The sequence below is a fragment of the Marinococcus sp. LNHM3E3-2.2 genome, from assembly GCF_056034385.1.
In genome coordinates this window covers 173,015-228,480 of sequence record NZ_JBQLIC010000004.1, presented here as the reverse complement: position 1 = coordinate 228,480, position 55,466 = coordinate 173,015, and the positions used below count along the sequence as shown (strand labels likewise).

Here is a 55,466-nt window from a genome sequence, read left to right as displayed (position 1 = left end):
CCGTCTGGATTGTCGACGCCACTTCCCCGCTTGTAGTACTGTTTACCGTCTGCGCGATTTCAGCCGGCGTCAGGCCGTTATCCTGCGCATCGTCTTCGTTAATCTGCACCTGAATTTCCGGAGCAGTCTCTTCATCTGACGTTTCTACATTCCGAATCGTGTTTTCACTTTCAAGCTCCGACTGTACTGCGTCTGCATCTTCAGCGAGTCGCTCTTCATTTTCGTTTGAGAGCGTAAATTCTACGGAATTTGCTTCTCCGCCGCCGATGGCTGCAGAAGACGATAACGAAATATCTGCCTGCTCGTCCGTGTTTTCCACATCGGACTCAATTTCTTCAATCATTTCCTCGGTCGATATGTCCCGGTCTTCGAGATCCTCCATTGTAACTGTAATAGAAGCTTCATTGGACCCCGAGCTCCCGCCGCCTCCGGCTGCAACTCCACTGCCGCCCGAGCCGACTACCGCCATATAGCTTGCAATCTCATCCTGGTTTTCAAGCACGCTTTCAATTTCGTCGACCGTTTCTCCGGTCGTTTCCAGATTTGTACCATTTTCTTTTTCAACATTGATCGTGAAAAAGCCCTGATCTGTCGTCGGGATAAAGTTCACCCCGGTCTGGGCAATGCCGCCGGCTCCGCCAAGCAGCAGGAGCAGTGTTAACAGCAGAGCGACAGCGCGGTGACCGAGGACCCAGCGGATCGAACGGTCCAGAAATCTCATCGGCCTGGATTTTTCACGCTTTACTTCCCTGTCTTCCGGCAGCGGCTTCAGCACACGGCTTGCAATCATCGGCACCACCGTGACAGCTACAAGCAGAGAAGCAAGCAGACTGAAGGCTACTGATAAAGCAAAGGCCTGGAAGATCTCGCCGACAATACCGGAAATAAAGACGATTGGCAGAAAGACAGCTACTGTCGTCAAGGTTGAAGCTGTAATCGCTCCGGCCACTTCCTTTGTACCGTCTAGAGCCGCCCGTTTAGGGAGTTTTTTCATCGACAGGTGCCTGTATATATTTTCAATAACAACAATCGCATTATCGACAAGCATCCCGATCCCAAGAGCCAGACCGCCCATCGTCATTAAGTTTAAACTCACATCGGTAAAGTAAAGAAATGCAAATGTCACAATTACCGAAAATGGTATCGCAATACCAATAATGAGCGGTGTCGTTAAGTTTCTTAAGAAGAAGAAAAGAACAACCATGGCGAACACACCGCCGGCAATTAATGCAAGCGCTACGCTGTTAATAGACTGCTGAACGTAATCCCCTTCATCGTAAATAATCGTCGTGTCGAGATCATTGTACTGATCTTCCTCAAGCAGATCGTCCAGCGTATCGTTAAAGTCCGTGGAGACCTGGGCCGTATTGGCATCTGACTCCTTCAGCACGGTCATTTGAATACCGGGCTCCTGGTTCACTTCTGTGTAGGCTGTCTGTTCCTCAGTGGTACGCTCCACTTCTCCTACATCACTGACAGTAACCGTATCCCCGGATTCATCCTGGCCGACCGCCACTTCTTCCAAATCCTCGACTCCGCCCAGTTCATTAACCGTACGGGTCGTCAACGTTTGTTCTCCGGAGGTAATCGTTCCCCCCGGCTGCGTAATATTGTTTGCCTGAACGGCATTAGTGACGTCAGACTGGGTCACATTGTTGTCTTCAAGAGATTCCTGGTCCAGCGAAATTTCGAATACTTCGTCCAGTCCACCGCTTGTATCAACACTTGCAACCCCTTCAGTGCGTTCAAGCTCGGTTATGATGTCATCCACCTGGCTCTGGGTTTCAGCCAGGCCGTTTCCTTCGGAATAAGCAGCCATTTGAATCATACCCTGCGCATCCGGATCAAACTCGATAAACGAAGGATCTCCCGCATCATCCGGCAGGTTGGCATTGTTCATGGCATTGTTGATTTCCTGCTGCACATCCTCCACTGAAGTGCTCCATGATAGTTCAAGCAGTACAAGGCTTGTGCCTTCCTCTGACTGGGAGGTCATGCGGTCCAGTCCTTCGATAGTGGAGAGCTGCTCTTCCATCGGTTCTGTAACGCTGCTTTCAATTTCTTCCGGGCCGGCGCCCTCATAGTTTGTCGCTACAGCTGCGACCGGTGGTTCAATCTCTGGAAACAGCTGCAAAGGCAGATTCGTCAGCGATACGAAACCCATCATGATAAATAAAATCATGCCGACAATGGTCAGTTTCGGCCGCCGAATAGATGTGCGGGTAATTTTCATGCATCGTTCCTCCATTGGTATGTATATTTCGATAGTTCATCGTCTAAACTGTTAAGTAACTTAACTACACAAACAACCTTAAACGACTGGATAGCTTCCGTCAATGAAGATGCATGGGCGGCCTGCTTCTTTTATTTTTTATACGCGTTATTAATTTCTTCCTCAAGCCGGTGTATAACCTGGGTTGCCTGCTTTAATTCTTCAAGCGGTATTTTGGCAATATACTGATCCACAATATTTTGTTGAAAAATTGTCAATTCTTCTTTCAGCTTCCGGCCTTTCACCCCGTACACGAGCTGGGTTTCTCTTTTGTTTTCTTTATTGGCAGCGCGGTAAAGAAGATCTTCTTCTTCGAGACGCTTCATCGCCTGGCTTACCGCACTTTTTGAAATGCGCAGCCGGTGAGCCATCTCTGTGAGCGTCAGACCCTCGTGCCGCAGGTTCATAAAGAACAGCGCTTCCTGGCGGGTCGTCAATTGCAGCTCCCCAAGCATCGGAACCTCCGGCTGCAGCAGTGTACTAATATTTTCAAGTGTATTTACCGCCTGTTCAAACAGCTCTCTGTGTGTGTATGGTTCCATTTCGCTCATCTTATTCATCCTTTTCCTTCAGCTTTCTTTGCAGCAATCTGCGGCTGTTCGTGCATATAAGCCCCTACAGCTCCACTGAACTCTCCGTAAGGAAGAAAGCATGGTTCTTTTCCCCGGAGCTTCGTGTAGCCGCCAATAATTTCTTTTAAATTGTCGTGCTTATCAAAGGTTGAACCAATATATACTATGGAATCGGTGTTCAGCCGGTCGGCCATCTGAACGCTCATCGTCGTAATCGTTTCACCGATCATCCGTACAACAGCAGCAATGTAGTCTTTATTTTCATACTCATTGTTTTTCATATTCATAATATTTCCGAAGTTGCTGGCCGTAAGATCCCCGGAAATCGGCGGCTCTTCATCAGTATAAATATCCTTTACCTTGACGTTCAGCGACCGTCCGTCCCCTTCTTTTCCAAGACGCAGTATTTCTTCATACGCTTCAATGCCGGTGAGAAGATAGGAAAGACCGATAAGCGTTCCCCCTCCCATCCCGCTGCCGCCAACGCGTTCGTATTCTTCCGGGCCAGCGAAGTGTATTGAGGTCCCGGTCCCGACGTTTGTAATAATATACGTGTCCCCGTAGGTATCGTCTTCATTAAAACGTTTCCGCAAATACGAAACGCCCCTACATGTGGCTTCAAACTCACTGATAGGCTCTGCAGCCCAGGGCAGGGACTTCCTCAGCGTTTCCGCCTTCCCTCCCGTAATATGAATAACTGGATTATCGACCCGCTCTTCAATCCATGTCTGCACCTGCTCCATGTCGGTGAGGGGTATTTTTTTCAGCTCCCATTCATCGTTCACACGGTAAGCAATTTTAATCAGCGTACCGCCTGCATCAATACCGACTACTTCATTTTTCATTCTTTTCCCCCTGTCCCGCGTTCAAATAGTTATATCTTCTGTCGTCTCTTCGTATTTTATCCTACTTCCTGAATAATTGAAAACGATGCAGCACGCCGCTTCTTCCTGTTTTTCTCAAAATTATAGGTTTCCTGCTTCGCAACGGCTTAAATTTTGTTAAAATAATACTACTGCCTAATACGCAGGTATCTATAAATTTAACAAGGTCCTCCGTTTCAACATAGAGGAAGAATGGGGAAAGCAGATGGGCTTCGAGATATTATCCATTTTCTTAGCAATATTATCGATTTTTAATTTATTTTTCGCCTTTGTCATTATCTTTATTGAAAAAAGAAACGCCACCGCCATCTGGGCCTGGATTATGGTGCTGTTTTTTATCCCTTTTCTGGGATTCGTGCTTTATTTAATTTTCGGGCAGAACCTGACTAGAAAACGGCTGTTTGACTGGGCGGATATCGAAAAAATCGGAATTGAAGAGCTGATTCAGGAGCAGATGCATACACTGCGTAATGGCACTTTTCAGTTTTCAGATTCCGTTTCCTCCAAGCACCGGGACCTAATCTATATGCAGCTTGCAAACGACGGGTCGGTGCTTACGAAGGAAAACGATGTCCGGGTGTATACGGACGGCCACGAAAAGTTCGATAATCTGATTAAGGATATCGAGAAGGCTCAGGATCATATTCACCTGCAGTACTACATTCTTCGAAGCGACAACCTCGGACGACGGGTTATCGAAGCACTAAGGAAAAAAGCAGAAGAGGGAGTGGTCGTCCGGCTGCTCTACGATGACATGGGCTCAAGAAAGATGCGTAAAAAAGCACTCCAGGGCCTTGAGGCAGCCGGCGGAGAAGCAGCGGTCTTCTTCCCGAAGCGTTTGCCGATTATTAATTTACGCCTCAATTACCGCAACCACCGGAAAATTGTTGTGATAGACGGAAAAACCTCCTATGTTGGCGGATTTAATATTGGCGATGAATACCTTGGTCTCAGCAAAAAGTTCGGTTACTGGCGGGACACCCACCTGCGTCTGGAAGGGCAGTCTGTCAAAACAGCGCAGACACGGTTCATTCTCGACTGGAACCAGGCTAATTCCAGAAATCCCATCCATTACGAAGAACGTTATTTTCCCACTCTTGCCGAGCCCGGGGAATGCAGCATGCAGATTGTCTCAAGCGGCCCGGACTCCGAATGGGAGCAAATTAAAAATGGATATATAAAAATGATCAACTCCGCCAAGCATTCAGTGTATATCCAGACTCCCTATTTTATTCCGGACGAGAGTCTGATGGATGCCATCCGGATCGCTTCTTTATCGGGGGTCGACGTCCGCATCATGATCCCGAGCATGCCCGATCATCCGTTTGTTTACTGGGCCACGTATTCTCACGTGGGCATTGTTCTTCGTGCCGGCGCCCGTGTTTATATTTACAACAACGGCTTTATTCATGCCAAAACGATTATGGTGGATGATGAAATCAGTTCGGTGGGCACAGCCAATATCGACGTGCGCAGCTTCCGGCTGAACTTCGAAGTGAACGCTTTTATCTACCATGCGGAAACGACGAAACAGTTGACCGATACCTTCTTGTACGATATGAATACGCACTCCTCCGAGCTCACCCTTGAGGCGTACCGGCAGCGCTCGCTCTGGATCCGTATCAAGGAAGCAGTATCCCACCTTCTATCCCCGATTTTATAAACGATGCAAAAATCCGCTGCTTCTCGTTAAGAAGCAGCGGATTTTTTATGTTTTCCACAAACCAGCGAGACTCCGGGCCCAGTTTTCGATGTAACGGGTGCTTTCCTGCATTGCCTGCTCCAGGGAAACGATGCCCGGCACCATACTGAAAGCAGCATCAATGCCCGCTTCATACACCTTTTCATAACCATCGCCGAGCTGGCCGGCAACCGCAACGACCGTACTTCCTTGAGGGGATGCTTTCGCTACTCCAACCGGCGTTTTGCCAAATACGGTCTGAGCATCGATTTTTCCTTCGCCGGTAATAACAAGCGACGCCCCGGCACTTCGTTCAGCGAAGCGGCTCTCTTCAAGCACAATGTCTATGCCCGGCTCAAGCGCAGCATTTAAAAAAGCTATCGCACCGGCCCCCAGGCCTCCCGCTGCCCCAGCTCCCTTTTCCTGAAGCACTGGTTTATCCAGATCCCGTTCAATTACTTCTCCAAGCACACGCAGCGCTTCGTCCAGCTCCTGAACAGCTTCAGTCCCTGCCCCCTTCTGCGGGCCATAGACAGCACTTGCTCCCTCCGGCCCCGTCAGTGGATTCGTGACATCGCAGGCAGCACGCACGGTTACTTCATGAACTCTTTTGTCGAGCCCAGCCGTATCAATGCGGTCCAGATGCTTAAGTGCCCTTCCGCCGGACTCAAGATCATTTCCATTCCGGTCCAGAAAACGAACGCCCAGCGCAGCAGCCATCCCGGCCCCGCCGTCATTTGTGGCACTGCCGCCAAGCCCTAAAATAATCCGCTCCGCTCCATGGTTGAGCGCTTTCAAAATCATCTGTCCTGTACCGTAGGAGGTAGCCGTCAGCGGGTCCCTGCTCTCTTTAGCCACGAGGCCAATTCCTGAAGCTTCGGCCATTTCAATAACAGCTGTGCGGGATTGCTCAATGTAAACAAATTCAGCCTTCACGGTACTTCCGTCCGGCCCGAGTACGTCCACTGTATGAAGCTCTCCGCCAAGGCCGTCGCGTAGCGACTGCGTGGTTCCTTCACCCCCATCGGCCATCGGTATCAGCTCTGTAACAAGACCCTCCGAGTTTCCAATACCCTGGCGGAATCCCCTTTCGATTGCCTGGGCGGCCTCCATAGCTGTCATGCTTTCCTTGAATGAATCCGGTGCGATCACTACTTTCAATTGTTTCTCCTCCTTTACGCTCTACGACTGGTTGGGATAAATAGAAGATGCGTGCTGCTCCAGCATTTTTTCAAACAGCCACTTTTTTTCCGGCAGCGGCAGCATGCAGTCAAAGTTTGTCATATCTTCGTTTTTAAAAAAACCGAGCGTCCCCTGGCAAAAACCGCAATAGGATGTTTGGTGAGTCAGCGGCTGCTCATCCGGGAACCAGTCGTTTGCCGAAGGCACAAATTCGCCGCTCATATTCCAGCCGGTTCCATCGGCTAACTGGACAGAAGCAAGAAGCTTGTACGCTTTCTCCCCTTCTTCTCCGTCTGCAGCTGCCATCTGTACGTAGGAATCCGACACCTGAAGCAGGCGGGGAATTTCATTTTCCCGCAGCTCCCGGAAGGACGGGGTCTCCTGTCCTGTCTGACGCAGGTAGTTCATATGCTCCTTATATCTCGATAAATACAAATGGATAGGCTCCAATTCGTCTCCCCCCTTTTTTCAGTATAGCATGCGTATTCTTTTGACATAATAAAAGAACACCCCGCTCCGCTACAGCAGCGGCTCTGAGATGTTCTTCTACTGGTTTTCTTCCCGTGAAGATTGTTCACGGTTGGGATACCGGCGGTTAAAGTCTTTAAACACAAAGTATTTCATCATAAAGAAACTCGCCGTGAACGAAGCCAGCATGGCCAGTCCCTTAGCCAGGTTCTGGCGGATCCAAGTCGGTACTCCAAGTGCCTGAAACAAAGCATTAAATCCTAAAAATACAGCGTTATTAATACCGAGACTGATCAGTCCCTGAATAATAAACACTAACCGCTGGCGGGTACTTCCTTTCGCAGAATCCCGGAACGTAATAAACACGTTCCAGATGTAGCTGTTTGTTACCGCCAGCGCGTAAGCGATCGTATTAAAAAGCGTTAAAGTCATCCGCTCTTCACTTGGAAAAAGAAATAGAAGCAGATTCAACGCCCCTATATCGACTACAGCATTCGTTACACCAATCGCACTAAACTGAAGCGCCTGAAGAGGACCACGCCGCTTTTGATTCTTACCCATAGAACCCCTCTGTTCTTGATGAAATCTACGCTTACTGGCGTTCTTCTGAAACTGTGTCACTATCTTCCGCCGATTTTGAAACCTTCACACCGGCTGCTTCTTTGTATAAATCCCGGATCTGCTCTGCTGCCGCTTCCCATCCAAAGGTAGCAACATCTGTAAAGGCCTGGTCGGCCAGACGTTTACGGAGGGTTTCATCTTCGAAACGGCAGACCGTGTTTTTAAAGTCATCTTTCGTATGCGGATCATACAAAAGGCCATTTCGTTCCGAGGTCAGCTGTTCCTTTGTGGGCCCGCTTTCTGCAGCAACAAGAGGCAGGCCGGAGGCCATTGCCTCCATAATCACAAGCCCCAGCGTCTCCGTCGTGGAAGGAAAGACAAAAACATCGGAGGAGGCAAACGTAGAAGCCAGCTCATCTCCATGCATAAAACCTGTAAATACAGTGTCCGTGCCTTCGAAATGCTTTTCAAGCTCCTCGCGGTGTGGACCGTCTCCTACGATGGCCAGACAAAACTTGTCCGATTCTTCGAGGACGTCGCGGATTTTTTCGATCTCCTTTTCAGCTGCGAGCCGTCCTACATAAAGCAGCAGCGTTCTGTCGCTTTTTCCACCGGAAAGCCGCTGCCGCATCTTTCTGCTGTGGTGTCTGGGATGGAACTGCTCGGTATCTACTCCCCGTTTCCACAGATGCATGCGTTCAAACCTTTTTTCCTGAAGCTCTTTCTGCACGGTCTGCGAGGTGCAGAGGTTAATGTCCGCTTTATTATGCAGGCGCCGTACATACCACCACATCAGCCATTTCAGCATGCCCAGATTATAGTAGGACATGTACTGGGTCAGATTTGTATGATAGGAGGCAACCAGCGGCACATCCAGCTTTTTCGCATAGTTAACACCCGAATAGCCTACAACCGCAGGGTTTACGACGTGTACGACGTCAGGCCCGAAATCCTGTATATACTTCTTGACTACCCGGTTCGGGAGAGCGAACTTCTTTGAACGATAAAAAGGGAGGGCGCGCGCAGGCACCCCTTTCACTTCTGCTCCATCAAATTCATACACACCCAGATCCGGGGCTACAATCTGTACTTCATGACCATCACGATGCAGCCAGCGTATGCAGGCTGTTAATCGTGTAACAATTCCATCTGTAGAAGGCAGAAAAGTCTCGGTGATGATCATTATCTTCATAGAAGACAACTCCCCGTTTTTATTTCCAGCTCACACTCGGCAGTACGTTTTCTTCGATTACCCGCTCTTTATGTTCAATCACCGCTTTTAGGATGTGGCGGATAACGTCGTCTGTTAAAAAGTGCGGCTCCAGTCCCAAGTCTAAAAGATTGGTGTTTACCGCTTCAAGGAAATGCTCTTCAAGCTCCACCCGCGGATTTTCCAGATGATCCACATCTACGTGGTAGCCTTCTTCTTCAGCTACCTTTTTCACCCGTTCAGCGAGTTCGAGTACAGAAAAGTCTTCAGTGAACTGATTGAATACACGGAACTCTCCAGGCTCAGCCGGCTTTTCTGCTGCAATTTCCACACAGCGCACTGTATCTTCAAGATTTAGGAAGCCGCGGGTCTGGCCACCTTTTCCGTAAACTGTCAAGTTACGTCCGATGGCGGACTGGATGATAAAACGGTTCAGCGCTGTTCCAAAAACCCCGTCGTAGTCCAGGCGGTTGGTAAGCACCGGGTCCATGTTAGTTTCATTCGTATCCAGGCCGTAAACGATGCCCTGGTTTAAGTCAGTAGCCCGGATGCCCCATACTTTGCAGGCAAACATAATGTTATGGCTGTCATGTACTTTTGATAAATGATAGAAGGAGCCCGGCTGTTTTGGAAAAGGAAGGCGGTCTTTGCGGCCCTTATGTTCCACTTCCAGGTACCCTTCTTCAATTGGAATATTCGGCGTGCCGTATTCTCCCATCGTACCAAGCTTAATCAGGTGGCACTCCGGAGCCATTTCTTTAATAGCGTAAAGCACGTTCAAATTCCCTACTACGTTGTTCACCTGCGTGTAGACTGCGTGCTCGCGGTCTATCATCGAATAAGGCGCAGAACGCTGTTCAGCAAAGTGAACGAATGCTTCCGGCTTTTCCTGTTCCATCACCTGCTGCAGGAAATCGTAATGCTGAAGATCCCCTTCGTATGTACGTATTTCTTTTCCTGTCAGCTCTTTCCACTTCGCCACCCTCTCTTCAAGGCTTGCAATCGGGGTAATCGAATTGGAATGAAGCTCATCATCAATTTTTCTGCGTACCATACTGTCGATAATTGATACGTCATGACCCTGCTTTGATAAGTAAAGCGCGGTCGGCCAACCACAAAATCCATCTCCACCTGCAACAATAATTTTCACGTCAGTTACCTCCACATCATTTAATACAATCTGATAATTCAAACAAACATAATTCTATGGGTATCTATAAGGTAATTTCTACCTCGTAGAGTGCAAGTTGCCGTCGTATATGTACGTCCGAGTAGAATTCCCATCGAAACAATACCACTCTCCTTATATTAACGCAACTATTTGTCTATATACCACCGTTATTCTATCATACTAACTAATCATTGCAGCTATCACAGCCATAATTCATAAAAATTACATAAAATTTATAGAAAAACAGAAGGGCGGAGGGTGTTTGGGAACCAGCTTGAACGGCTCGTCGGTTTCAGTCGGCTTGAGACGAAGTCGCAAACGATCTGAAATCACGAATGGATTAAGCTGGTAACATCCGCAGCTGGACAACGAAAAGCAGAGGAAGCCTGTTTAGCGGCGCGGGCCCCAGAGCTGAACAAAATCCGGAAAAGATTCACTTGTCAAAAGAGAATTTTTCCGGATCTTCATCCACGGCAATTAGTATATTATGTTCCTTCAGCTGTTCACTCAGATCCCGGGCTTCTTTATCACCGTATCCAAGCTTTGTTAATCGTTCATAAATATCGGACGCACCGTTGCGGAAGAACTGTTTCACGAACTCCACCGGACTTTTAACGTCTGCATCTGTATCACTGACTTTCAATTCTTTTGCAGTCGCTTTTTCCGCCTCCAGAGCCAAAGCATAAATCTGTTCCCTTTGGATGCCCTGCATCTTTAATTTATCTACAGCCTTTTGTGCTTCTTCTACGGTTACAAAAATACGAGCGGTAGGCAATAGTTCCCCCTCCTTGCAAGGAATATTACCACTCCGTCCGTAAAATGAAACAAGGAATATTTATCCTCCAATATATCTCTGGTATAACGATCTTGCTTCTACTTCCCCGGAAACGCCGTGAATGATGGCTCTTCCGTCTTTAAAAAGCACCAGCCGCTTATTTTCAATATTTAACACCAGCAGATGCCGATTCGCTTTGGAGACGTGCTGCTTATGAACGTCCGCCGTCCGCTCGAGCGATACCTGCATGTCTGGAAGAGGCTTCACCTGCACCGCATCTCTGCCGCACAGCGTTTCCGCCTTGCTTCTCCCACTCCATGCGAGCGCGGGATAAGCTGGCGATTCCCCGCAGGAAGGACAATGCTTATCCTGCAGCGAGTTCACATGAATGGAAGAGCTTTCGTTCGACCATACATCAAACGACCACAGTGTCCCGCGGAGCTGATCAAAGGAATGGGTAAGCAGCTTCATCGCTTCGGTCACCTGAGTGGCGCTTACGAATTGAACAGCCGGAGCTATAATTCCCACCGTATCACACGTTTCTCCTTCCATCGGAATGCCCTTCATCAGGCAACGCAGGCACGGCCCTTGCCCCGGCCTTACGGTATAGCTCAGTCCGTAGGCGCCCACACAGGCTCCGTAAATCCACGGAATTCGGTGCTTCAACGCTGTATCATTAATCATCAGCCGTGTCTCCATATTATCGAGTCCGTCAATAATAAGGTCTGCAGGCATACAATTTTCGAGCAGGGCCGGATCTGCTTCTCCCACAATGATTTCAATAGAAGCATCACTCCGAATATCAAGCAGTCGTTTTTTCGCCGCCTCTGCTTTTGGCGTATAGGTCGCTGCGTCCGCTTCCGTATAAAGCTGCTGACGCTGAAGATTGCTTTCCTCCACATAGTCACGGTCAATCAACGTTAATTTTCCGATCCCCGCGCGTATGAGAGTTTCGGCTGTTAAACTCCCGAGAGCTCCGGCACCTACTACTATGACGTGGGCCTCCTGCAGCCTTTTCTGTCCCCTTCGGCCGATTCCGTGAAATAACCGCTGCCGGGAAAAACGTTCTTCCGTATTCAAATACTGAGGCCTCCTAAAGGGCTGCTCGCCTGGGCGTAGAATTTTTTATCTATGCGCCCTGCTTCTGCGCCAAGCGCTCCGGCCCTCACTGCCAATTTCATCGCTTCTGCCATTTTTACAGGATCGCCCGCGCCCGAAACGGCCGTATTCAGCAGGACACCATCAGCGCCGAGCTCCATGGCATAAGCAGCATCCTTCGGACTCCCAATACCTGCATCTACAATCACCGGGACTTCCGCCTGTTCAATAATGTGGGACAGGTTGTAAGGGTTAATGATCCCAAGTCCCGTGCCTATAGGGGAGGCCCCTGGCATCACTGCATGAACCCCAAGCTCCTGAAGCTTTCTGGCGAGCACAACGTCATCGGACGTATAGGCAAGGACAGTAAACCCTTCGTTCAGCAGCTGTTCTGAGGCCCGTAGCGTTTCCACGGGATCCGGCAGAAGCGTTTTATCGCAGCCGATCACTTCTACTTTAATCATGTCACACATGTTGGCCGCCTCTGCCAACTTCGCAGTGCGCACAGCTTCTTCAGCTGTTTTGGCCCCGGCTGTATTTGGCAGCAGCCGGTACTTTGAGACGTCCATCTGTTCAAATGGATCAGGCTGGCTGCTGTCAAACAGGTTCATTCTGCGAACGGCAAAGGTCAGTACCTCTGTTTCCGATGCTTCTACAGCCTGCAGCTGCGTCCTGGCGTCTTTATATTTCCCGGTGCCGAGAAATAAATTCGATTCAAACGTCATATTGCCGATACTAAGCATTTGTTCATCCGCCTCCTACAAAATGAATGATTTCGATTCTATCCCCGTCCATTAAACCTTCCTGCTGGTGAAATTCTTCAATTACAATAGTGCCGTTGCGCTCCACCACTGTTTTTTTGTGGGCGATCTGAAGCTCTTCAAGTAAATCGGCTACCGTGGTACTGTTCTCAATATTCTGTAATTGACCATTAAGCGTGATCTGCATGAATAATTCCTCCCTTTCGTATTTGAGGATCTACGGCAAACAGGTGCTTCCAGTCCTCGCGAACGCTTTTCCCCTCGATCCGGTCAGCCATCCAGCTTCCGCTCAGTGCTGAAAGCAAAATACCGTTTCTGTAATGGCCGGTCACTACCCACAAACCCCGTTCGGTCTGTCCCATATATGGCAGCCCGTCTCCTGTCTGCGGCCGGACACCGCTCCAAAGCCTTTCAATATTCGCATGCTTCAGCCCCGGCACTAAATGCACAGCTGCTTTCATCAGCTCCTGTACCGAAGCTACAGTGACACCTGTACTCGAGTCGCCGGGTTTTTCTGAAGCGCCTATAAAGATTTCCCCGTCCTTTTTCGGAACAATATACACCTGCGGAGTGTGGAGGGTGTGTCTCAAATTCTCCCGGGGCATGCGTACGGACAAACACTCCCCTTTCACCGGATAGAGGGTGAACTGCTTCTCATCCAACAGCTCCGCCCCGGCGCTTCCCCCGGTAAAAACAACTTCTTCCGCTTCAACAACTCCTTCACTTGTTTTCACACCGTAAACGCGGCCGTCAGCTTCCAAAAGACGATCCACTGAAGTATTTTCCCGTACCATTGTCCCGCGGGCCTTTGCTGCTTTGGCAAGAGCCATTGTCCATTCATAGGCACGAAGCTGGCCGTCTTTTGGAATGGACCAGGCGCCCCGTATATTTTCGGAAAGCGCCGGCTCCCTGCGCAGTGCTTCATATGGCGAAAGCCACTCCGCGCCGTAGCTGCTTCCTGCAGCGCGCTGGTATTTTTTTTCGCCCGCCTTATCCCATACAGGCTTCAGCATCCCGTTGTTCACATAGGAAACGTCCATTCCACTGATCGCTTCCACTTCAGGGACCAGTTCTTTAAACAGCGCCCGGCTTTCCAGGGCGAATTCCTGAAAAAGGCCAGGCCCCTCCCATTCAGACTGGGCTCCGAGCATACCGGCAGCCGCTTTTGATGCTCCGGAAGCGATGGTTTCTTTTTCGATGACCATCACACGACGCCCCCGTTTGCTTAACTGATATGCAAGCGAGCATCCCTGTACCCCTGCGCCCACAATAAGAACTTCTGTATCAGCCTTCATTGTCATCACTCCTTAACCGGATTCTGAGCTCTTCGGCTGCTTTCCCGGGTTCTGCCGCATCATAAAAATATGCAATGGCTGCCACCCCGGACGCTCCGCAGTTTATACCTTCTGCTGCCTTGTCAGCATCAATTCCTCCGATGGCAATCACGGGGATGCGGACGCTTTCCGCCACAGCTTTCAACGCCCGGACTCCGCGCGGCGGCTTTCCAGGTTTACTGTCTGAGGCAAACACATGACCAAAATACAGCCATGATGCCCCCTCCTGTTCACTTCTTTTCGCTGCCTCTACAGAGTGTATCGACTGCCCCCAGCTTACAGATGCCGGATAGATTGTACGACGCTCCGGCAGGTGGGTACCGGCCAGCCCATATGCAGCAGCAAGCTCCGGTTCATTATTTATGATCAGCTGCGCGGGGGCGGTTCCTTCTTTTAATGCCAGCTCGACGGCCCTTTCCTTTTCACGCTTTGTCCATTCAGGCGCCCGTATATGCACGTAATCGACGATTCCTGTGAGCTCCCTCGTTTTTTCGCCCCACGCCCCCACTGTTATATCCGGCGGCGATACCGCATGTATACACGGCTTCGGTTTGTAATCCATAAAAAAACCTCCTTCCAGAAGGAAGGAGGCTGCCTGTTAAAAGGTTCAACATGGCTGCTTCCCTCCGCTGGCTCTCCAGATCAGGTTCAAAGGGTTCCGGATGTTTCTCCGGTCTCAGCCTCAGCAGGCACCCCCAGCAAATATAATATTTTCCACAAAAAACCCCGCTTTCATTTAGAAAGCGGGGGAGATAGTCGTATTGGCATCTCTTCCCCACTTCCCTCCGCTGGTATAATCCAGATCAGGTTCAAAGGGATCAGCTTTACGCTGTCTCAGCCAACAGGCACCCCTAGTGGTTGGTATTATTTATATCATAACGCGGTACTCTTCTTCCGTCAATTCGATGCGGAATTTTATGCCTGGAAAATCGACAGCACCACCCACAGGGAAGGAACGCTTAAAATAGTCGTCACCAGTGTAATACTCGAAACAAGCTGGGGGTTGGAATCAAATTGTACAGAAATCATTGCCATGGTTGCTGCACTCGGCATCGCTGTTGAAACAACCAGCACGGTCGTTAACGTGTCGCTGGTCTGCAGCAGCAGGGCAATTACGTAAGCGAGAGCCGGCGCGAATACAAGCCGTAAAAACGTACCTGCACTAACAAGCTTCCAATCCATGCTTTTGACGGATATGCGTGCAAGCTGCATCCCCAGGATAATCATAACCACCGGTATTGCAGCGCTCGCGAGCATATCGAGGGCTTCATAATAGGTCGCTCCGACCGGTATCCCGGTCAGCTGGAAGACAATACCGGCGAGCAGTGCATAAAATACCGGCATCCGCAGTACCGTCCGGAACGCGTCAGCCGCATCCATATTGGCACTGTTTGCGATATAGACGCCTACAGTATTCATCAGCATCGTCTGAATGACCATAAAAACGATAGAGTAGGCAAAGGCTGTATCACCAAACGCAAAAGCAATTAACGGAGCACCGTAATTGCCCGCATTCATAAACACGGTAGAGAGCATCATGCCGGTTTCGTTAGCTTTCGGCCATTTACGCACGTAGGACACTAATTTGATCAGCCCGGTCATAACCGCTAAAAATACCAGGGAAAACAGAGCCATCGACAGCATATCGCTGTTCAGCTCTCTTTCATAGAATGTCCGGAAAACAAGCGCAGGCGTCAATACATAAAGAGCGACAGCCGACACCGGCCGAATATCCACTGCCTGTCTTTTCTGCAGCAAATAGCCAATCGTAAATATTAAAATGATTGGGATCAATACATTGATCAGCACACCCATGCGGAGCCCTTCCTTCTTTCCTCAAATTTAATGCCTCTTAACGCTGGCCGCTTTTTCTCAGTAATCGTGCCGCAGCATCTGCTTTAAAATACGTTTTTCTTTACGTGATACAAGAATATACAAATAATCACCGGCCTGGATTATTGTCTCACCAACCGGAGTGACCAGTTCATCGTCCCGGACAATCGCGCTGATCAGCGCAGATGCGGGAAATTCAATGCTTTGGAGCGTCTGCCCGACAATCGGCGTCGCTTCATTCGTTTGAAATTCCATAATTTCTGCGTTCGCTTTTCCGAGTGATACGAGCTCCAGGGAATGAGTTGGCGCTTCGCGGAGCGGACCGGATAGGTGAAGCCATTTCGCTAATGGAGCGATGGTCGCCCCCTGGATCAGCGCAGACGTCAGCACGATAAAGAAGACGACATTAAAAATTTGGCTGCCCGACTCCACACCAGCAACAATCGGGTATGTAGCCAAAATAATCGGCACCGCCCCGCGCAGACCTGCCCAGGATAAAAATATATTCTGCTTTGGTTTATAGCCGAAAAAGGAAGTCGACAAAAACGTAGCCAGCGGACGGGCCAAAAACATTAAAACCGCTGATAATATGAGTCCCATGGTGATGTTTGACCAGGTCAAAATGTCTCTCGGGAAAGCAAGCAATCCCAGGATGATAAACATGCTTATTTGGGACATCCACGCCATGCCCTCGTTGAACCGGTAAATCGGCTGGCGGTAAATCAAATCGGAGTTACCTATTAAAAGCGCTGCTACATATACTGCCAAAAACCCGCTTGCGCTCATGCTTGAGGTCACACTGTAGGTTAACAGCGCGAAAGCGATCGCAAACAGAGGATAGAGTCCACTAGAATCCAAGTTAATACGGTTAATGGTCCATGAGGCTGCCCATCCGAACAACCCGCCCATCGCAAGACCGGCGCCCATCTGCCAGAAAAATGCACCGGATAGCAGCCAGACGTTTGGCGAATCTGCCAATATTAATTCAATAAAGAAGAGCGTTAAAAACACCGCCATTGGGTCGTTACTCCCCGATTCCGCTTCGAGGGTGGACCCCATTTTTTTATCAATGCTCCGTCCCTTCAAAGCGGCAAAGACGGCAGCGGCGTCTGTCGAACCGACTGTAGCTCCGAGAAGCATCGCCTCGAGCCAGGTCAGATCAAGCAGCTGCTTTGCCACCAGCCCCATCAGGGCAGCCGTAAACAGAACGCCAAACGTGGCGAGCGTTACGGAAGGCCCCACCACCGGTCTGATATCGCGCCACCTTGTCTGGGTACCCCCTTCAAACAAAATAATGATTAGGGCTATAATTCCGACGGTTTGGGCAAGCTGGACATTTTCGAACTCAATAATGCCAAAACCATCATTTCCCATCAGCATACCTAGAATAATAAACAAAATAAGTGAGGGCACGCCGAGCCGTGTCGAAAATTTCGTTACGATGACACCTAAAATAAGCAGAAGTGCCCCTAATAATATAAATGAATCCACATTCGCGTTCCCTTCAAACAATGCCCGCTTCCTCCTTTCACCTGCCGCAGTTGTACCCCTGGCTTCTTTATGTATTACTTGCATGATACATGTAATTTTCGTTTAAAAAATAATGATATTCAGGCCATCTGGTCTATCCTTTCTATACCCAAAAATGCCCGCATATAAAAAAGCATGCTGTTTTGCAGCATGCTCTCTGTATTACCCAATCACATCGTAGCCGATGGACAGGATAATTGCGAATAAAATGATCCATATAATCCAGAACATAGCGTGTTTTCTCCCTGCCCGCCGACGCACAAACATCATTTCCATTACCCCGATAAATATGAGGGCCAACACACCTTTAATAATGGAAAGGAGCGGGAAGCCATACAGCGCCACCATACCTGCGCCAGAAAGAATCATGATAACCACGAACAGCCGCTCAATCATCATTGTTACTTTTTGTTTTGGGAAAAGGTAGCTGATCAAAAAGAAAATGATCAAAAACGCCCATGAACCGGAATGTGCTTCGTATAAGATACTTTGAAGATCCATATGTTTTCCTCCTTTCAGTCTTTATTAAGTTTCTACTCCAAATGTTTCACCTGATTGTAACTATAATCAAAATAAAGCCTGCGCTCAAGCCGTAGCAATTTTTGTTTTTGAACGTTTTATGGCGCTATCAGCTTTAGACCTACAACCGAAGCAAGGATCACCGCAATACTTATAAGCCTGCCCGTATTTGCAGGCTCTTTATACCAAAGCATCCCGAACAGTGCGCTCCCTGCTGCGCCTATACCCGTCCAGACAGCGTACGCAGTGCCCATCGGGAGAGTCTGCATCGCCAGCGAAAGGAGAAAAAAGCTTGCTCCAAATCCGGCAGCAATCATGAACAGCGGCCAGATGGCCCGTTTTTGAATCCATTCGTTAATCATAGAAACACCAATCATCTCAAAAATACCTGCACCGATCAAATACAGCCATGTCATCACTGTCCACCGCTCCCTTCATTTACTCCTGCCCGGCCGGAAGCTGTATGCAGACCGGCAATTCCGGCAATCAGCATGAAAATAAAGACCAGCTTGATCCATGCGAACGGCTGACCGAAAAAGATCATATCAAGAACCGTCGTTCCGATCGTCCCAATGCCGACAAAGGCCACATACGATGTGCCTACAGGAAGATGCTCGCCTGCCCGAATTAAAAAGAGAAAGCTCAGTACGATAGCTACTAGTGTTCCTGCCCATTCCCATCCGGCCGATGCATGCTTCAAACCGATGACCCAGAGAATTTCAAATGCTGCTGCCACAGTGACGTTAATCCATCCCATTACAGCCCCTCCTTGTCGGCGCTTGCTTAATTATTTCCCGGAAATATTCATTTCAGCTTTCAGCCGCGAAAAAACCCGGGAAGTCTTCGCAGCGAAGATCTCCCGGGTTTTTATCCCTCCGTGGCGCAAACTATTTGTTTGCGGGTTTTCTCTCGGACCAGACCGGCTCTGCCGCGGAACCCTAGAAAACATTCTGCCCCTCAGTATATCAAATTTCGGGATATTGTCTACGAGGAGGCATTGTCTTTAGATGGAAACACAAATTCCACACCATTTTCTTTTCGTTTTAATTTGGCGTCAAACGGCTTTTTTCCTTTAAACCCTTTGATCACCTGCGTTTCACCTTTTTCACACAGCTTTTTAACCTGAGCCTGAGTAATTTTTTTCTTCAGTAACGTTTTTGGCACGGTGAATTTACAGCCGTTGGCATACTCACTGCAGCCGTAGAAGGACTTCCGCTCCATCAGCTGTCCCTTTTGGCATACGGGACAGAGAGCGATTGGCTCTGCGCGCTGCGGCTGTTTTTTAGACGTGGCTACCTGCTCCGGATTTGTCTGCATATTGGTTATGCCGGCAGGCGCTTCTTCGACCAGTTTTTTCGTAAAAGCCTCTGTCTGCTTTAAAAAAGCTTCCTTATCCGCTTCCCCGCTGCCGATCTGTTTTAAAAAAGCTTCCCACTTCGCGGTCAGCAGCGGCTTGGACAAAAGTGTCCCTTCTACTACTTCGCACAGCGCCCGCCCTTTAGCGGTCACTTCCACAATGTTCTTTTGAATCCGGATATATTCCTGCTTTTGCAGTGTTTGAATAATGGTACTACGCGTCGCTTCGGTCCCGAGACCCTCCGTTTCCTGCAGTACTTTTTTAGATGTTTCATCATCCTCGATCCATTTGCCGCAGGACTTCATCATGTTGATCAGCTGTCCTTCGGTATAAGGCTTGGGCGGCTGGGTTTCCTTTTCAGCTGCCTGGACATACGCCTCCACCTGCTCTCCCCTGGTTAATGGAGGGAGAGTATTGTCCTCCTGGTCTTTCTTCTTTTTTGGTCCCGGAAAGAGCTCCTTCCAGCCCAGCTGCTTGTCCACCCGGCCCTTGCTTTCAAAAATAAGTCCCTGGACGTCGGTTTCAACAGTCGTTTCTTCATACATATAGTTGCGGTGAAACATAGCGAGCACGCTGTTCATAACTTCTTTGTACACCTGCTGCTGGGCCTGGTTCAGCTTTTCAAACTGCGTCTGGCTCAGCACTTTTTTGGTCGGAATGATCGCATGGTGCTCCTGGACTTTGCTGCCGTCTACAAACCGCTTCGAAGGCGTAGTGGACGCCGGTTCAAAGGAGACGTTCATGCACTCCTGCATCCGGGACAGGTTTCCTTTCAAGTAGTTAAATTCCCCTGACGTGATATGGCGGGTATCCGTTCTCGGATAGGAAACAGCTTTTAATGGTTCATCATACAGGCTCTGTACCGTTTTAAGCACGGCCGACGGACTCATTTTATACTTTTTGTTCATCGTCGTCTGCAGGCTCGACAGCGAATGAAGAAGCGGGGGCTTTTCCTGCTTTTCTTCTTTTTTTATGCTGCTGATCGTGCCTTCGGTATCCTTTTTCAATCCATGCTCCTTCCAGATACGGAGCACCTCTTCCTTCGAGCCGAAGCGCTTTTTATACTTTCCTTTATACTCCCCCGCTTCCGCACGGAAGGTTCCTTCAAGCTCCCAGTAAGGCTCGGGCTCAAATGCCTCAATTTCCTTCTGCCGGTCGTAAATAAGCTTGAGTGTTGGCGTCTGGACTCTGCCGACACTGAACACTTCATTGATGCCCTTCTGCTTTAACAGCAGCGTATACAGACGGCTCGCGTTCATGCCGACAATCCAGTCGGAAAATTGGCGGGCCCGCGCCTCCTCATAAAGAGGGAGATAGTCTGCTCCCTCCCGGAGCTGCTCAAACCCTTTATACACTTCATCCTTTTCCAGACTGTTGATCCAAAGACGCCGGGTGGGTTTATGGGAGGTTTTCGTATAGTCGATGACGCTTCGCGCAATGTTTTCGCCCTCCCGGTCGCAGTCGGTCGCAATAATAATGCTGTCGGCCTCCTGAAGCATCTGCTTGACGATCTTCAGCTGCTTGAACGCCCGCGGGTTAGGCTTAAAGCGAAAATGGGCGGGAAGCATCGGGAGAGTGTCGAGCGACCATTTTTTCCAGGAAGATTCGTAATCGGCCGGAGCGCGGAGCTCGAGCAGATGGCCAAACCCCCAGGTAAGCACTGCCCCGTCCGGAAACAGACTGCACGGCTTCAGCCTCATATATCCGTCTTTTTTCTCCTGTATTTGAAACGCGGCCGCATAGGCTTTTGCCTGGGACGGCTTCTCCGCTAAGATCACTGGCATAAAGAAATTCCTCTCTTCGCTGATTCCTTTGAATTCAAGAACATTTGTTCTTTAATTATAATGAATCTGTCACAAAAACGAAAGATGAAGCCTGCCTTTCATATACTCAACTTCGGCCGGGCGTGATACACTAGCATTTGTGAAAACAATGGAAGGACGCTTCCACTCGAAGAAACCACCATTCGGGAGGAGAAATAGACAAATGAAGCCTTTAAAACAGCAGGGATACGAATATTATGATTTAGCCGATATACTGCATGACAGCTACAGCGACGAAGACCTTGCTGCTCTCACCGCAGCCTTTGACGATCTTCCGGCAGATGACTACGCTCCGGATCTGAATCGTTACCGGCAGTACGGCCGTGCCGTTATTTTTCCGGGCACCCACCGAATCGAATGGCTGCCGGAAACAGTTAAAAACGGCAAAAGCTACTACGATTATTTTCAGGGATCGTTCAATCCGGAATATCCCGATGCGAGCCGCCGCTTCCCTGCAATTCCCGAACACGTCAGGCACAACCGGCTGCTTGAAGCACTGATCGCCTTTAATTTCCGCCAGACATTCTGGACGCGCGAAGATGCGCTGATGCCTTTTCATGCGGGCGTCCACTTTGTGAAGCTTCATGTTGAATCGGGAGAGGACGAAGCTTTTTCCTCACCAAACACACTGCACCAGGACGGCGAGCCGTTCACGTTTGCCCACCTGATCCGCCGGCGTAATATCGAAGGTGCCCGGAACGTCATTTCTGTGCCGGAGGTCCGCGGACGGATGCCGGAGGACGTTGAAAAGGAAAAAATTACTGACTCCTTTTACATGACCCGTCCGCTTGAATCCTACGGGGTGTATGATCCGCTGGTCACTCATTACGTCGGCTCTGTCCGTAAGGGACCGGAGGACGGACCTGGAGAGCGTTCTGCTATTTTAATTGACTATCAGCCGACCGTCGTTGCCAATCCGGATGAAATCCGCAGCATGCACGGCGACACAAACAATATGGATTATGTATAAACCGAACCCCCGGCGCCTGCTGCCCCGGGGGTTTACTATTTATCTGCTTAGTTCACAGAGGTTAATGACACAAGCTCGTATTCAATCGTTGTCCGGTGGGATTCCCATTCCACCCGGTGAATAACCGCCTTGCCAAAAGGTACTTTTTCGGCAAAGGTGTGAATTGGAAGCGGGTGATCGAGCGGAAACATTTGATAATTATCTTTAATCAGCCGAAAATTTTTCTCATCAAGGCGCTCGGCCTGCTTATTCGTAATAATTTCCCAGTTCATTTCTACAGAAAAACCCATATTCGTCCCTCCTGCTCCCTTGTCTCTATAATAATAACGCTTACTTATCTATTTCCATTATGGCAGATTTTTAAGCGATTGTACGATTAAATCCCAAAATTTATCATTATCGACTGCTGTTGCGACCTGCACCGGCCCTTCTGCAGCGGAAGTATCAATGACTGTTTCCCCGTACGTATGCTTTCCCACTGTTTCAACCTTTACCTCGGCCGATTCAAATGTAAACAGGGACGGTTGCAGGCATACTGCCACCGCGCAAGGGTCATGAACCGGCGGAAGCGTCAGCTGAAAATGCTCCTCGTAGGCACGCTGGAAGTGATCAAGAAGTTCATAGGTAAACTGGGCCGCCATTGTTGGTATCTCTTTAATCCTTTCCACCACGGCCTCGGAGGATAACGCCTGATGAGTAACATCGAGGCCGCACATCGTGATTGGAATACCGCTTGTAAAAACGATCTCTGCCGCTTCGGCATCCGCATAAATATTAAATTCTGCTGCAGGTGTCCAATTGCCAAATGTGCCGCCGCCCATAATCGACAGATGGCGGATACGACCAGCTGCCTTCGGATTTTTCCGGCACAGTAGTGCAATATTGGTAAGCGGGCCGGTCGCAATAACAGTAATTTCTTCCTCCGAATGAAGCAGTATATCTTCCATTACATCCACCGCGTGTCGTTCCTCCACCATATGTGTCGGCGCTGGAAGCTCCGGTCCGTCGAGGCCGGATTCCCCGTGAATAGAAGGAGCGTGCTCCGGCGTACGGACCAGGGGTCTTCCCGCTCCTTCCGCCACTGGCACTCCACTCAGTCCTGCAGTATCAGCGGCCACTAAAGCGTTTCTTGTTGTCTTTCCTATATCAGCATTTCCTGAAACAGTCGTCACAGCCCGGATATCCATGTCCGGATGACCGGCTGCGAGAAATAATGCGATTACGTCGTCGTGTCCCGGGTCCATATCCATAATTACTGGTGTTTTCATCTGCTGCTTCCTTTCTCTGCATAACTGTATGTTTATTCAAACCAAAAGCACCGCCGACCGGCGGTGCTTTCCTGCTTCGGACTCTGGCGCTTAAAGTCCTGCTTCGTAGTTCAATTTTTTCGACATTTCCCGGAACTGCTGCTCGTCAAATCCCGGGGCAAATTCTTCCGGAATATGGTCGAGGTTCGGAATTTCCCCGCCCTCCGGTGTCGGCATGTCGCTGACTACTTCGAGTTCACCCGGTGGTCCGACTGGTGTCGGTCCATTCCAGATCCGGTCAAGCATTGTGTAATCGTTATCGCTGAAACGATAGAGCTTACGGTGCGCGCCCTTCGCTTCATATTTCTGGGCGTGGTCATATTTACTGTTATCAAGGTCCGGCACCGGTAGCATTTTCGTTACATCCACGCCTGTTAATTTCTCCAGCGCTTTAGCATAGGCCACTACGTGCACTCCGCCGCGCACAAGCAGGTAGCCGCACAATTCACGGGCTGTTTCATTGTCGGTCATTTGATATACCCGCATCTTGTGCGTTCTTGCTCCGCATTCCAGGTAAAAATTGTGAAGCAGATCGTTGACGAGGTTACCGCTTGTAAAAACATTGTCCCCTGTCCACGGCGCTCCCATCGAATCCTTCGGTACAGCGTTTTGACCGGCAAAAATAAAGCTTTGTGGATTTCTTGCATCCATAGCTTCACTGAGCGGTGTGCTGTCCGGATTGGCCGGGTCCTGGCCGCTTTGGCTTGTGGAACCCTGCAGACATAAATTTATTGTATTGGCAACCAGCTCTACGTGTCCGAGTTCCTCAGCTGTAATGCTTGCAACTAAATCATAAAACGGGCGTAGCTGTTTTTTGCTGCGAAAATTAAACGACTGGAATAAATAGTTATTGAGCGTTGACATTTCACCGAATTTTCCACCTAAAAGCTCCTGTACGACGTTGGCTGAGTTAGCGTCTGGATTACTGGGCGTTGGGAGGTCGATCTGCAGTTTATCAATTCTCTTAAACACAATGATTCCTCCTATAGGTTTAAATTCGTATTTCGCTAGCAAAATACATTAACCTATTACCTTTCCTGCCATAAAGCAAACACTCGATTTCTTTATATTAACAATATTCATTCTTTTTACACAATTACTATTGTATGCAGAATTCACTGCCCTTCCGGCTTTGAACCCATGTTTAAAAGTAAGGGGCGGCAGGAATAATGATAATTAGTTTCACTACGAAAGGAAGGATTACCCATGGATAAGAACGAAGCAAAGAGACACGCACTCGATATCATTGACAGCAACAAAGTAGGCGTACTTGCCACAATTGAAGGCAACAAGCCCCACTCCCGCTATATGACGTTTTACAATGATAATTTCACCCTTCTCACACCGACGAGCAGCAAGACCCACAAGGCAGAGGAAATCGAAAAGAATTCCAACGTCCATATTCTGCTCGGCTACGACGGTGAAGGATACGGAGACGCTTTTGTTGAAATTTCCGGCAAAGCAGTAATCCGTCATGACCAGGAGACGAAGGAAAAGGTTTGGACTGACAGTGTGCAATCCTGGCTCGGTTCCCCGGACAACCCGGAATATATTGTCCTCGAAATCCAGCCGGACTCTATCCGCCTGATGAACTCCAAAGGAGACACTCCTGAGGAAATCGATTTTTCTTCTTAAGTCAATAATAGCCCCCGCCGGCACCAGTCCGGCGGGGGTTATTTTTATAAAGCCTTCCAGGCTTCTTGAATATCCATATCTCCTGCAAGCAGTTCGACCGTTTGTCCCCGGGCGTTCTCAATGTCGAGGGCTGCGATCATCGTGCGGGCAACGTCCTCTCTGGAAATATCTCTTTGTTCGGGGTTGGAAAGCTTTTCTGCAAGCTCAATTTTTCCTGTTCCCTTATCAAACGTAAGCTTTCCCGGACGAACAATCGTATATGGCAGGCCGCTGCTCTGCAGATGCTTGTCTGCGTTCAGCTTTGCTTCTGCATAATGCTTAATAGGTCCCTGCGGATTGTCGACACCAATTCCGCTCAGCATAACGTAGTGCTTCACGTCCTGCACTCTTGCCGAATCAATGGTTTTTTTTGCCCCCTGCTGATCTACGCTCACTGTTTTTTCAGGTCCGGTGGAAGAGCCGGAGCCAGCGGCGAACATAACAGCATCCATGCCCTTCAAAGCGGCCGCCGTATTTTCTTCAAGGTCTGCAAGAATCGTGGATGCCGCACCCAGTTTTTTCAGCGCATCTGCCTGGGAGACTTCACGCACCATAGCATGCGGTGTATGCTCCGGGTGGGCTGCAAGCTGCTCCACCAGCAAGCGGCCCGTATGTCCGTTCGCTCCTATGACTAATACATCCATTTTAGTGCCTCCTTTTTTACATTTGTTCCCTGCAGTCCTCAGTTTAAACGTCTTCCCCCGGCTTCTTACCCCACTCGTTTCGTGTTTCTCCCGGGCACTCTCCACGTTTTTTTCGGAATTTACCCGGTCTTGAATAGATAGAAAGAATCACCGCGGAAAAAATAAGAAAGATACCAAGTCCCTGCCAGCTGCTCAGCCTGTCCCCAAAAGCGAATACACCAATCACAATGGCCACCATCGGCTCCACAGTTGATAAAATCGCCGCTTTACCCGACTCGATATATTTCAGCCCGATCGTAAACAGTATATACGCAGCAATCGTGGAAAGAAGAATGCCTCCAAGACCGTACATCCACATCATCGGCTCCTGTATGGCTTCTTCGTTTGCCAGAAGGCCGCTGAAAGGAACCATCACCAACCCTCCGGCAAGCATCGTGTAGGCAGTGATCGTAATGGAATGGTACTTCGGCGTTACAAATTTACCGAGAATACTGTACAGGCCGCAGCATAAACCAGAAAGCAAACCGATCATAAGAATCGGCAGCGACATTCCGCCTGCTCCACCCGGAAGCAGGCCGGCCACCAGCGCACAGCCGGCGATGGTAAGCAAAATAGCCGCCAGCTTGTGCATTGTTATTTTTTCTTTAAATACAAACCTTGAAATGAGGGCTACAAACACCGGACTTGTGTAAAGAAGCACCACTGCAATCGAAAGCGAGGCTTCATTCATCACAGTGAAATAACACCAGTTAAAGAGGGCTATACTGCCGACGCCGAGCCCGATAAAGTGCGGCAGATCATACCACCGGACCTTTAGAAGATACGGACGGATCAGGGCTACAGCCAAAAAAAGAATCAGAGCTGAACCCGCCATGCGCAGAGCCACTACCTGGTCGGGTTCGATATTGTACCTGTACATGTTCTGCACGAACAACCCCGTAAACCCCCAGAACGAAGCACCGGCGACAGCAAATAAATAAGCAGTGGATGGTTTCATAGCTGCTCCCCCTTGTATAAATCTTTTTCCTTCAGCTCCGCTATCATCTCAAATTTCCCTGGCCGCTTTCTATATATTTTTAATTATTCTTAAATAGTATTGACCTTCCCTGATCTTAAATGTTTGAAAAAATACAGCGTGAGGTATATTATACATTGCTACCGGGTATTATCCGGTAATTATGAAAGGATGGTTGCTATGCATACCGATTTTACAAAGCAGTATATAAACGGCTCCTGGGTGAGCGGCTCATCCAGCAAAACAATTGAAAATACTAATCCTTATAACGGCGAATCACTGGGAACAATAGCTTCCGCAGACGCCAATGATCTTGACCGCGCTTATCAGTCGGCCAATGATTATCAGAAAACCTGGGACGCTCACAGCCCAGCCGAAAAACAACAGTATATCCACCGGCTGTACGATGTTATGCAGAAACAGAAGGAAACCATTGTGGAATGGCTTATCAAGGAATCCGGAAGCAGCAGACTGAAGGCAGAAACTGAGTTCAACACAGCTTCCAACATTGTTTTTGAATCTGCGTCCTTCCCTAATCGGGTTCACGGAACGACTGCTCCTTCAAACACTCCCGGCAAAGAAAACTACACCTTCCGGTCGGGCAAAGGAGTTATTGGTGTTATCGGCCCATGGAACTTCCCGTTCCATCTTGCAATGAGAACAATTGCACCAGCAGTGGCAACAGGTAATACCGTCGTTGTTAAGCCAGCCTCCGACACACCGGTTACATCCGGACTGCTGATTGCAGCATTGTTTGAAGAAGCCGGATTTCCAGCAGGCGTCATTCACGTCACTGCCGGACGCGGCTCTGAAATTGGCGATGCCTTCGTCACTCATGAAGTACCAGCTCTGTTATCGTTCACCGGCTCCACGGAGGTCGGCACGCATATTGCTGAGCTTGCGGCGAAAAACTTAAAGGAAACCGCTCTTGAGCTTGGCGGCAACAATGCCATGGTCGTTCTTCAGGACGCCGAGGTGAAAAAAGCTGCCAAAGCAGCAGTATTCGGGTCCTTCCTTCACCAGGGACAGATTTGTCTCGCATTGAACCGCGTCATTGTTCATGATGACATTTACGACGAATTTGTCGAAGAGTTCACCCGTGTGGCAAAAACGTTAAAAGCTGGTGACCCTTCGGATGAAAATGTCATCGTCGGCCCGATCATTAATGAAGAACAGGTCAACAATATTGAGAACCTGGTTCAGGGTACAATTGATGCCGGAGCTAAACTTCAGACAGAGTTTGAAATCAACGGCCAGGTTATACCGCCGGTGGTCCTTTCCGAAGTAACTAATGACATGCCGGCAGCAAAGGATGAAGTCTTCGGCCCTGTTGCAACGTTAATCCGGGCATCGAGTGAGGACGAAGCCATCCGTATCGCAAACGATTCTCCTTACGGCTTGAGCGGATCGGTCTTCACCCAGGACCGTTACCGGGGCATGCAGGCAGCTCGGCGTATTAATTCCGGCATGGTTCACGTAAACGACCAGTCTGTAAACGATGAAGCGCACCTGCCGTTTGGTGGCGAGAAGCAATCCGGTATCGGACGCTTTAACGGCGAATGGGTTTTAGATGAATTTACAACCGAGCAGTGGATCAGCGTACAGGCGCAGGACCGCCCTTATCCATTGTAAATTCTCCGGAAACCTGAAGATGAATTTGTTCTGTTTCCTTTTATTACCTTGCGGCCTGCCCTAAAATTGATTACTCTGTAAAGAGAGGGGTAAGGAGGTTTGGAAGTGGAACAAGAAAAAGACGTAAAAATATTTGATAAAGACGAACTTTTGTATTTTGATGGAAAAGAGTGTCGGATGATCGCAGAATATGAACGTACAATTTGTGTTGAATACGTTCATTACCCGTTCGCCGGCCAGGAGGAAGAATTTCCGTATCCACGCGTTATTCTCCGCAAAGGAGAAGTCGAGCGCTCGGCGGTCTAAACGAAAAGTTTGCTTTAAAATAACAGCAAAAACAGGGACTGTCCTTTTCCGGGGCAGTTCCTGTTTTTATGTTTCTTCACCTTCGGAGGGAAGGGCAGAAGGTTTTTATTTTTTTGTCTGAAGCCACTCTGGACTTCTGGCAAAACGTTGATAAGCCTTAAAGATGTCCTGCTTTTGATCCCCTTCCGCTGCCGCGAGCCGGAATGCTTTTTTCATTTGCTTCTTTTGTTCTTCCCGGGTGCTGTTGTTGTCAATAAAATGAGCGGATACCATCGCACCCCAGGCTTCCGGTGAACGCCGGTGTCCTCTTTGGCTCTTCCATAAAACAGCAAAAATCCCCACCGCCATTACTGCGGCTGTCTTTTTTAAGTAGCGGCGCCGGCATTCACCTATATAGGTATCTCGCATAAAAATCTCCCTTTCCTTAACTATTAAAAGCTGCTGTCTAAATTTTAACATTCCCATGCGTTTATCCATCTCTAAAAATATTTTTACCAAAATAAGTTGACATGTTCTCCAATCTATTTTAAAGTATTTATATACCCACCGGGGTAATAAATCAAAGAACGGGTAAATATCAATGAGAGTTTACGAAAAATTTTTCATTATTTTTATACCCCAACCCGTAAATGTATTTAACTTAAGGAGAGATTAGATGCAGGAAACCAAAAAGACCACCATTGTATTATTCAGCGGCGACTACGACAAAGCCATGGCAGCCTACATTATCGCCAACGGCGCCGCTGCGTACGATCACGAGGTCACCATTTTTCACACGTTCTGGGGATTGAATGCCCTCCGCAAACCGGAAAAGCAAAGCATCGTTAAAGGAAAACTCGAAGCGATGTTCGGCAAAATGATGCCCCGGGGAGCCGATCGCATGGGTCTTTCCAATATGAACTTTCTTGGCATTGGGCCAAAACTGATTAAGAAAGTCATGAAAAAACACAATGCCATGCCGCTGCCGGAGCTGATCGATATGGCCCGGGAACAGGACGTACGGCTGATCGGCTGTACCATGACCATGGATCTGCTCGGGCTTGATGAAAAAGAGCTGCGCGATGACATTGAATACGCCGGCGTTGCGGCCTATCTGGGCGAAGCGTCTGAAGGTCATGTGAATTTATTCATTTAAACTTCATTTTCTGGATGACTTCCTGGTACGAATCAAAAATTTAATTTAAAGGAGAAATAATAAATGGAACCAAAAACAACAATTGATGCTAAAGGACTTGCCTGCCCACAGCCGATTCTGAAAACCAAAAAAGCTATTAAAGACATGGAGAGCGGTGAGGTGCTTGAGCTGCACGCGACCGACAAAGGAGCGCAGAGCGACTTAACGGCCTGGACGAAAGCCGGCGGCCACGAACTGCTCGACCACAGCGAAGACAATGGCGTCTATAAATTCTGGATTCAAAAAGGCTAACAATATCGTCACCCGGGGAAGCCATGGATGTGCTTCCCCTCAAGGGAGGTTTTTCCATTGTCACTGCTGTTTATCGTCGTGATTTTCCTCCTGGGGTTTGTCGGTTCCTTTGTTTCCGGCATGGTTGGGATCGGCGGCTCGATCATCAAATACCCCATGCTGTTATACATTCCCCCGCTGCTCGGGGTAGCGGCCTTTTCCGCCCATGAAGTGTCCGGCATCAGTGCCGTTCAGGTCTTTTTTGCCACCATCGGCGGCGTCTGGGCGTACCGCAAAGGCGGCTATCTGAACGGCCAGCTGATTCTGTATATGGGCGGAAGTATTCTGATCGGCAGCTTTATCGGCGCCTATGCCTCGAATTTCTTCAGCGAAGCTGGCGTCAACATGGTGTATGCCCTGCTTGCGACCATCGCCGTGGTGATGATGTTTGTACCGAAAAAAGGCCTGGACGACCAGGACCTTACACGGATTACGTTCCATAAGCCTCTCGCCGCTGGATTGTCCTTCGTGGTCGGGATCGGGTCCGGCATCGTCGGGGCCGCCGGCGCATTTATCCTCGTGCCCATCATGCTCGTCGTATTAAAAATCCCGACCCGGATGACGATCGCGACGTCGCTTGCCGTAACCCTGATCTCGTCCATCGGAGCGACCGTTGGCAAGGTGGCGACCGGCCAGGTGCTGTACGGCCCGGCCCTGATCATGATTGCTGCCAGCCTGATCGCAGCACCGCTCGGGGCCCAAGCCGGCCAGAAGGTCAACACGAAGCTTCTGCAAAGTATATTGGCCGTGATCATTTTAGCCACCGCTGTTCAAATATGGATCCAGATTATTAACGGATAAAACGTTTGCTACTATACAGTACCGGGTATTCGTCAGTATAGAGAACGAACAAGGAGGCATTTCTATGTTTCATTATACCGTCACCACCTCGAAGTCTGTCCGTACAGCCGTTGAGGATCTTGAAGCCAACCTGAAAGAAATTAGTTTTGGCGTGCTTTGGCATTTGGATCTGCAGGGCGAATTACAGGACAAAGGCATCGATTTTCCGGACCAGCACCGGGTACTTGAAGTGTGCAATCCGAAAGAAGCGGAGCAGGTCTTAAACCAAAATAAGCTGATCGGCAATTTTCTGCCATGTAAAATCACTGTGTACGAAGAAGCAGGATCCACGTATATCAGCATGCCCCGCCCCTCTGTATTGATGGAACTGGCCGAAGAACCAGCATTAACAGCGACCGCCCAGGATATCGAACAGCGCTTGAAGCAGGGCATCGATCAGACCGTGTAAAAATTTTTAGAAGTCTATATACCCTATTAGGTATTCCGAACAGATAATTATTCGATCCACAAAGCAATAATCAAAATATGAGGTGATCCCCTATGACAGAAGAAAAACGCATCAAAGAAGTACAGCCAAAAGACGTTCAGAAGGAACTCGAACAAGGCAGCGGCGTCCAGGTGATTGACGTCCGGGAGGACGAAGAACTCGACGAAGGACGCATTCCTGAATCGGTTCATATCCCTGTGGGAGATATCTCTTCGCGAATGAACGAACTCGATCCCACACAGTCCTATGTCACCGTCTGCCGCTCCGGGAAACGCAGTGCCCGGGCAGCCGAAGCCCTCCAGGACCATGGCTTTAACGTCCGCAGCATGGCGGGCGGCATGAACGAATGGACCGGAAAAACCGAGTAACATCTATTCTACCTTGAAGGAGCGATGATTCATGTATTTGAAATATTTTTATGACACGTCACTGGCCCAGGCATCCTATATGATCGGCTGCCAGGCGACCGGCGAGGCAGCCGTGATCGACCCGTCCCGTAACATTGAAGACTATCTGCAGATCGCCCGCGAACAGGGCTTCCGTATTACCGGAGCATTTGAGACCCATATTCATGCGGACTTTGTTTCCGGCGTGACCGAGCTTGCCCGCCGGACCGGCGCCACCATCTATTATTCCACCGAAGGCGCTGACAACGGCGGCTATGAATGGGATCAGGACCTGCCACTGCATGGCGTGACCCATGGGGACGAGATTTATGTCGGCAACATCAAACTGAGAGCTCTGCACACGCCGGGCCATACCCCGGAGCACGTTTCCTATGAGCTCACCGACGGAGCCGCCACCGATCGTCCGATGGGCGTATTTACCGGCGATTTTGTCTTCGTCGGCGATGTTGGCCGTCCGGATCTGCTTGAAAAATCCGTCGGTGTGAAGGATTCCGCGGATAAAGGGGCCCGCCAGATGTTCGAGTCCCTTCAGCAGTTCAAGGAATACGGGGATTATATGCAGATCTGGCCGGGCCACGGTGCCGGCAGCGCCTGCGGCAAAGCGCTCGGCGCCGTCCCAACGAGCACCGTCGGCTACGAGCGGATGACCAATCCCGCGTTTCAGCCGACCGACGAGCAGGCCTTCGTGGACTTTCTCCTCGACGGCCAGAGCGAGCCGCCAACGTATTTTGCCAAAATGAAAGAAGTAAACAAGCAGGCTATGACCCCGCTCGCTGAGATCCCGACGGCGGTGGAAATGCAGGGCACCGGCGATGACGTGGCCGCCCTGGCCGAGCAAGACCATACGATGGTCGTCGATACCCGCAGCGCCGCCGCCTTCGCGATGGGAAGCATTCCGGGCACCATCAACCTGCCGTACCCCGGCTCCTTCGCCGAATGGATGGGCCGGCTGGCCGATTATGAGGCGGACATTTACCTGATCGCTGATCCAGCCGACTACCACGAGCTGCGCCGGATTCTCACCGGTATGGGCATGGACCGCCTGAAGGGGTTCTTTGCCACTTCGATCGTCGCCAGCGCCTCGAACCTGCGCACGTACGTGAACGAAACGCCGAAGCAGGTCGAAGAGCGCCGCCGCCACCAGGATGTGCAGATTCTCGACGTCCGTTACCAGGACGAATGGGATCAGTCGCACGTGCCGGACGCGGTCCATGTGTCGCTCCAGCAGCTGCCAGACCGTACGAACGAACTTTCCACGGAGCAGCCGGTCGCGGTGCATTGTGCCTCGGGCAAACGCTCCGCGATCGCCGCCAGCATTCTCCAGAATCACGGCTTTGACGTGATCAACGTGGAGGGCGGTTTCATGAAATGGAAAAAAGATCAGCTCGAAACGACCAGCTGAGCGTAAAAACCGGCAATTAAAATATTGGGGGCTCTGTATAATGCAGGGCCCCCTTCCAATGTTCAAGGAGGAACGGATATGAGTCACCGCTTTGACCCCGCCAAGTCCAAAAAGCTATGGAGCGAAGAACGACAGCAGGCCCTTCCGATGTCGAAGCTGCTGCCGCTTATGAATATTCAGAAGACGGATGTGATCGCGGATATCGGTGCCGGGAATGGCTACTTCACCCTTCCGATGGCCGAACAGGCCCGCCACGTATACGCGGTCGATATCGAGGACCAGATGTTAACCGAATTGAAGGCCTATGCCGAAGAAACCCGCACCTCCAATATCACGCTTCTTTTATCCAGACTGGAAAAGCTTGCCTTATCAGAGGACCAGGTCCAAAAAATCGTTGTGGCCTTTGTGATGCACGAAATCGACGACATGGACCAGGTCTTCGCAGAACTCCGGCGCGTGCTGCAGCCTGGAGGCACCATTTTCTTTTACGAATGGGAAGCCACCCCCACCGACTCCGGTCCGCCACTGGAAATCCGGCTGCCATCCGCCTCTTTTGCTCAAACGGTAGCGTCCTATGGTTTTACAACCACAACGCATGTTATCAACGACAGCCATTACATGGTAGAGGCTGTTGAAAGGTAAAGCTTTCCGCAAAAACTTTGGTGGGAGAGCGCTCTCATTCCATGTTTACGGCTAAAACATTAAAGTCTTTACAGGAAAGATCCCGCAGATACCCCATTAATTATCAAGAAAGGAGGGGAAACGATGAAGACTACGACTTCTGCCATCGGAATTGTTGAAAATCGGCTTCCTTTTTTTCTATTGGTGCTGGTCAACGTCTTTGTCGGCTCCATGGTGGGACTAGAGCGTACCGTTCTTCCGTTAATAGGCGAGGAACTGTTTGGCCTCGCCTCGGCCAGTGCTGCCCTGTCCTTTATTGTCAGCTTTGGGTTTTCTAAAGCCCTGGTCAACCTTCTGGCCGGTACGCTTGCCGACCGCTTTGGACGCAAGCAGATATTACTGGCTGGATGGGCTGCCGGTTTTTTTGTGCCCCTTCTGATTATTTTTGCCTCTTCCTGGTGGATGATTATCGTCGCCAATATCTTCTTAGGCATCAACCAGGGACTGACCTGGTCGATGACCGTGAATATGAAGGTGGACCTGGCGAAACCGACCCAGCGTGGGACAGCTGTTGGCTTGAATGAATTTGCCGGTTATATGGCCCTTTCCGTGATGGCCGCCGTTTCCGGCTATGTTGCTTCCACAACCTCGCTGCGTCCCGAACCCTTTCTTCTCGGCTTCGGTATCGTCGGTATAGGATTACTGCTTTCGCTATTCGTTCCTGATACGAGCAGACAGGTGGCACGCCAGACGGCTTCCGGAGAAGTCTCTCTGTCCTTTTGGCAGGCCTTTTCCCAAACCACCTGGAAGCAGCCGGCCCTGTCGAGCTTCAGCTTTGCCGGGCTGACGACCAATCTTAAGGATGGCATGGCCTGGGGCTTGTTTCCTCTTTTCTTTGCGTCTGGCGGGTTACCTGTCAGTCAGATTGGCATTATTGTGGCAGCATACCCCCTCGCCTGGGGGATCGCCCAATTGGTTACCGGCCCCTGGAGCGATGTGATCGGCCGCAAGCGCTTGATTGTTGGCGGTCTCTGGCTTCAGGCCTTTTCCCTTTGGGCCCTGCTTGCCGGTTCTTCCTACGGATGGTGGCTCGGAAGCTCCGTGCTGCTCGGTCTCGGGACGGCGATGGTGTATCCGGTCCTCATCGCCGCAGTCAGCGACACAGCTCCCGCTCCCTGGCGGGCCAAAGCGAACGGGGTGTACCGTTTCTGGCGGGACAGCGGGTATGCCTTCGGGGCCTTGCTCGCCGGCCTGTTCGTGGACACGCTGAACGCTTCATGGGCGATTGGCCTGGTGGCAATTCTTCCATTTGCCGCCGGCCTCGTCACACTTATACGCATGCAGGAATCATTAAACAAAATATGAATGCCCCGGCCGCAATTGATATTTACAGCATTTTTTCCATAACTACGACCCCGAACGGAGGGTGTCCTTCTCTGGCTGCAGTATATTCCCTGACTGCCCCGTAGCCCATCCGTTCATACATACGAATGTTTCCTGGCGTTGATGCCCGCACTTTACAATACACGCCTTTAAAATGTTCCTCTGCTGCGGTTTCCTCCACCCAGCGGACAAGTGCGGCAGCAGCGCCGTGGCCGCGATAGGATGGCCGGACCGATAAACGGTGAAAATAGATATATTCTTCCTCTGACCGAAAACGGATCATCGCTGCCGCTTCCCCGTCCTTCCACCAGAGGGCCGCCCGCTCTCCCTGCTCCAGTCCAGACTGAATCGCTTCTGTCGTTTCCTCAATGGCTCCTGACGGCGGCGTTTCATTCCTGTACTCCCAAAACGCTTCGTACATAATCGCGTTAATCAGAGCTGCTTCTGACGGCCCTGCTTCTTTAATTTCTTTCATTCTTTTCCTCCTGGCGCCTTCCGAGTCAATGCATATGATCATTTATCGTACCATATTTGTCTTTGTTGTTCAGGCACCAAAAAAAGAACCTGCGCTGTCGCAGGTTCTTCTCATCAGCTTGCAAAAACGTGCTGGCCGATAGATAAATTCGGTGAGCGTGTCCAAATCCAATCAGAGGTGACATCCTCTGGATTGTAGTAATACATCGAACCATAGGACGGGTCATAGCCATTCCATGCCTGCCTGACCGCTTCATATGCTGTCTGGTCCGGTGTCATGCTGTACTGTCCGTCAGCTACTGCAGTAAAAGCATTCTGCTGCTGAATGACGCCGTTTACGTTATTCGGGAATTCTGCAGATTCAAGACGGTTTAAAATAACCGCTGCCACACCTATCTGCCCTTCGAATGATTCTCCGCGGGCTTCCCCATAGACCGCCTTCGCAACTGACGTAACTTCATTTATGCGGCTGGTTGTCTGCGGACCCGCCGCACCGTCCACGGTTAAACCAAAATCACTTTGAAACTGCTGCACTGCCTGTGTTGTTGCTGAGCCGTAATAACCGGTCGCATTCGTATGTAAGTATCCCATCTGTATTAAATCCTGCTGAAGCGCCGTTACTTCCGGTCCCTGTGCTTCCGTTTCCAGCATAGATGCCTTAGTGACAGCCGGTGAAGCGAAAATAAAGATTGTAGCCATGATTGCAAAAATAGTACTGAATAATAATTTCTTTTTCACTTTTTCACCTCCAAACACAATTGTATCCAAAAAATTCAATTTTCTAAACAAATTTCCTTCGTTTCAGGAAAAGTATATAACAAGGTACTAAGTGCTGGTATTAAACTGTTCCAATTTTTACCAATAAAAAAAGACTCCCCGTGAAAATGGGAGTCCTGAACTTTATTTTAAGAAGCTTTGTCCGGTTTGTCCGTATTTTTACTTTTATCCTTCGTTTCAATATCTGTTTCTTCTCTCAGCGCTTTAAACAGCGAGTAGACCATCAGTATCATCACAATAGAAAATGGGAGCGCTGATATGATCATGACGTTCTGCAAAGCATCTATTCCTCCGGAATAAAGCAGAACGGCCGCTGTAGCCGAGAGCATAATTCCCCAGATAAACTTTACGACTGCGGACGGATTTAATGCCCCGTTCGATGTCTGCATACCAAGCACAAACGTTGCAGAATCGGCAGACGTAATAAAGAAAGAAATAATCAAAAGGAGTGTAATAACAGACAACACCGTGCTGAGCGCGTAATTATCAAATACGCCAAAGATGGCTTCCTCGGCAGCCAGGGAGGAAATGTCTGCGAGACCAGTGCTCTGGACGTTTAATGTAGCACCGCCAAACAGGGAGAACCAGATAAAGCTGACAATCGACGGAACCAGAATAACGCCAATGGTAAATTCCTTCAATGTCCGCCCTCTCGATACACGGGCAATAAATATACCCACAAATGGCGACCACGAGATCCACCAGGCCCAGTAGAAGATGGTCCACGCATTAATCCATTCCCTCGCGCTGTCGGACGTCGGAGCGATCCGGAAGCTCATGCTCGGAAGCGACTGCAGATACGTGCCGATCGTATTTGTGAACAAATTCATGGAAAATAACGTCGGGCCGACAAAAATCATTAAAATAAACAGAATGACCGTTAAGTATATGTTCGCATTACTCAGGAACTTGATTCCTTTATTTAAACCGGTATACGCTGACACCAGGAACAGCACGGTAATAACAATAATAACAATCAGCTGCACCGTATAATTGTTCGGGGTATCAAACAAATACGCCATACCGCCGGACACCTGCGCTGCTCCGATACCAAGGGTAGTTGCAATACCTGATACCGTTGCAACCAATGCAATAATGTCCACTACTTTTCCGCCGATGCCTTTTTCGTTCATAATCGGGCTGAGCATGGCGCTTACCATGCCCGGGGCGCCGCGCCGGAACGTAAAATACGCAAAACAGATAGCCGTAATACCGTAAATCGCCCACGGGTGTATCCCCCAGTGCAGGAACATGTAACGCATGGAATCAACAAGCGCCTGGTCCGTTCCGACCTCTGCTTCCGGGGCGTTCGTGGCATAGTGCGATACTGTTTCCGCCCCGCTCCAGAATACAAGCCCTACGCCCATGCCGGCGCTGAACAGCATGGCAAACCAGGTGGGATAGCTGTATTCCGGCCGGTCCTCAGGTCTTCCGAGACGGATATTTCCATACCTGCTGAAAATAAAGTAAATACACAAAAGCACAAACGCCGATACAATTAAAAGATAATACCACCCAAAACGGTTTGATACGAATGTCTGCACTGCGGAAGTGGCATTAAAAAACGATTCCGGGACTGCAACTCCGACAACCGCCATAATAAGTAGTATTACCAGGGCTCCGTAAAAAACAAAGCCTACTCTTGGTTTTTGATTGTCCACGATGGGGACCCCTTCCTGTTTATGTATGCTGAAATTTATGGAACTTTTGCATTATGCAGAATCAAACGAAAAATAACAAATACACTAATTTCATAGAATTTACCGTAATTCGCGGTATTTTGTGATTACGTGAGATAACCTCATTATATAATCATATCACCGTCTATATCGCGAATTAACTGTTTTTTCCGGAAAAATAATGAAAGGACGGTAGGTTTTCTTACGCTATTTTTCTTTCTATAAGCCTTACACCACCGCAAACACGCTTCATTATCCTTTATTTTCCTAATGCAAGCTGTTTTTTTGCTTCCACAGAGGGAATATGATTTCATATATATGCGTATAAAAATCCGACAACCTTATTCAAATAAAATTCCATCATTTTGGAGGCAGCAGTATGATTATGACCACCTTTTCCACAAAAGCCGAGCGGCTGCAGCAGCTCGAAGAAACGGTACGGGGATTCGCAGAACGGACAGAGGAGCATGACCAGAACGGCACCTTTCCAGTCGAAAATATCGATGCACTAAAAAGTATTGGCTATCCGGCCTTAACGGCCCCGGCTGCTTTTGGCGGCATTGATGCCGGCCTGCTTGAACTCGTGGAAGCCCAGGAGCTTATCGCCCGCTACGACGGATCCACCTCGCTTGCTATTGGCTGGCACGTCGGAATCGTTAAAAATTTAAACGAAACACGGCCGTGGGAGGAGCATTTATACAGCCGCGTCATGAACGACATCGTTAAAAACGGAGCCGTCCTGAACAATATCGCGACCGAAGCTGCGACCGGAAGCCCGACCCGCGGCGGCACGCCGGGCACTATCGCTGAGCTTCAACACAGCGAATGGGTGCTGAACGGACGGAAAACCTTCGCCACCATGTCACCCGTGCTTGATTACTATATCGTAACGGCCTACATCCCGGAAAAAGATGCTACAGCCTACTTTGTTGTGCCAAAGGAAGCTGCAGGAATATCTGTTGTCGCCACGTGGGATTCAATTGCCATGCGCGCGACCGGCAGTCATGATGTTGTGCTTGAAAACGTCCGGGTGCCAGAAAACCATCTGGCCCAATATATCGTTCCCGGCAATAAACCGGCTGCCGGATGGCTTCTGCACATTCCTGCCTGTTACCTGGGAATTGCACAGGCCGCAGCTGATGAAGCTGCCCGTTTTGCTGCTTCCTACTCTCCGAACAGCATTAATGGAACGATCTCGGAGCTGCCGAACGTGCGGGAAAAACTCGGCAGGATGGAGCTCAAACTTCTGCAAAGCAGGCATTTTCTCCATTCTGTTGCGCTAAAATGGGATGAATCCAGCACCGAAACGAGACAGCAGATGAAAGGCGAATTAGGCGCAGCCAAAACGAGCATTGTAAACGAAGCCGTCGAAGTAGTTGACCTTGCCATGCGGGTTGCCGGGGCCAGAAGTCTTTCCGCTTCCAGCCCGCTGCAGCGTCACTACCGTGATATTCGCGCTGGACTTCACAATCCTCCTATGGACGATATGGTCATTGACCAGCTCGCCGGCCGGCTTCTGGGTTATCAGCCTACTTCGTCCTAAGAAACCGCACGCAGCGGTTTCTTTTTTTATGCCGTTTCCTGCACCCCATTTCTATTATACGTTTGTAATATGCATCCTGATGGTATAAATAACAATGTACGCATGATTTCAATATGAGAAAGGATGTTACACATGGATCCTAGAGATATGCAGAACGGAAGCACCCCGAGACAGCGCCAGGACAAACAGCCGGGTATTGAATCGAAGATGGAGCCGCTCCCGGCTCATCCCACCGATTACCAGGGCACCGGGAAACTCAAAGGAAAAGCCGCGCTTATCACCGGCGGCGACAGCGGTATCGGGCGGTCTGTAGCCCTTCTTTATGCCAAAGAGGGAGCCAATGTCGCCATTTCCTACCTTGACGAACACGACGACGCTGAAGAAACGAAACGCATGGTTGAAGCAGAAGGAGGCAGGTGCCTGCTGCTTCCCGGAGATATTAAAGAGGAGTCCCATTGTATCGATCTCGTGAAACAAACGGCGGAGGAGTTTGGCGGATTAAACATTCTCGTTAATAACGCAGCGATCCAGCACGTCCACGAAAACGTCGAGGATATCCCGTCTGATGAATTTGAGGATGTGTTCCGCACCAACTTTTTCTCCCAGTTTTATTTAACAAAAGCAGCAATGGATTATTTATCAGAAGGCGACTCGATCATTTCCACCTCTTCAATCAACGCCTTCCGCGGCAATCCAATTCTTATGGATTACTCCGCGACAAAAGGAGCGATCACTGCCTTTATGCGAAGCATCGCCCAGAGCCTCGCTTCGAAAGGCATCCGGGTGAACAGTGTTGCTCCGGGACCTGTATGGACACCACTTATTCCTTCTTCATTTAATGAAGACGGGGTGGAGGATTTCGGACAGGACACGCTGATGAACCGTCCCGGCCAGCCATCAGAACACGCATGGCCATATGTGATGCTTGCTTCTGACGAAGCCTCCTACATGACCGGCCAGACGATTCATATTAACGGAGGCGCCTACACGTCTTCTTAATGCATAAAAAGGCTTCGAATCCACTGAGGATTCGAAGCCTTTTTTACTTTAGCTTGACCTGAATTGTTTCAACCGCATTATAGCCGTATCCCTTCTGATTCCAAAAGGCCTGCATTGGCTGCTGGCGGCCGCTGGCATCACAGGCTCTCGCCATTAATGTATATTCTCCGGCCGCAGCATCCTTCCACTCACAGAACCATTTCGTCCATGTGTACGGCGCGCTGCTTTGAGGCTCAAGCTGTGCCTCCACCCATGTCTGGCCGCCGTCCGTACTTACTTCGACCAGCTCGATGGCAGCCTCGCCCGACCAGGCAATGCCTTCTATTTCGTGCGTTCCTTCTTTTTTAATTTCCATATCGGCAGGAGACTGGATAATGCTGTTTACATTCATGGTGGTCACCGGAAAGGCGTCCTTCCGGCTGTTTTTGTGAGGATAATAAACATAATCAATCGCCTGAAAGGGCCCTTCAAACGTTTCTTTACTCACCGTGACACGCTCAATCCATTTCATGGAAGCCATCGCGTACCATCCCGGCACGATTAATCGAAGCGGGGATCCGTGCTTAAAAGAGAGTGGCTGGCCATTGTATTCGTAGGCGATGATAGTATCCGGGTCCATCGCTTTTTCCACCGGCAGGCTCCGGGTGTAGGTGTAGACATCCTTTTTGTCAGGACGTTCTCCCGCGTCTCCTGCGGCAGTGATAACTTCCACAGCTGCTTCCTTATCCCAACCGGCTTTCCCAAGCAGGGTTTTCAGCGGCACTCCCCTCCATTTCCCCTGGCTGATGGCTCCTTTTCCCCATGGCTCACCAAAGGTTTTGGGCTCAAATAAACTTCTTTTGTTCCCTGCACATTCAAGCACTGTTTCTACTGTCCGTGATGGGAGCGCCTGAATATCCTCGAGCGAAATAAACCCCGGGCTGTCCACGAGCCCGTCAATTGTAAAACCCGTCGCCGGCTCCTGCGGATACGAAAAGTGATTGCGCCGGTAGAACAACGAAGAATGCACGTGTTCGTTTCCGACAAATGGAATCGGTGTCTCCTGATTTTCCGGCTCAAGGCTTAACGTTTTTAGATACAACTCTTCCGGAGCTTTTTTTGAACACATATTCTCTCCCTTCTTTTTCAGCCGCCAAACGAGTAGGTTGGCATGCCCGGCACATCGGTACGGATATGAAACAGTCCACCTGCATGTGGCTCTTCGCGAAGCTCCTCTTCAGAAAGCTCCCCTCTCGCTGTTGTAATGTACAGATCCTTTAAATCTTCGCCGCCAAATACACAGGAGGTCGTTCTCTGGGCCGGCACGGTCACTGTTTCCAGACGTTCACTCGTCTGTGGATTCCAGCGTTCAACTTTTCCGAGACGATGCAGCGCAATCCAAAGCATGCCTTCCTGATCTATGCACATCCCGTCCGGGGAGCCTTCCTGAAACGTAATCGCTGTCCGTTTGCCCGTGATTTCCCCCGTAGCAGCATTCAAGTCATATGCCATGACTTTTTTGGTCGGTGTGTCGATGTAATACATCATGCTTCCGTCTTCCGTCCATGCCAGCCCGTTAGAAATAGTGACGCTGTCAAAAATCGTATCGAGGCTCATATCTTTATTCAGGCGGTATAAAGCAGCTTCCCCTGTGCCGCGTTCGACCGCCATCGTTCCTGCCCAAAAGCGTCCGGATGGGTCACATTTACCGTCATTAAACCGGTTGCCCGGCTTGTCTGCTTCCGGATCTATAATTGCTTCCTTCTCCCCGGAAACGAGATCGTAGGAATAGAAGCCATCCCTCAGGGCAAGCATCATTCCCCCTTTTTCTCTCGGTACCGCAGCACATACGTGCTGATCGAGCTTACGTTCATAGTGCCGTCCTGAAGCAGGATGATATTCCATCAATTTAAACCCATCAATATCGACCCAGTATAAAACGCCGCGCCCGGCGTCCCAGCTCGGGCCTTCCCCAAGCTCTGCTTTCTGATCTATTACAAGTGCTGCTTCTCTCATCCTGATTTCCTCCTCTACATTATTCTAATATTCTTCTTCCCCGTCCTTTCCATGTTTAATGCCGCTAAAAGCAACTTTCTTTACTTTTCATCAGTTTAAAGTTAAACTGATAGCAGTTATAAAGGAGTCAATGCTTATGAATAAAACCAGACTGGGCCTGCTGCTGTGGTTTCGGCTCGCACGTGTATACGAGCAGAACCTCAGCCGCTCAGCCGCTCATTTAAAGCAGGCGGGGCTCAGCCCGCCGCAGTTCGATATCCTTGCGCAGGTGCACACCCATCAGCCGATCACCCAAAAGGAGCTCGCGGGTAAGCTGTTTGTTACGAAAGGAAGTGTCACCTATCTTTTGAAAAAGCTCGAGAAAGAAGGACTTGTCACGCGCAGACAGACCTGGAAAGAAAAACATATTTCCCTGACCCCGCAAGGACTTGCTGCCCTTGAAGCAGTGGCTCCAGGGCAGGAAGATTTTCAGGCCGCCCAGTTTGACGGTCTGACAGATGCAGAAAAACGGGAGCTGCTGCGGCTGCTCCGCAAACTGCAGAAAACAACACGGGAGGAGAAATCATCATGCAGCTGAAAGGTATTCACCACGTCTCTTCATTAACAGCAAACGCCCGCCGTAATGTCGATTTCTATACGAACGTTCTCGGCATGCGGCTCGTCAAAAAAACGGTCAATCAGGACGACACGTCTGTCTACCATTTATTCTACGGGGACGAACGGGGTAATCCCGGCACTGAAGTTACTTTTTTTGAAATCCCAATGGCCGCCTCCAACAAGCGCGGCACCAACAGTATTACGAATGTCTCTCTCCGTGTGCCCGGGGACCGCGCACTCGAATACTGGAAACAGCGGTTTGAAGAGCACTCTGTACAGCACGGTGATATTCAGAAGCAGGCGGGACGGCTCGTCCTGCCATTCGAAGACCCCGAGGGCCACCGGATGCAGTTTGTGTCTGATGAGCACGATCAGGGCGTGGAACCCGGCATTCCGTGGGAGCATTCAAATGCCTCCCGCGCAAACGGAGCCACCGGTCTCGGTCCGGTCCGTTTAACCGTTAAAACAGCTGAACCGACTGTCGCGGTGCTGAAGGATATAATGGGTTTTTCCGAAATTCAATCCTATCCTCACCCAGATGATACCGATCTACCGGACATTCGTGTCTTTGAAACAGGAAAGGGAGGGTCCGGTGCCGAAATTCATATAGAAACCCGCAGCGATCTGTCTGCCGAGCGTCAGGGGCGGGGTGCTGTGCACCATGTAGCTTTCCGGGTGGAGGATGCAGACGAACTGCAGCAGTGGATTGAACGTATTAAAAACGCCCGGCTTCCGAACTCCGGATTCGTGGAACGCTATTATTTCCAATCGCTGTACTTCCGCGAACCAAACGGCATTCTTTTTGAACTGGCTACCGACGGTCCGGGATTTGAAGGGGATGAATCGTTTGAACACCTGGGAGAGAGCCTTGCCCTGCCGCCTTTTCTTGAACCAAGGCGTTCAGAAATCGAAGCACGTTTAAAGCCGATTGATTAAGTAATCAGGGACGGAGGAGAGGTTTGATGAAGCACATATTTCAACCAGGCAGCAGCACTGCCCCGACTATTTTAATCCTGCACGGCACCGGGGGCACCGAAAAGGATTTCCTCGAAGCAGGGCGGCTGATTGATCCGGAAGCCAACATCTTAAGTGTCCGCGGCAACGTGGTCGAAGACGGCATGCACCGCTATTTCGCCAGGCTTGCCGACGGCTCGATTGACGAAAAAGACCTGATTTTCCGTACCCAGCAGCTTCATCAATTCCTCGAGGAAAGCGCCGGCCGCTATCATTTTAATCTTCATACAATTATCGTGTTCGGTTATTCCAACGGAGCTACCATGGGAGCGAGCCTGCTTTTTCATTATGCGCGCTCAGTCACCCGGGCTTTTCTCCACCACCCGATGGTGCCAAGACGGGATGTGCCTCTTCCCTCCCTTTCCGGCAGCAGCATTTTTATCGGCGCCGCTACAAATGATCCCATCTGCCTCCCGGAGGAGGCTGAAACCCTTTATCACCTATTTGAAGAAGCAGGGGCTTCAGTAGAACTCTACTGGGGGCATGAAGGTCACCAGATTACCACAGAAGAAATAGAGGCCGGTGCCACGTGGTATCAACGCGTCATACAGGAATAAATAAGGCAGCATAAAAAAACTGCCTCCCGTTCAGGGAAGCAGTGCTGCTGTTACTGTGTTTCAAGCACCTGCTTGAAATCGTCGTTTTCTTTGATTTTTTCTTCCGCATAAGGGCAGCGGGGAACGATCGTTTTGTTTTCCGCTTTTGCTTTTTCCACCACATTGCGGACCAATTCTTTTCCTACGCCTTTTCCTTGCTCTTCATCGATTACTTTGGTACTATCGATGACAATGCTTTGTTCACCTTCTTCAAAAAATGAAATGTCACCAATAACCTTGCCATCCTGCTCGGCAGTAAATCTGTTATCATAATGTTTTATTTCCATGAAAAGAAACTCCCTTCGTTTAAACGTTGTTACTAAATAATTCATTACCGTTTCCGGCGGATCATAAACATCGGAAACAATAACAAGAGGCCTTTACACATATCGAGGCAGCTGTTATGATGAAGTATGTGCTTAAAAATATGAATGCCACGAATATTATGAAAAGGAGTGAGAACCTTGGCTAAACAATCTAAACTCGCAAAAGAGCGTAAGCGCGAAGAAACGGTAGCGAAATACGCTGAACTCCGCCGTGAGTTAAAAGAAAAAGGCGATTATGAGGCACTGCAGAAGCTTCCTCGTGACGCTTCTCCAACACGCCTTCACAATAGATGTTCGATTTCCGGTCGTCCACACGGCTATATGCGTAAATTCGGCATGTCCCGTATCGCTTTCCGCGATCTGGCCCACAAAGGTCAGGTGCCAGGCGTTAAAAAAGCAAGCTGGTAAGCCGTTCTTACTAAAAAAAGCAGCCAATCGGCTGCTTTTTTTGTGTCTTTTTATTCGTTACGTGTTGCCTTTGGTTGGAATAGGATTTTCTTTTAAAATTGTGCCTACATGCAGCATATTGTACGCCAGTTTAGGAATATGCTTTTGAACGAATTCGCTTTTAATACCCTCTGCTTCAATAAACGAAGGCCCCGGTCCGGCTTCGCCGACCCAGTAGCAGTTTGGACGCGGCGGAAGCGTAAAGCCTAAATGGGACAAGCCGAAGACAATAGACTGAATGGCGTGTTTGGCACCGTCTTCGTTGCCTGTGGCTACTACTCCGGCAACCTTGTCGTAATAGATTCCCTGCCCTTTTTCGTTTGTATGGCTGGCTGATCCATTCAGTCGTTCTATCGCTTTTGTAATCATACTGCTTTTTTCCCCGAGCCATACCGGTGTCCCAAGCAGCACCAGTTCCGCTTCCTCAATCTTCGCCTGAATAGACGGCCAGTCGTCTCCTTCTCCTAGATCATCTGCGACGCCGTAAGGGATATTGTAGTCTGCCAGACGGATTTTCTCCACCTGCACCCCTTCCTCTTCCCAAATCTGCATGACTTCATCTGCCAGTGCGTCTGTGTTCGACGTATGAGAAGAATCCTTTAACGATCCGTTTAAAAATACTGCTTTCATCGTTTCACCTCTTTTTATAGTTGCTGCTTCCTTATGTACCCCGAAGTTTCCTTATATAATCCTCCATTACCCCGGCTTTCGTTTGCTTCCTCCCCCCTGCGGGTAAATACAGGCAGAATACTTTATATATGGAGGAATACATAATGATGCCATTTGCCGAAAGCGCACTGCAAAATGAACACGCCCTTGTGACCGGAAGTACACGGGGCATTGGAAGAGAAACAGCCATTACGCTTGCCCGCATGGGTGCTGATGTTACAGTTACCGGCCGAAACAAAGAAAAACTGGAAGAGACCAAACAGCTGATCCTCGATGCACAGCCGCAGGCCCGTGTATTTGTCTATCCTGCAGATATCACTGATGCTTCGGCTCGCAGTGATCTGGTAAAAGCAGCTGAAGGGGCACATGGGTCGTTGAGCCTCCTGGTAAATTCAGCAGGCGTACTAAAACGTAAATTTGTTGATGAGCTCGAGGAATCGGATCTGAAAGAAATGATGGACGTAAACTATACCTCCACCGTTCTTTTAACCCAGCTTGTGTACAAACGCATGCAGGAGCAGAAGAAGGGTGCGATTGTGAACGTTTCTTCTCTTTCCGGTTTACGCGGAACTCCGGGTAACAGCGCGTATTCTGCTTCAAAGTTTGCGATCACCGGCTTCACCCAGTCCCTTGCACTTGAAGCTATTGAACATGGTATCCGGGTTAACGCGGTTTGCCCTGGCTATGTGCAGACAGAAATGGTGGAGCAGCTCATGCAGACAAAGGCTGAAGAAACCGGCAAAAGCCTCGAAGAACAAATGCAGGCGTCCGCTGACAGTCTTCCGTCCGGGCGGATGACCCAGCCGGATGAGGTCGCCAATACTATCGCCTACCTGTTAACAGACGCCGCCTCCAATATTGTTGGAGAAGCCGTAAAAATTTCCGGCGGAAGCGTCGTACACTAAATCTTTTCGTATCATTCTTCAAACACAAAAAAGCCTGTCCCACACTTTCGGGACAGGCTTTTCCTATTTAATGCTCTGAATGTTCTTCTCCTCCAGAACCGCCGCCGGAGCCGCCGTTCATATCCATATCGTGCATGCCAAAGGACATTACCCAGATGGAGCCTGCGATAACTACCGCTGCGATGAAAAACCCAAATAGGATGTTTCCATACTGCGGTACTGGGTTTTTCTCCGCAATGTGCATGAACATGACAAGCTGAAGCACGGCCTGGATAACTGCGAGTATCATAATGATTGCAATAATCCATGGCACTGGGAGTCCGGACATCACAGTTGTGTAAGCAGCAACGAGCGTCAAAACAATAGAGGCGATAAAGCCAATAATGTGTTTGACGGGAATGCCTGACTCACTGTGTTCTGTGTGTTCACTCATTTAAACCACCATCCCTATCAGGTAGACGGCTGTAAAGATGAAAATCCATACAACGTCCAAAAAGTGCCAGTACAGGCCGATGACAAATGTTTTTCTTGCCGTCGTCGGCGTTAAGCCAATACGAACCAGTTGAATAATAATCGCCGTACACCAAAAGACACCAAGCGTTACGTGAAGTCCGTGCGTACCGGTGAGTGTAAAGAACGCTGACCAGAATGCACTTGATTGAATCGTTGCACCTTCGTGAACGTAGTGTACGAACTCATAAATTTCAAAGCCAAGGAAGCCAAGACCTAAAGCCAGCGTGATGCTAAGCCATATAAGAAGACCCTTTAAGGATTCTTTTCTCATCATATGAATCGCTATCCCACACGTAAAACTACTTGTTAAAAGCAGAAACGTCATGGCAAGAGCCATTGGCATTTCAAACAATTCCGGTGCCGGAGTAGCGTCGCCATAGCGGCCGAACAAAACGGCGTAGGTGGCGAAGAGCGTGGAGAAGAGTACCACCTCGGCTGCAAGAAAGATCCAGAAGCCAAGAATGGTAAGCGTTCCTTCTTCTTTTCGGTACTCAAGAGGCCCGGTTTTTAATTCCGCGTGTTCACTCATTCTTTACGCCCCCTTGCCTGCTCCTCAGTACGTTTAATTTCATCAATAGGGACGTGATACCCTTCATCATAGTCGAAGGAGCGAATAACCATGCAGATAATAATTCCGATGAGTCCCGGAATTGCAAGCCAGAACCAGTGCCAGACAAGACCGAAGCTTGCTACAAACATAATAGCTGACATGATGATTGGCATTCCCTTGTAGCTCGGCATGTGAATCGGCTCGAGCTTGGATTCATCGTACGTTGTAGCACCTGTTTCTTTCATATCCCAGTACGCTTCGTGGCTGTTCACGTATGGAACTGTTGCAAAGTTGTAGTGCGGTACAGGCGTTGTTGTGGCCCATTCGAGCGAACGCCCGTCCCAGGCGTCCCCTGTTTTTTCCCGTGGTTCGTAACGAAAGCTGTAATAAATGTTGAACGTAAAGATAACAAACCCTGCTGCGAGAATGAAGGCACCGGTAGTAGACAGCAGGTTAAGCGGCATCCATTCCGGTTCAATCGTATACGTCCGGCGCGGCATTCCCATAAGACCGAGGAAAAACTGCGGCAAAAACGTAATATTAAAGCCGATGACGGTCAGCCAGAAGCTGACTTTCCCGATCTTTTCGTTCATCTTATGACCAAACATTTTCGGGTACCAGTACGTAAGACCGGCGAACATTCCAAACAATGTACCGGCGATCAGCACATAGTGGAAGTGGGCAATCAGGAAGTACGTATTGTGGTACTGGTAGTCAGCGGAAGCCATACCGAGCATAACCCCGGTAACCCCGCCGATGGTAAAGTTCGGTATAAAGGCAAGCGCCCACAGCATCGGAACATTAAACCTGATCCGTCCTTTATACATTGTCCCAAGCCAGTTGAATATCTTAATCCCGGTAGGAACGGCAATCAGCATGGTCGTAATGGAGAATAGTGAGTTAACTCCTGCTCCGGCCCCCATCGTAAAGAAGTGGTGGACCCAAACGACGAAACTCAATCCGGCAATAACAACCATGGCGTAGACCATCGCTTTGTAACCAAACAGCTGCTTTCTGGCAAACGTTGAAATAACTTCAGAGAAAACACCGAATGCAGGAAGAATAACGATATATACTTCCGGGTGTCCCCAGAGCCAGAAAAGGTTCGCCCACATCATCGGCATACCTTCACCGGCTAAGGTAAAGAAGTGGGTGCCAAAAATGCGGTCCATCGTCATCAGAGCCAGCGCAATTGTTAAAATTGGAAAGGCGAAAATAATGATAATGGATGTAATAAGTGCCGACCACGTGAAGATAGGCATTTTCATCAGCGTCATGCCCGGCGCACGCATCCGCAGGATCGTGACAAGGAAGTTAATCCCCGTGGCAAGCGTACCGATACCGGACAGCTGCAGTGCTAATAAATAGTAGTTTTGGTTAATTTCCGGACTAAGCTCCGGCCCTGCCATCGGAACATAGCTGGTCCACCCGGCGCTTGGAGAACCGCCGATAACGAAAGATACGTTAAACAGCATGGCGCCGAAGAAAAAGGTCCAAAAGCTGAATGCGTTTAAAAATGGAAAGGCTACGTCCCGGGCCCCTATTTGGAGGGGAACCGCAACGTTCATCAAACCGATAATAAACGGCATCGCCATAAAAAGAATCATAACTGTTCCGTGCGTTGTAAAGATTTCATTATAGTGCACAGAATTTAAAAAGTTCATTCCCGGGAGCGCGAGCTGCGTCCTCATCATTAAGGCATCGACACCGCCGCGGAACAGCATGGCCAACGCAGCAATGATATACATAATACCGATTTTCTTATGGTCCACCGTCGTTAAGTATTCGTCCCACAGCCATTTCCATAGCTTGAAATACGTCAGAACAAACACAATACCCACCGTAACGAGGACAATGGAGGCCATCGCCCCGTAAATTAACGGCTCTCCGGTGACAAGAAAATCATTCCATATAAAATCCCACAAAGGATGTCACCTGCTTTCTATATTTATCATACTAAGCTTATTTTATTCTTCTTCCCACGGGCCGTCTTCACCGCCGTAAAGGGATACGTCTTCACCAAGGTCTCCGCTGTAGAGATCCGTAATATAACTTCTGCCGTCGTTTTGGCCAAAGTCAACGTACTCCAGGTGCGTGCTCGAGTATTCAGCCTCATCTGCAAGACCCGGCTGTAAATATTCGTTAAACCGTTCCTCCGTTAGTTCAGGAGCGTTATCTTGAATATCACTCACCCACTGATCGAACTCTTCTTCGCTTTCAGAAGTAACGGTAAACGTATGCTCTGCAAAGCCGGATCCGTTGTAGTTTGCATTACGGCCTGCAAATTCGCCTTGTTCATCTGCCTGCAGATACAGCGTATTCTGCATGCCGGCCATGTTGTATTTCTGACCGCCAAGCGCAGGTATCCAGAGTGCTGTCATAGAGTCAGCACCGGACAGTTTAAATTCGATTGGACGATTTTCCGGTATGTGTAAGTAGTTAACCGTCTCAATGTCCTGCTCAGGATAACTGAAATACCATTTCCAGTTTGATGTATCAGCATGTATTACCAACGGTTCCTGGTCATTGCTTTCTTCAGGAGGTTCTTCCAGAGCATACAATGAGGTCACTGTAGGTACCGAAAGAGCTGCTACAATAATAAATGGAATAACCGTCCAGACAATCTCGAGCGTGGTGTTTCCGTGCTGGTGAGGGTCATAGTCCTTGTCTGTCCAGTTCGGGCGTTCCCTAAACCGGATAATCATGTAGAAAAATAGCACAAAAACAACAATGACAATGACGGACATCAGTGTAATAGAAAAAATGATGAGTTCCTGCTGGGTTCTGGCCACCGGACCTTTAGGATCCAAAACTGTAATACCGCTGCAGCCGCTGGCGACGAGCAGCAAAGCAAACAACCCTGGTACCATAAACAGTCGTTTAAACCAGGAAACTAAGTTTTTCAAGCGCTTCACGCTCCTTCCTTTTTATTACCGACTTCTGTGATGAATAACCCCTCTCTCCATCAGCCACGGTTCATTCCGTTCATATGCAGAGCGCACCATTATCGTAGCAAATTTTTATGCCTCTCGTCATTTTTTCTCCGGCAAAATTTCAAAATTGACGATTTTTAAACACAAATATGTCATAAAACGTTCACTTCTATGCGCCTGTTGCTTAGAACCTTTATCATCGTATCCTAACGACTGCCAATTTTCAACCTGCGAAAGGCGGTTTTAGGACAAAATTACCGCCTGCCTGCGCATACGTTTACACCTTATTTTTATTCCATATAAGCCTGGGCACCGGGTGCCTTTTCTGTATATTAGAAAGAACGAGCCATCAGGCCCGTTCCTTTACCGCTTCAAGCAGCAGCATATTTGAATTAATAAGCACTTTCCGTTCTTCCCGGTACGTCGAAAACGACTGCGCTTGGCTCTCAAGCTTATACACCGTCCAGCCTTCGTACCGATCAGAAAGCTTTTGAATAATATCTTCGGTATCGAAATTCACTTCCATTTTTGCCGGAAGCTCCTCGTTCGTCTCCGCGTCTGTTTCATGAATCCCGGTGTTCATTAAAAATGCATGCACTCCGCCCTCAGCTGTGCCCTTCTGAAGTTTATCGATTAAATTCCAGAAGGTTTTTTCATCAGGTACGTGTTCGATGCTTGAAACTGCTATAATGCCGTCAAAATACGCCTCTTCTGGAGCATATTCTTCTATTTCCTGCTTCACCGGTTTAACTTCCTGTTCGACGCCGTATTCTTTGGCGTACTCCGTTAGCTGGGTGATGGCTTCGTCTAAAAAGTCCACGCACGTAACCTCACACCCCTGCTCCTGAAACTGTCTCGCGGCCGGTATGCTGTTACGGCCAATGCCGCACCCGAGGTCGAGCAGCCGGACGTCTTTTCCTTTTCGAATTCGGCCCAGGGCGTTAATAATACGGGAAGCTGGTTTTTTCATCCAGGTGCCTTCTTCAAATAAGTCATGCTGCTTGTAGTACTGACGGTGATATTCTTTTTCCGATGCCCTGATTTCCTCTAAACTTGGTTCTTTCACACAAGCACCTCTCTTGTTTTTCTATTTTTTTACAAATCGCGCTGTTTTACAGCCTCCCAAACCACGTGAGGCAGTTCAGGAATAATCAGTTTTTCCATCGCAAGCTTTACAGCACCGGAAGACCCGGGCATCGTAAATACCGGCTTGTGATCGATAATGCCGGCGGCAGCTCTCGATAAAATCGCCGAAGACCCGATGTCTTCCACGTAACTCAGGTAGCGGAACAGCTCCCCAAACCCAACAATTGCTTTATCAAATCTGGGCTCTACCGTTTCGATGGTAATATCCCGGTCCGCAATCCCGGTCCCGCCGTTAATCAGCACCGCTTCCGCCTCCGGGTGGACAAGCGCTTCGTTCAAACAATTGGTGATGGATGCCTGTTCGTCTGTCACTATTGAATAAAAACAAACCTCGTGGCCGTGGGATTCGAGCAGCTCATGAATACGTCTGCCGCTTTTATCCGTTTCTTCAGTCCGCGTATCACTTACGGTAATAACAGCGCATTGAATCTTTTTCTCTGCCTGCTCTTTATGTTCTTCTGTTGCCATAGAAGTCCCCTCCTTTATTTTTTTCTTAAAAAAAGAAGCCTTTTTCAGGCTTCCTCTTTTCTTCCTATTATCCCCCAATATAGGACATTTCAATCCGCTTACGGTTGCGTGCCGTTTCTTCGGTCCGCTCTTCCGAGTAACGGTCGGTCCGTCTGCCCCATATGCCGGCAATATTATTAAAGATCGTATCATCTGAATCCTCAGAACGAAGCTGATTCCGTAAATCGTACCCTTCGGTGGCAAACAGACACGTAAACAGCTTTCCGTCTGCCGAAATCCGCGCCCTTGTGCACGTAGAGCAGAACGATTCCGTAACAGACGAAATAACGCCGACTTCACCGCTGCCATCCTTATAACGGTAACGGTCAGCCACTTCACCGTAATACCCCGGATCCACGGGTTCAATCGGAAACGTCTGGTGAATCGTGTCGATAATATCTTTTTTCGTCACCACCGACCCAAAGTTCCAGCCATTGGTGCTGCCCACATCCATAAACTCGATAAAGCGCAGGTTGACGCCGCGCTGTTTAAAATACATAGCCATTGGAAGAATCTGTTCTTCATTCATCCCTTTTTTGACTACAGTATTCACCTTTACAGTAAGGCCTGCTTTTTTCGCTGCTTCAATGCCTTTCAACACAGGCTTCGAGCCGGTTTTTCTGCCGTTAATACTCGCAAACACTTCATCATCGAGGGCATCGAGACTGATGTTCACCCGCTGCAGCCCGGCGGCCTTCAATTTTTCAGCCTGGGCGGGCAGCATTACACCGTTTGTAGTTAAAGCGATATCTTTAATGCCTTCGATTTCCGTCAAACGGCGGATCAGTTCGGGCATGTTTTTACGAAGCAGCGGCTCTCCTCCGGTTAAACGGAGCTTCTCGACACCAAGACCCGCAAACAGGCGCGACACCCGGACGATTTCATCGAAGGAAAGCCGTTCATCCTGACCCATAAATTCAAAATCCGGGCCGAAAATTTCTGCCGGCATGCAGTAGGTGCACCGGAAGTTGCATTGGTCGATCACGGAAATACGCAGGTCACGAAGGGGACGGTTTAACTGGTCAGTTACATTGGTCATCGTATTCCCCCTCTCTCTATTTTACCTTTCTGTTTAACTCTTCAAGCTGCCGGACAGTATTAATATTTTCAAATGCCTCAGGGCGCCAGTACGTCTGATTGACGTCTACGACTCTTTCCCTGCCGCTGAATACATTTTTCATCCGGTAATCCCCGGCTTCGAGCTGGGCTCCTGCTATTGAAAGCAGATCCGCGTGGAACCATCCACAAGCGGGGGCCAGCCTTCCCCCAACCTCCGGGATAACCGCCTCTGTTTCCGGCGTAATATAAGAGGCCAGAAAACGCACCTCTTCCGCAGTGATAAGCGGCATGTCCACCGGAAGCATAAATACCCAATCTTCCTCTGTATAGGAAAGGCCGGTGAAAAGTCCGGCCAGCGGTCCCTTCTCTTTATGAGGCGGAAGATCTTCCCTGACCCTCACCCGCTCTCCGGCTTTAATTCTTCCGGCAAACGACGGATGAGAAATCAGCCAGATGGTTTTCACTTCAGTCTGAAGAGCCTCGACGGCCCGTTCATAAAAATACCTTTCTTTCCAGACAGCAAAGGCCTTCGGGGAACCAAACCGCTCCGACATGCCTCCGGTTAAAATAATTCCATCTGCCACAGTGTTACCCTCCGCTGACCGGCGGGATCAGGGCTACCGTGTCCCCCTGGCCGACCGGCGTGCTTCCTTCGGCAAATTCTTCATTTACAGCGGTCATAATGCCGCTGATATCAGCATCATACGCTGCTCTTAAATGATCAAGTACATCTTCAACAGTAGCTATACCGCCACTGTTAATGGTGAGCTTCTCGCCGCCAAAAATATCTTTCATGTGGGCAAAGCATAACACATTAATCACTCATTTCCACCTCCCGGGGCTCCGTCTGGATACCGCGTTTGTTCAAGCTGGTCTCCCACCCACTGTTCGCCGTCTTCCCAGTGTTCTTTTTTCCATATTGGCACAATTTGTTTAATGCGCTCAATAATATACTCATTCGCTTCGTAAGCGTCTTTCCGGTGAGGCGTCGAAACGGCAATCACAACTGCCGCGTCCGAGATCTGCAGTTCACCGGTGCGGTGTCCCACGGCTGCCTCAGCATCCGGCCAGCGTTCCTTCACTTCCCGGCCGATCGCCTCGAGCTGTTTTTCCGCCATCGAATGATACGCTTCATATTCCAGGTAGACTGTCCGCCGACCTTTGGTGAATTCCCGGACCGTGCCGATAAACTGCACCACAGCTCCTGCTTCCGGACGCGTCACTTCAGCAGCAAGCTCTTCCACAGACAGCGGTTCTGATGTAACAAAAAATCGTTTCTTCATAGTATACTCCTCATATATTGTTCAAACCATTCATCTGTTTTTTCCGTCTCCTGAAAATGATTTACTTCTTCTCCAGGACCAAACGCTGTTTGAATATTTTCAAGACTTTCAAGGGATATTTTATCTTCTGTGCTCCGGAGCAGAAGGACTTTTGGATGCGGTGCTTTTTTGTATCCTTCTATAAGAATAACATCAAGCGGGAGCTGTTGATAAATATTCAGCAGGGTGGAAAGGTCCGGCTCCACCATATCTGCGAGAAACTGAAAGACTCCGGCGCCTTCCACACCGGAAACCACAGCGCCGGCCTCC

At 49.4% G+C, this 55,466-nt stretch carries 64 protein-coding genes and 3 riboswitches (2 of these 67 running past the window's edge); of the genes, 20 read left to right on the top strand and 44 right to left on the bottom strand.

The genetic code is table 11. The annotated features are described in order from the left end of the window. The 3 genes from ACTRXF_RS07960 to coaW all read right to left on the bottom strand — a co-directional run. Positions 1-2,233, bottom strand: the 5' portion of a protein-coding gene (locus ACTRXF_RS07960; RefSeq protein WP_474261442.1) for an efflux RND transporter permease subunit. 1,127 nt of this gene lie to the left of the window's left edge; 2,233 of the gene's 3,360 nt are visible here — the first part of the coding sequence; its start codon is at positions 2,231-2,233; its stop codon lies off the left edge, out of view. Between the two features lie 131 nt (positions 2,234-2,364). Continuing rightward, complete coding sequence (locus ACTRXF_RS07955) at positions 2,365-2,823, bottom strand: MarR family winged helix-turn-helix transcriptional regulator (protein WP_474261443.1); 459 nt, start codon at positions 2,821-2,823, stop codon at positions 2,365-2,367. Positions 2,824-2,828: 5 nt separating this feature from the next. Further along, on the bottom strand, positions 2,829-3,689 hold the full coding sequence (coaW, locus tag ACTRXF_RS07950; protein ID WP_474261444.1) for a type II pantothenate kinase: 861 nt from the start codon (positions 3,687-3,689) through the stop codon (positions 2,829-2,831). A gap of 244 nt (positions 3,690-3,933) precedes the next feature. On the opposite strand from coaW, the gene cls reads away from it, so the two are divergent. Further along, positions 3,934-5,391, top strand: coding sequence for a cardiolipin synthase (gene cls, locus ACTRXF_RS07945; RefSeq protein ID WP_474261445.1), 1,458 nt, complete (start codon positions 3,934-3,936; stop codon positions 5,389-5,391). Positions 5,392-5,436: 45 nt separating this feature from the next. Here the strand turns inward: cls and ACTRXF_RS07940 are convergent, their stop codons facing one another. From ACTRXF_RS07940 to ACTRXF_RS07860, 17 genes are all read right to left on the bottom strand, one after another. Next, a complete protein-coding gene (locus ACTRXF_RS07940) occupies positions 5,437-6,570 on the bottom strand; it encodes a glycerate kinase family protein (RefSeq protein WP_474261446.1) in 1,134 nt (377 codons plus the stop codon). Positions 6,571-6,591: 21 nt separating this feature from the next. Next, complete coding sequence (locus ACTRXF_RS07935; protein ID WP_474261447.1) at positions 6,592-7,041, bottom strand: hypothetical protein; 450 nt, start codon at positions 7,039-7,041, stop codon at positions 6,592-6,594. A 96-nt stretch (positions 7,042-7,137) separates the two neighbouring features. Further along, a complete protein-coding gene (locus ACTRXF_RS07930) occupies positions 7,138-7,620 on the bottom strand; it encodes a GtrA family protein (RefSeq protein WP_474261449.1) in 483 nt (160 codons plus the stop codon). Positions 7,621-7,651: 31 nt separating this feature from the next. Then, positions 7,652-8,812 (bottom strand): glycosyltransferase family 4 protein, encoded by a 1,161-nt coding sequence (locus ACTRXF_RS07925; RefSeq protein ID WP_474278595.1) that lies wholly within the window; start codon positions 8,810-8,812, stop codon positions 7,652-7,654. Positions 8,813-8,831: 19 nt separating this feature from the next. Further along, positions 8,832-9,980: an NAD-dependent epimerase/dehydratase family protein gene (locus ACTRXF_RS07920; RefSeq protein WP_474261451.1), complete on the bottom strand. Its 1,149-nt coding sequence runs from the start codon at positions 9,978-9,980 to the stop codon at positions 8,832-8,834. Positions 9,981-10,434: 454 nt separating this feature from the next. Further along, positions 10,435-10,776: a general stress protein gene (locus ACTRXF_RS07915; protein WP_474278593.1), complete on the bottom strand. Its 342-nt coding sequence runs from the start codon at positions 10,774-10,776 to the stop codon at positions 10,435-10,437. 60 nt (positions 10,777-10,836) lie between these two features. Next, positions 10,837-11,856 carry a ThiF family adenylyltransferase gene (locus tag ACTRXF_RS07910; RefSeq protein WP_474278591.1) on the bottom strand — a complete coding sequence of 340 codons (1,020 nt, stop codon included), beginning with the start codon at positions 11,854-11,856 and terminating at the stop codon, positions 10,837-10,839. Next, positions 11,853-12,617, bottom strand: coding sequence for a thiazole synthase (locus ACTRXF_RS07905; RefSeq protein WP_474278589.1), 765 nt, complete (start codon positions 12,615-12,617; stop codon positions 11,853-11,855). Before ACTRXF_RS07905 ends, ACTRXF_RS07910 begins: the two co-directional genes overlap by 4 nt. Before the next feature lie 4 nt (positions 12,618-12,621). Further along, entirely contained in the window at positions 12,622-12,822 is a 201-nt protein-coding gene (gene thiS, locus ACTRXF_RS07900) for a sulfur carrier protein ThiS (RefSeq protein ID WP_322527061.1), read from the bottom strand. Further along, entirely contained in the window at positions 12,806-13,930 is a 1,125-nt protein-coding gene (gene thiO / locus ACTRXF_RS07895; protein ID WP_474278587.1) for a glycine oxidase ThiO, read from the bottom strand. The genes thiS and thiO overlap by 17 nt, the downstream gene beginning before the upstream one ends. Next, complete coding sequence (locus tag ACTRXF_RS07890) at positions 13,920-14,531, bottom strand: thiamine phosphate synthase (protein ID WP_474278585.1); 612 nt, start codon at positions 14,529-14,531, stop codon at positions 13,920-13,922. The genes thiO and ACTRXF_RS07890 overlap by 11 nt, the downstream gene beginning before the upstream one ends. Before the next feature lie 42 nt (positions 14,532-14,573). Beyond that, positions 14,574-14,676: riboswitch (TPP riboswitch) on the bottom strand. A 56-nt stretch (positions 14,677-14,732) separates the two neighbouring features. Further along, positions 14,733-14,832: riboswitch (TPP riboswitch) on the bottom strand. 52 nt (positions 14,833-14,884) lie between these two features. Next, complete coding sequence (locus ACTRXF_RS07885) at positions 14,885-15,784, bottom strand: AEC family transporter (protein WP_474261457.1); 900 nt, start codon at positions 15,782-15,784, stop codon at positions 14,885-14,887. A 57-nt stretch (positions 15,785-15,841) separates the two neighbouring features. Continuing rightward, complete coding sequence (locus ACTRXF_RS07880; protein ID WP_474261458.1) at positions 15,842-17,314, bottom strand: potassium/proton antiporter; 1,473 nt, start codon at positions 17,312-17,314, stop codon at positions 15,842-15,844. Positions 17,315-17,494: 180 nt separating this feature from the next. Beyond that, positions 17,495-17,833 carry a DUF1516 family protein gene (locus ACTRXF_RS07875; RefSeq protein ID WP_022792537.1) on the bottom strand — a complete coding sequence of 113 codons (339 nt, stop codon included), beginning with the start codon at positions 17,831-17,833 and terminating at the stop codon, positions 17,495-17,497. A 116-nt stretch (positions 17,834-17,949) separates the two neighbouring features. Further along, positions 17,950-18,267 carry a DMT family transporter gene (locus ACTRXF_RS07870; RefSeq protein WP_474278664.1) on the bottom strand — a complete coding sequence of 106 codons (318 nt, stop codon included), beginning with the start codon at positions 18,265-18,267 and terminating at the stop codon, positions 17,950-17,952. Beyond that, a complete protein-coding gene (locus ACTRXF_RS07865) occupies positions 18,267-18,608 on the bottom strand; it encodes a DMT family transporter (RefSeq protein WP_474278583.1) in 342 nt (113 codons plus the stop codon). The genes ACTRXF_RS07870 and ACTRXF_RS07865 overlap by 1 nt, the downstream gene beginning before the upstream one ends. A gap of 97 nt (positions 18,609-18,705) precedes the next feature. After that, a riboswitch (guanidine-I (ykkC/yxkD leader) is annotated at positions 18,706-18,804 on the bottom strand. 31 nt (positions 18,805-18,835) lie between these two features. Continuing rightward, on the bottom strand, positions 18,836-20,992 hold the full coding sequence (locus ACTRXF_RS07860; RefSeq protein WP_474278581.1) for a type IA DNA topoisomerase: 2,157 nt from the start codon (positions 20,990-20,992) through the stop codon (positions 18,836-18,838). A 202-nt stretch (positions 20,993-21,194) separates the two neighbouring features. Here ACTRXF_RS07860 and ACTRXF_RS07855 point away from each other — a divergent pair, with 202 nt between their 5' ends. Then, positions 21,195-22,001, top strand: a complete 807-nt coding sequence (locus tag ACTRXF_RS07855) for a 2OG-Fe dioxygenase family protein (protein WP_474278579.1) — start codon at positions 21,195-21,197, stop codon at positions 21,999-22,001. Between the two features lie 47 nt (positions 22,002-22,048). Here the strand turns inward: ACTRXF_RS07855 and ACTRXF_RS07850 are convergent, their stop codons facing one another. The 3 genes from ACTRXF_RS07850 to ACTRXF_RS07840 all read right to left on the bottom strand — a co-directional run bounded on the left by ACTRXF_RS07850 (position 22,049) and on the right by ACTRXF_RS07840 (position 24,280). Further along, complete coding sequence (locus ACTRXF_RS07850; protein ID WP_022792532.1) at positions 22,049-22,291, bottom strand: DUF2584 family protein; 243 nt, start codon at positions 22,289-22,291, stop codon at positions 22,049-22,051. Between the two features lie 57 nt (positions 22,292-22,348). Further along, the gene (locus ACTRXF_RS07845; RefSeq protein WP_474278576.1) at positions 22,349-23,269 is read right to left on the bottom strand and encodes a nucleoside hydrolase; all 921 of its coding nucleotides are present in this window, start codon (positions 23,267-23,269) and stop codon (positions 22,349-22,351) included. Between the two features lie 90 nt (positions 23,270-23,359). Further along, positions 23,360-24,280 (bottom strand): manganese catalase family protein, encoded by a 921-nt coding sequence (locus ACTRXF_RS07840; protein ID WP_474261463.1) that lies wholly within the window; start codon positions 24,278-24,280, stop codon positions 23,360-23,362. Between the two features lie 234 nt (positions 24,281-24,514). Between ACTRXF_RS07840 and ACTRXF_RS07835 the strand changes: the two genes are divergently transcribed. Continuing rightward, positions 24,515-24,943 carry a pyridoxamine 5'-phosphate oxidase family protein gene (locus ACTRXF_RS07835; protein ID WP_474261464.1) on the top strand — a complete coding sequence of 143 codons (429 nt, stop codon included), beginning with the start codon at positions 24,515-24,517 and terminating at the stop codon, positions 24,941-24,943. Between the two features lie 44 nt (positions 24,944-24,987). Here the strand turns inward: ACTRXF_RS07835 and ACTRXF_RS07830 are convergent, their stop codons facing one another. Beyond that, positions 24,988-25,626 carry an SDR family oxidoreductase gene (locus ACTRXF_RS07830; protein WP_474278574.1) on the bottom strand — a complete coding sequence of 213 codons (639 nt, stop codon included), beginning with the start codon at positions 25,624-25,626 and terminating at the stop codon, positions 24,988-24,990. Positions 25,627-25,669: 43 nt separating this feature from the next. Further along, a complete protein-coding gene (locus ACTRXF_RS07825; RefSeq protein ID WP_474278572.1) occupies positions 25,670-26,623 on the bottom strand; it encodes a DMT family transporter in 954 nt (317 codons plus the stop codon). 198 nt (positions 26,624-26,821) lie between these two features. Here ACTRXF_RS07825 and ACTRXF_RS07820 point away from each other — a divergent pair, with 198 nt between their 5' ends. Then, positions 26,822-28,273 (top strand): aldehyde dehydrogenase family protein, encoded by a 1,452-nt coding sequence (locus ACTRXF_RS07820; protein WP_474278570.1) that lies wholly within the window; start codon positions 26,822-26,824, stop codon positions 28,271-28,273. Positions 28,274-28,378: 105 nt separating this feature from the next. Then, complete coding sequence (locus ACTRXF_RS07815; protein ID WP_022792525.1) at positions 28,379-28,579, top strand: hypothetical protein; 201 nt, start codon at positions 28,379-28,381, stop codon at positions 28,577-28,579. Positions 28,580-28,684: 105 nt separating this feature from the next. On the opposite strand, the gene ACTRXF_RS07810 is transcribed toward ACTRXF_RS07815, so the two are convergent. Further along, entirely contained in the window at positions 28,685-28,987 is a 303-nt protein-coding gene (locus tag ACTRXF_RS07810) for a hypothetical protein (protein ID WP_474278568.1), read from the bottom strand. A 247-nt stretch (positions 28,988-29,234) separates the two neighbouring features. On the opposite strand from ACTRXF_RS07810, the gene ACTRXF_RS07805 reads away from it, so the two are divergent. The 8 genes from ACTRXF_RS07805 to ACTRXF_RS07770 all read left to right on the top strand — a co-directional run bounded on the left by ACTRXF_RS07805 (position 29,235) and on the right by ACTRXF_RS07770 (position 35,127). Further along, on the top strand, positions 29,235-29,714 hold the full coding sequence (locus ACTRXF_RS07805; protein ID WP_474261469.1) for a DsrE/DsrF/DrsH-like family protein: 480 nt from the start codon (positions 29,235-29,237) through the stop codon (positions 29,712-29,714). Between the two features lie 63 nt (positions 29,715-29,777). Then, the gene (locus tag ACTRXF_RS07800; RefSeq protein ID WP_474261470.1) at positions 29,778-30,005 is read left to right on the top strand and encodes a sulfurtransferase TusA family protein; all 228 of its coding nucleotides are present in this window, start codon (positions 29,778-29,780) and stop codon (positions 30,003-30,005) included. Between the two features lie 27 nt (positions 30,006-30,032). Next, a complete protein-coding gene (locus tag ACTRXF_RS07795; RefSeq protein ID WP_474261471.1) occupies positions 30,033-30,845 on the top strand; it encodes a sulfite exporter TauE/SafE family protein in 813 nt (270 codons plus the stop codon). A 64-nt stretch (positions 30,846-30,909) separates the two neighbouring features. After that, positions 30,910-31,293 (top strand): DUF302 domain-containing protein, encoded by a 384-nt coding sequence (locus ACTRXF_RS07790; RefSeq protein ID WP_474278566.1) that lies wholly within the window; start codon positions 30,910-30,912, stop codon positions 31,291-31,293. Positions 31,294-31,385: 92 nt separating this feature from the next. Then, positions 31,386-31,700, top strand: a complete 315-nt coding sequence (locus ACTRXF_RS07785; RefSeq protein WP_474278564.1) for a rhodanese-like domain-containing protein — start codon at positions 31,386-31,388, stop codon at positions 31,698-31,700. A 31-nt stretch (positions 31,701-31,731) separates the two neighbouring features. Next, complete coding sequence (locus ACTRXF_RS07780; protein ID WP_474278562.1) at positions 31,732-33,141, top strand: MBL fold metallo-hydrolase; 1,410 nt, start codon at positions 31,732-31,734, stop codon at positions 33,139-33,141. A 78-nt stretch (positions 33,142-33,219) separates the two neighbouring features. Then, positions 33,220-33,783: a class I SAM-dependent methyltransferase gene (locus ACTRXF_RS07775; protein ID WP_474278560.1), complete on the top strand. Its 564-nt coding sequence runs from the start codon at positions 33,220-33,222 to the stop codon at positions 33,781-33,783. Positions 33,784-33,906: 123 nt separating this feature from the next. Beyond that, a complete protein-coding gene (locus ACTRXF_RS07770; RefSeq protein ID WP_474278558.1) occupies positions 33,907-35,127 on the top strand; it encodes an MFS transporter in 1,221 nt (406 codons plus the stop codon). A 22-nt stretch (positions 35,128-35,149) separates the two neighbouring features. On the opposite strand, the gene ACTRXF_RS07765 is transcribed toward ACTRXF_RS07770, so the two are convergent. The 3 genes from ACTRXF_RS07765 to ACTRXF_RS07755 all read right to left on the bottom strand — a co-directional run bounded on the left by ACTRXF_RS07765 (position 35,150) and on the right by ACTRXF_RS07755 (position 38,057). After that, positions 35,150-35,620 carry a GNAT family N-acetyltransferase gene (locus ACTRXF_RS07765; protein WP_474278556.1) on the bottom strand — a complete coding sequence of 157 codons (471 nt, stop codon included), beginning with the start codon at positions 35,618-35,620 and terminating at the stop codon, positions 35,150-35,152. 113 nt (positions 35,621-35,733) lie between these two features. Continuing rightward, entirely contained in the window at positions 35,734-36,357 is a 624-nt protein-coding gene (locus ACTRXF_RS07760; protein ID WP_474261478.1) for a cell wall hydrolase, read from the bottom strand. Between the two features lie 167 nt (positions 36,358-36,524). Next, complete coding sequence (locus ACTRXF_RS07755) at positions 36,525-38,057, bottom strand: BCCT family transporter (protein WP_474261479.1); 1,533 nt, start codon at positions 38,055-38,057, stop codon at positions 36,525-36,527. A 397-nt stretch (positions 38,058-38,454) separates the two neighbouring features. Here ACTRXF_RS07755 and ACTRXF_RS07750 point away from each other — a divergent pair, with 397 nt between their 5' ends. Next, positions 38,455-39,618 carry an acyl-CoA dehydrogenase family protein gene (locus ACTRXF_RS07750; RefSeq protein ID WP_474278554.1) on the top strand — a complete coding sequence of 388 codons (1,164 nt, stop codon included), beginning with the start codon at positions 38,455-38,457 and terminating at the stop codon, positions 39,616-39,618. 132 nt (positions 39,619-39,750) lie between these two features. Further along, complete coding sequence (locus tag ACTRXF_RS07745; RefSeq protein WP_474261481.1) at positions 39,751-40,617, top strand: SDR family oxidoreductase; 867 nt, start codon at positions 39,751-39,753, stop codon at positions 40,615-40,617. Between the two features lie 43 nt (positions 40,618-40,660). On the opposite strand, the gene ACTRXF_RS07740 is transcribed toward ACTRXF_RS07745, so the two are convergent. Further along, complete coding sequence (locus ACTRXF_RS07740; RefSeq protein ID WP_474278552.1) at positions 40,661-41,725, bottom strand: sulfite oxidase; 1,065 nt, start codon at positions 41,723-41,725, stop codon at positions 40,661-40,663. Between the two features lie 17 nt (positions 41,726-41,742). Continuing rightward, positions 41,743-42,612 (bottom strand): SMP-30/gluconolactonase/LRE family protein, encoded by an 870-nt coding sequence (locus ACTRXF_RS07735; protein ID WP_474278550.1) that lies wholly within the window; start codon positions 42,610-42,612, stop codon positions 41,743-41,745. Positions 42,613-42,748: 136 nt separating this feature from the next. Here ACTRXF_RS07735 and ACTRXF_RS07730 point away from each other — a divergent pair, with 136 nt between their 5' ends. Genes ACTRXF_RS07730 through ACTRXF_RS07720 form a run of 3 tightly spaced genes read left to right on the top strand, consistent with a single transcriptional unit; the run spans position 42,749 to position 44,780 of the window. Next, entirely contained in the window at positions 42,749-43,189 is a 441-nt protein-coding gene (locus ACTRXF_RS07730; protein WP_474278548.1) for a MarR family winged helix-turn-helix transcriptional regulator, read from the top strand. Continuing rightward, positions 43,180-44,145, top strand: a complete 966-nt coding sequence (locus ACTRXF_RS07725; protein WP_474278546.1) for a ring-cleaving dioxygenase — start codon at positions 43,180-43,182, stop codon at positions 44,143-44,145. The genes ACTRXF_RS07730 and ACTRXF_RS07725 overlap by 10 nt, the downstream gene beginning before the upstream one ends. Before the next feature lie 26 nt (positions 44,146-44,171). Further along, the gene (locus ACTRXF_RS07720) at positions 44,172-44,780 is read left to right on the top strand and encodes an alpha/beta hydrolase (protein ID WP_474278544.1); all 609 of its coding nucleotides are present in this window, start codon (positions 44,172-44,174) and stop codon (positions 44,778-44,780) included. Between the two features lie 50 nt (positions 44,781-44,830). Here ACTRXF_RS07720 and ACTRXF_RS07715 read toward each other — a convergent pair whose 3' ends face one another. Beyond that, entirely contained in the window at positions 44,831-45,106 is a 276-nt protein-coding gene (locus ACTRXF_RS07715) for a GNAT family N-acetyltransferase (protein ID WP_022792514.1), read from the bottom strand. 177 nt (positions 45,107-45,283) lie between these two features. Here ACTRXF_RS07715 and rpsN point away from each other — a divergent pair, with 177 nt between their 5' ends. Beyond that, positions 45,284-45,553: a 30S ribosomal protein S14 gene (gene rpsN, locus ACTRXF_RS07710; protein ID WP_022792513.1), complete on the top strand. Its 270-nt coding sequence runs from the start codon at positions 45,284-45,286 to the stop codon at positions 45,551-45,553. 57 nt (positions 45,554-45,610) lie between these two features. Here rpsN and ACTRXF_RS07705 read toward each other — a convergent pair whose 3' ends face one another. Further along, positions 45,611-46,222 (bottom strand): flavodoxin family protein, encoded by a 612-nt coding sequence (locus ACTRXF_RS07705; protein WP_474261487.1) that lies wholly within the window; start codon positions 46,220-46,222, stop codon positions 45,611-45,613. A gap of 143 nt (positions 46,223-46,365) precedes the next feature. On the opposite strand from ACTRXF_RS07705, the gene ACTRXF_RS07700 reads away from it, so the two are divergent. After that, positions 46,366-47,166 (top strand): SDR family NAD(P)-dependent oxidoreductase, encoded by an 801-nt coding sequence (locus ACTRXF_RS07700; protein ID WP_474278542.1) that lies wholly within the window; start codon positions 46,366-46,368, stop codon positions 47,164-47,166. Between the two features lie 67 nt (positions 47,167-47,233). On the opposite strand, the gene qoxD is transcribed toward ACTRXF_RS07700, so the two are convergent. The 11 genes from qoxD to mobB all read right to left on the bottom strand — a co-directional run. After that, the gene (gene qoxD / locus ACTRXF_RS07695) at positions 47,234-47,599 is read right to left on the bottom strand and encodes a cytochrome aa3 quinol oxidase subunit IV (RefSeq protein ID WP_474261489.1); all 366 of its coding nucleotides are present in this window, start codon (positions 47,597-47,599) and stop codon (positions 47,234-47,236) included. After that, positions 47,600-48,208, bottom strand: a complete 609-nt coding sequence (gene qoxC, locus ACTRXF_RS07690) for a cytochrome aa3 quinol oxidase subunit III (RefSeq protein ID WP_474261490.1) — start codon at positions 48,206-48,208, stop codon at positions 47,600-47,602. Then, positions 48,205-50,154, bottom strand: a complete 1,950-nt coding sequence (qoxB, locus tag ACTRXF_RS07685) for a cytochrome aa3 quinol oxidase subunit I (protein ID WP_474261491.1) — start codon at positions 50,152-50,154, stop codon at positions 48,205-48,207. Before qoxB ends, qoxC begins: the two co-directional genes overlap by 4 nt. Positions 50,155-50,196: 42 nt before the next feature. Further along, positions 50,197-51,135 (bottom strand): cytochrome aa3 quinol oxidase subunit II, encoded by a 939-nt coding sequence (gene qoxA / locus ACTRXF_RS07680; RefSeq protein ID WP_474261492.1) that lies wholly within the window; start codon positions 51,133-51,135, stop codon positions 50,197-50,199. Between the two features lie 376 nt (positions 51,136-51,511). Continuing rightward, positions 51,512-52,228, bottom strand: coding sequence for an SAM-dependent methyltransferase (locus tag ACTRXF_RS07675; protein WP_474261493.1), 717 nt, complete (start codon positions 52,226-52,228; stop codon positions 51,512-51,514). Positions 52,229-52,257: 29 nt separating this feature from the next. Then, the gene (locus tag ACTRXF_RS07670) at positions 52,258-52,776 is read right to left on the bottom strand and encodes a MogA/MoaB family molybdenum cofactor biosynthesis protein (RefSeq protein WP_474261494.1); all 519 of its coding nucleotides are present in this window, start codon (positions 52,774-52,776) and stop codon (positions 52,258-52,260) included. A 67-nt stretch (positions 52,777-52,843) separates the two neighbouring features. Beyond that, the gene (gene moaA / locus ACTRXF_RS07665) at positions 52,844-53,854 is read right to left on the bottom strand and encodes a GTP 3',8-cyclase MoaA (protein WP_474261495.1); all 1,011 of its coding nucleotides are present in this window, start codon (positions 53,852-53,854) and stop codon (positions 52,844-52,846) included. A gap of 16 nt (positions 53,855-53,870) precedes the next feature. After that, a complete protein-coding gene (locus tag ACTRXF_RS07660; RefSeq protein WP_474261496.1) occupies positions 53,871-54,458 on the bottom strand; it encodes a molybdenum cofactor guanylyltransferase in 588 nt (195 codons plus the stop codon). Positions 54,459-54,462: 4 nt separating this feature from the next. Then, the gene (locus tag ACTRXF_RS07655) at positions 54,463-54,696 is read right to left on the bottom strand and encodes a MoaD/ThiS family protein (protein ID WP_474261497.1); all 234 of its coding nucleotides are present in this window, start codon (positions 54,694-54,696) and stop codon (positions 54,463-54,465) included. Next, positions 54,693-55,157 (bottom strand): molybdenum cofactor biosynthesis protein MoaE, encoded by a 465-nt coding sequence (locus ACTRXF_RS07650; RefSeq protein WP_474261498.1) that lies wholly within the window; start codon positions 55,155-55,157, stop codon positions 54,693-54,695. Before ACTRXF_RS07650 ends, ACTRXF_RS07655 begins: the two co-directional genes overlap by 4 nt. Continuing rightward, positions 55,154-55,466, bottom strand: partial view of a molybdopterin-guanine dinucleotide biosynthesis protein B gene (gene mobB, locus ACTRXF_RS07645; RefSeq protein WP_474261499.1) — the 3' portion only. 173 nt of this gene lie beyond the right edge of the window; only the last 313 of its 486 coding nucleotides appear in the window; the start codon falls outside the window, past its right edge; its stop codon occupies positions 55,154-55,156. The genes ACTRXF_RS07650 and mobB overlap by 4 nt, the downstream gene beginning before the upstream one ends.

Coding starts and splice junctions, on each gene's coding strand:
- ACTRXF_RS07955 (WP_474261443.1), bottom strand. CDS start 2,823: ATGAGCGAAATGGAACCATACACACACAGAGAGCTGTTTGAACAGGCG.
- coaW (WP_474261444.1), bottom strand. CDS start 3,689: ATGAAAAATGAAGTAGTCGGTATTGATGCAGGCGGTACGCTGATTAAA.
- cls (WP_474261445.1), top strand. CDS start 3,934: ATGGGCTTCGAGATATTATCCATTTTCTTAGCAATATTATCGATTTTT.
- ACTRXF_RS07930 (WP_474261449.1), bottom strand. CDS start 7,620: ATGGGTAAGAATCAAAAGCGGCGTGGTCCTCTTCAGGCGCTTCAGTTT.
- ACTRXF_RS07925 (WP_474278595.1), bottom strand. CDS start 8,812: ATGAAGATAATGATCATCACCGAGACTTTTCTGCCTTCTACAGATGGA.
- ACTRXF_RS07905 (WP_474278589.1), bottom strand. CDS start 12,617: ATGCTTAGTATCGGCAATATGACGTTTGAATCGAATTTATTTCTCGGC.
- thiS (WP_322527061.1), bottom strand. CDS start 12,822: ATGCAGATCACGCTTAATGGTCAATTACAGAATATTGAGAACAGTACC.
- thiO (WP_474278587.1), bottom strand. CDS start 13,930: ATGAAGGCTGATACAGAAGTTCTTATTGTGGGCGCAGGGGTACAGGGA.
- ACTRXF_RS07890 (WP_474278585.1), bottom strand. CDS start 14,531: ATGGATTACAAACCGAAGCCGTGTATACATGCGGTATCGCCGCCGGAT.
- ACTRXF_RS07885 (WP_474261457.1), bottom strand. CDS start 15,784: ATGGGTGTGCTGATCAATGTATTGATCCCAATCATTTTAATATTTACG.
- ACTRXF_RS07875 (WP_022792537.1), bottom strand. CDS start 17,833: ATGGATCTTCAAAGTATCTTATACGAAGCACATTCCGGTTCATGGGCG.
- ACTRXF_RS07870 (WP_474278664.1), bottom strand. CDS start 18,267: ATGACATGGCTGTATTTGATCGGTGCAGGTATTTTTGAGATGATTGGT.
- ACTRXF_RS07865 (WP_474278583.1), bottom strand. CDS start 18,608: ATGGGATGGATTAACGTCACTGTGGCAGCAGCATTTGAAATTCTCTGG.
- ACTRXF_RS07860 (WP_474278581.1), bottom strand. CDS start 20,992: ATGCCAGTGATCTTAGCGGAGAAGCCGTCCCAGGCAAAAGCCTATGCG.
- ACTRXF_RS07855 (WP_474278579.1), top strand. CDS start 21,195: ATGAAGCCTTTAAAACAGCAGGGATACGAATATTATGATTTAGCCGAT.
- ACTRXF_RS07850 (WP_022792532.1), bottom strand. CDS start 22,291: ATGGGTTTTTCTGTAGAAATGAACTGGGAAATTATTACGAATAAGCAG.
- ACTRXF_RS07845 (WP_474278576.1), bottom strand. CDS start 23,269: ATGAAAACACCAGTAATTATGGATATGGACCCGGGACACGACGACGTA.
- ACTRXF_RS07835 (WP_474261464.1), top strand. CDS start 24,515: ATGGATAAGAACGAAGCAAAGAGACACGCACTCGATATCATTGACAGC.
- ACTRXF_RS07830 (WP_474278574.1), bottom strand. CDS start 25,626: ATGGATGTATTAGTCATAGGAGCGAACGGACATACGGGCCGCTTGCTG.
- ACTRXF_RS07825 (WP_474278572.1), bottom strand. CDS start 26,623: ATGAAACCATCCACTGCTTATTTATTTGCTGTCGCCGGTGCTTCGTTC.
- ACTRXF_RS07820 (WP_474278570.1), top strand. CDS start 26,822: ATGCATACCGATTTTACAAAGCAGTATATAAACGGCTCCTGGGTGAGC.
- ACTRXF_RS07810 (WP_474278568.1), bottom strand. CDS start 28,987: ATGCGAGATACCTATATAGGTGAATGCCGGCGCCGCTACTTAAAAAAG.
- ACTRXF_RS07805 (WP_474261469.1), top strand. CDS start 29,235: ATGCAGGAAACCAAAAAGACCACCATTGTATTATTCAGCGGCGACTAC.
- ACTRXF_RS07800 (WP_474261470.1), top strand. CDS start 29,778: ATGGAACCAAAAACAACAATTGATGCTAAAGGACTTGCCTGCCCACAG.
- ACTRXF_RS07795 (WP_474261471.1), top strand. CDS start 30,033: ATGTGCTTCCCCTCAAGGGAGGTTTTTCCATTGTCACTGCTGTTTATC.
- ACTRXF_RS07790 (WP_474278566.1), top strand. CDS start 30,910: ATGTTTCATTATACCGTCACCACCTCGAAGTCTGTCCGTACAGCCGTT.
- ACTRXF_RS07785 (WP_474278564.1), top strand. CDS start 31,386: ATGACAGAAGAAAAACGCATCAAAGAAGTACAGCCAAAAGACGTTCAG.
- ACTRXF_RS07780 (WP_474278562.1), top strand. CDS start 31,732: ATGTATTTGAAATATTTTTATGACACGTCACTGGCCCAGGCATCCTAT.
- ACTRXF_RS07775 (WP_474278560.1), top strand. CDS start 33,220: ATGAGTCACCGCTTTGACCCCGCCAAGTCCAAAAAGCTATGGAGCGAA.
- ACTRXF_RS07770 (WP_474278558.1), top strand. CDS start 33,907: ATGAAGACTACGACTTCTGCCATCGGAATTGTTGAAAATCGGCTTCCT.
- ACTRXF_RS07765 (WP_474278556.1), bottom strand. CDS start 35,620: ATGAAAGAAATTAAAGAAGCAGGGCCGTCAGAAGCAGCTCTGATTAAC.
- ACTRXF_RS07750 (WP_474278554.1), top strand. CDS start 38,455: ATGATTATGACCACCTTTTCCACAAAAGCCGAGCGGCTGCAGCAGCTC.
- ACTRXF_RS07745 (WP_474261481.1), top strand. CDS start 39,751: ATGGATCCTAGAGATATGCAGAACGGAAGCACCCCGAGACAGCGCCAG.
- ACTRXF_RS07740 (WP_474278552.1), bottom strand. CDS start 41,725: ATGTGTTCAAAAAAAGCTCCGGAAGAGTTGTATCTAAAAACGTTAAGC.
- ACTRXF_RS07735 (WP_474278550.1), bottom strand. CDS start 42,612: ATGAGAGAAGCAGCACTTGTAATAGATCAGAAAGCAGAGCTTGGGGAA.
- ACTRXF_RS07730 (WP_474278548.1), top strand. CDS start 42,749: ATGAATAAAACCAGACTGGGCCTGCTGCTGTGGTTTCGGCTCGCACGT.
- ACTRXF_RS07725 (WP_474278546.1), top strand. CDS start 43,180: ATGCAGCTGAAAGGTATTCACCACGTCTCTTCATTAACAGCAAACGCC.
- ACTRXF_RS07720 (WP_474278544.1), top strand. CDS start 44,172: ATGAAGCACATATTTCAACCAGGCAGCAGCACTGCCCCGACTATTTTA.
- ACTRXF_RS07715 (WP_022792514.1), bottom strand. CDS start 45,106: ATGGAAATAAAACATTATGATAACAGATTTACTGCCGAGCAGGATGGC.
- ACTRXF_RS07705 (WP_474261487.1), bottom strand. CDS start 46,222: ATGAAAGCAGTATTTTTAAACGGATCGTTAAAGGATTCTTCTCATACG.
- ACTRXF_RS07700 (WP_474278542.1), top strand. CDS start 46,366: ATGATGCCATTTGCCGAAAGCGCACTGCAAAATGAACACGCCCTTGTG.
- qoxD (WP_474261489.1), bottom strand. CDS start 47,599: ATGAGTGAACACACAGAACACAGTGAGTCAGGCATTCCCGTCAAACAC.
- qoxC (WP_474261490.1), bottom strand. CDS start 48,208: ATGAGTGAACACGCGGAATTAAAAACCGGGCCTCTTGAGTACCGAAAA.
- ACTRXF_RS07670 (WP_474261494.1), bottom strand. CDS start 52,776: ATGGCAACAGAAGAACATAAAGAGCAGGCAGAGAAAAAGATTCAATGC.
- moaA (WP_474261495.1), bottom strand. CDS start 53,854: ATGACCAATGTAACTGACCAGTTAAACCGTCCCCTTCGTGACCTGCGT.
- ACTRXF_RS07650 (WP_474261498.1), bottom strand. CDS start 55,157: ATGAAGAAACGATTTTTTGTTACATCAGAACCGCTGTCTGTGGAAGAG.